The 45183-nt window shown below is 64.7% G+C and carries 42 protein-coding genes, 1 tRNA gene and 1 rRNA gene (1 of these 44 cut by a window edge); 35 read left to right on the top strand and 9 right to left on the bottom strand.

The features are described 5' to 3' along the window. A 5S ribosomal RNA gene (rrf, locus tag B0I08_RS15730) occupies positions 1-88 on the top strand; the annotation flags it as partial. Between the two features lie 165 nt (positions 89-253). Here rrf and B0I08_RS15725 read toward each other — a convergent pair. The 3 genes from B0I08_RS15725 to B0I08_RS15715 form a co-directional block, all read right to left on the bottom strand. Next, positions 254-730, bottom strand: a complete 477-nt coding sequence (locus B0I08_RS15725) for a toxin-antitoxin system YwqK family antitoxin (protein ID WP_106214540.1) — start codon at positions 728-730, stop codon at positions 254-256. 207 nt (positions 731-937) lie between these two features. Continuing rightward, entirely contained in the window at positions 938-1225 is a 288-nt protein-coding gene (locus B0I08_RS15720; RefSeq protein ID WP_106214538.1) for a DUF3995 domain-containing protein, read from the bottom strand. Further along, a complete protein-coding gene (locus tag B0I08_RS15715) occupies positions 1222-2874 on the bottom strand; it encodes a PspC domain-containing protein (RefSeq protein WP_181243442.1) in 1653 nt (550 codons plus the stop codon). The genes B0I08_RS15720 and B0I08_RS15715 overlap by 4 nt, the downstream gene beginning before the upstream one ends. A 146-nt stretch (positions 2875-3020) precedes the next feature. Between B0I08_RS15715 and B0I08_RS15710 the strand changes: the two genes are divergently transcribed. Both B0I08_RS15710 and B0I08_RS15705 read left to right on the top strand, forming a co-directional pair. Continuing rightward, the gene (locus B0I08_RS15710; protein ID WP_181243441.1) at positions 3021-4265 is read left to right on the top strand and encodes an ATP-binding protein; all 1245 of its coding nucleotides are present in this window, start codon (positions 3021-3023) and stop codon (positions 4263-4265) included. Then, entirely contained in the window at positions 4262-4909 is a 648-nt protein-coding gene (locus B0I08_RS15705; RefSeq protein WP_106214532.1) for a LuxR C-terminal-related transcriptional regulator, read from the top strand. Before B0I08_RS15710 ends, B0I08_RS15705 begins: the two co-directional genes overlap by 4 nt. A gap of 12 nt (positions 4910-4921) precedes the next feature. On the opposite strand, the gene B0I08_RS15700 is transcribed toward B0I08_RS15705, so the two are convergent. Next, positions 4922-6151, bottom strand: a complete 1230-nt coding sequence (locus tag B0I08_RS15700) for a pyridoxal phosphate-dependent aminotransferase (protein WP_106214530.1) — start codon at positions 6149-6151, stop codon at positions 4922-4924. A 165-nt stretch (positions 6152-6316) separates the two neighbouring features. On the opposite strand from B0I08_RS15700, the gene B0I08_RS15695 reads away from it, so the two are divergent. The 6 genes from B0I08_RS15695 to B0I08_RS15670 all read left to right on the top strand — a co-directional run bounded on the left by B0I08_RS15695 (position 6317) and on the right by B0I08_RS15670 (position 9995). After that, positions 6317-6389 (top strand) — tRNA-Trp (locus tag B0I08_RS15695). A 98-nt stretch (positions 6390-6487) separates the two neighbouring features. After that, complete coding sequence (gene secE, locus B0I08_RS15690; protein WP_106214528.1) at positions 6488-6769, top strand: preprotein translocase subunit SecE; 282 nt, start codon at positions 6488-6490, stop codon at positions 6767-6769. A 166-nt stretch (positions 6770-6935) separates the two neighbouring features. Further along, positions 6936-7943 (top strand): transcription termination/antitermination protein NusG, encoded by a 1008-nt coding sequence (nusG, locus tag B0I08_RS15685; protein ID WP_106214525.1) that lies wholly within the window; start codon positions 6936-6938, stop codon positions 7941-7943. Positions 7944-8056: 113 nt separating this feature from the next. Next, positions 8057-8488 carry a 50S ribosomal protein L11 gene (rplK, locus tag B0I08_RS15680; RefSeq protein ID WP_106214523.1) on the top strand — a complete coding sequence of 144 codons (432 nt, stop codon included), beginning with the start codon at positions 8057-8059 and terminating at the stop codon, positions 8486-8488. 125 nt (positions 8489-8613) lie between these two features. Next, positions 8614-9303 (top strand): 50S ribosomal protein L1, encoded by a 690-nt coding sequence (gene rplA, locus B0I08_RS15675; RefSeq protein WP_106214521.1) that lies wholly within the window; start codon positions 8614-8616, stop codon positions 9301-9303. Positions 9304-9452: 149 nt separating this feature from the next. Further along, positions 9453-9995 carry a GNAT family N-acetyltransferase gene (locus tag B0I08_RS15670; protein ID WP_106214519.1) on the top strand — a complete coding sequence of 181 codons (543 nt, stop codon included), beginning with the start codon at positions 9453-9455 and terminating at the stop codon, positions 9993-9995. Positions 9996-10063: 68 nt separating this feature from the next. On the opposite strand, the gene B0I08_RS15665 is transcribed toward B0I08_RS15670, so the two are convergent. Next, positions 10064-11020: an NADP-dependent oxidoreductase gene (locus tag B0I08_RS15665; protein ID WP_106214576.1), complete on the bottom strand. Its 957-nt coding sequence runs from the start codon at positions 11018-11020 to the stop codon at positions 10064-10066. A gap of 133 nt (positions 11021-11153) precedes the next feature. On the opposite strand from B0I08_RS15665, the gene B0I08_RS15660 reads away from it, so the two are divergent. Continuing rightward, positions 11154-11846: a DUF998 domain-containing protein gene (locus B0I08_RS15660; RefSeq protein WP_245884851.1), complete on the top strand. Its 693-nt coding sequence runs from the start codon at positions 11154-11156 to the stop codon at positions 11844-11846. A gap of 19 nt (positions 11847-11865) precedes the next feature. Here B0I08_RS15660 and B0I08_RS15655 read toward each other — a convergent pair whose 3' ends face one another. Continuing rightward, positions 11866-12483, bottom strand: coding sequence for a YqaJ viral recombinase family protein (locus B0I08_RS15655; RefSeq protein ID WP_106214517.1), 618 nt, complete (start codon positions 12481-12483; stop codon positions 11866-11868). A 198-nt stretch (positions 12484-12681) separates the two neighbouring features. Here B0I08_RS15655 and B0I08_RS15650 point away from each other — a divergent pair, with 198 nt between their 5' ends. The 4 genes from B0I08_RS15650 (at position 12682) to B0I08_RS15635 (ending at position 16269) form a co-directional block, all read left to right on the top strand. After that, a complete protein-coding gene (locus tag B0I08_RS15650; RefSeq protein ID WP_106214515.1) occupies positions 12682-12990 on the top strand; it encodes a hypothetical protein in 309 nt (102 codons plus the stop codon). 45 nt (positions 12991-13035) lie between these two features. Beyond that, positions 13036-13797: a response regulator transcription factor gene (locus B0I08_RS15645; protein ID WP_106214513.1), complete on the top strand. Its 762-nt coding sequence runs from the start codon at positions 13036-13038 to the stop codon at positions 13795-13797. Continuing rightward, the gene (locus B0I08_RS15640) at positions 13794-15317 is read left to right on the top strand and encodes a sensor histidine kinase (RefSeq protein ID WP_245884850.1); all 1524 of its coding nucleotides are present in this window, start codon (positions 13794-13796) and stop codon (positions 15315-15317) included. Before B0I08_RS15645 ends, B0I08_RS15640 begins: the two co-directional genes overlap by 4 nt. A 100-nt stretch (positions 15318-15417) precedes the next feature. Beyond that, the gene (locus B0I08_RS15635) at positions 15418-16269 is read left to right on the top strand and encodes an NAD-dependent epimerase/dehydratase family protein (protein ID WP_106214511.1); all 852 of its coding nucleotides are present in this window, start codon (positions 15418-15420) and stop codon (positions 16267-16269) included. Between the two features lie 10 nt (positions 16270-16279). Here B0I08_RS15635 and B0I08_RS15630 read toward each other — a convergent pair whose 3' ends face one another. Beyond that, the gene (locus B0I08_RS15630; RefSeq protein WP_146134448.1) at positions 16280-17434 is read right to left on the bottom strand and encodes a hypothetical protein; all 1155 of its coding nucleotides are present in this window, start codon (positions 17432-17434) and stop codon (positions 16280-16282) included. 386 nt (positions 17435-17820) lie between these two features. Between B0I08_RS15630 and rplJ the strand changes: the two genes are divergently transcribed. The 7 genes from rplJ to B0I08_RS15595 all read left to right on the top strand — a co-directional run bounded on the left by rplJ (position 17821) and on the right by B0I08_RS15595 (position 25590). Further along, the gene (gene rplJ / locus B0I08_RS15625; protein WP_106214507.1) at positions 17821-18336 is read left to right on the top strand and encodes a 50S ribosomal protein L10; all 516 of its coding nucleotides are present in this window, start codon (positions 17821-17823) and stop codon (positions 18334-18336) included. A gap of 77 nt (positions 18337-18413) precedes the next feature. After that, on the top strand, positions 18414-18794 hold the full coding sequence (gene rplL, locus B0I08_RS15620) for a 50S ribosomal protein L7/L12 (RefSeq protein ID WP_106214505.1): 381 nt from the start codon (positions 18414-18416) through the stop codon (positions 18792-18794). A 274-nt stretch (positions 18795-19068) separates the two neighbouring features. After that, on the top strand, positions 19069-20412 hold the full coding sequence (locus B0I08_RS15615; protein ID WP_106214503.1) for an ABC transporter substrate-binding protein: 1344 nt from the start codon (positions 19069-19071) through the stop codon (positions 20410-20412). Positions 20413-20544: 132 nt separating this feature from the next. Further along, positions 20545-21678: a carbohydrate ABC transporter permease gene (locus tag B0I08_RS15610; protein ID WP_106214501.1), complete on the top strand. Its 1134-nt coding sequence runs from the start codon at positions 20545-20547 to the stop codon at positions 21676-21678. Next, positions 21675-22646 carry a carbohydrate ABC transporter permease gene (locus B0I08_RS15605; RefSeq protein ID WP_106214499.1) on the top strand — a complete coding sequence of 324 codons (972 nt, stop codon included), beginning with the start codon at positions 21675-21677 and terminating at the stop codon, positions 22644-22646. Before B0I08_RS15610 ends, B0I08_RS15605 begins: the two co-directional genes overlap by 4 nt. A 142-nt stretch (positions 22647-22788) precedes the next feature. Continuing rightward, positions 22789-24672, top strand: a complete 1884-nt coding sequence (locus tag B0I08_RS15600) for an ABC transporter ATP-binding protein (RefSeq protein ID WP_106214497.1) — start codon at positions 22789-22791, stop codon at positions 24670-24672. Positions 24673-24759: 87 nt separating this feature from the next. Beyond that, a complete protein-coding gene (locus B0I08_RS15595; protein WP_106214495.1) occupies positions 24760-25590 on the top strand; it encodes an SDR family NAD(P)-dependent oxidoreductase in 831 nt (276 codons plus the stop codon). 58 nt (positions 25591-25648) lie between these two features. On the opposite strand, the gene B0I08_RS15590 is transcribed toward B0I08_RS15595, so the two are convergent. Both B0I08_RS15590 and B0I08_RS15585 read right to left on the bottom strand, forming a co-directional pair. Then, positions 25649-26305 carry a DUF305 domain-containing protein gene (locus B0I08_RS15590; RefSeq protein WP_106214493.1) on the bottom strand — a complete coding sequence of 219 codons (657 nt, stop codon included), beginning with the start codon at positions 26303-26305 and terminating at the stop codon, positions 25649-25651. A gap of 1 nt (position 26306) precedes the next feature. Continuing rightward, a complete protein-coding gene (locus B0I08_RS15585) occupies positions 26307-26975 on the bottom strand; it encodes a thioredoxin-like domain-containing protein (RefSeq protein ID WP_106214491.1) in 669 nt (222 codons plus the stop codon). 117 nt (positions 26976-27092) lie between these two features. Here B0I08_RS15585 and B0I08_RS15580 point away from each other — a divergent pair, with 117 nt between their 5' ends. The 14 genes from B0I08_RS15580 to B0I08_RS15515 form a co-directional block, all read left to right on the top strand. Next, positions 27093-28463, top strand: a complete 1371-nt coding sequence (locus B0I08_RS15580; protein ID WP_106214489.1) for a cystathionine beta-synthase — start codon at positions 27093-27095, stop codon at positions 28461-28463. A gap of 103 nt (positions 28464-28566) precedes the next feature. Next, entirely contained in the window at positions 28567-29730 is a 1164-nt protein-coding gene (locus B0I08_RS15575; protein ID WP_106214570.1) for a cystathionine gamma-synthase, read from the top strand. 73 nt (positions 29731-29803) lie between these two features. Continuing rightward, positions 29804-30865: a LacI family DNA-binding transcriptional regulator gene (locus B0I08_RS15570; RefSeq protein ID WP_245884849.1), complete on the top strand. Its 1062-nt coding sequence runs from the start codon at positions 29804-29806 to the stop codon at positions 30863-30865. A 228-nt stretch (positions 30866-31093) separates the two neighbouring features. Further along, positions 31094-32704, top strand: a complete 1611-nt coding sequence (locus B0I08_RS15565; RefSeq protein ID WP_245884853.1) for a xylulokinase — start codon at positions 31094-31096, stop codon at positions 32702-32704. Then, positions 32701-33465 carry an L-ribulose-5-phosphate 4-epimerase gene (locus B0I08_RS15560; protein ID WP_106214483.1) on the top strand — a complete coding sequence of 255 codons (765 nt, stop codon included), beginning with the start codon at positions 32701-32703 and terminating at the stop codon, positions 33463-33465. Before B0I08_RS15565 ends, B0I08_RS15560 begins: the two co-directional genes overlap by 4 nt. Further along, positions 33462-34982 carry an L-arabinose isomerase gene (gene araA, locus B0I08_RS15555; protein WP_106214481.1) on the top strand — a complete coding sequence of 507 codons (1521 nt, stop codon included), beginning with the start codon at positions 33462-33464 and terminating at the stop codon, positions 34980-34982. Before B0I08_RS15560 ends, araA begins: the two co-directional genes overlap by 4 nt. A gap of 109 nt (positions 34983-35091) precedes the next feature. Next, on the top strand, positions 35092-36252 hold the full coding sequence (gene chvE / locus B0I08_RS15550; protein WP_106214479.1) for a multiple monosaccharide ABC transporter substrate-binding protein: 1161 nt from the start codon (positions 35092-35094) through the stop codon (positions 36250-36252). Positions 36253-36404: 152 nt separating this feature from the next. Continuing rightward, on the top strand, positions 36405-37934 hold the full coding sequence (gene mmsA / locus B0I08_RS15545; RefSeq protein ID WP_106214477.1) for a multiple monosaccharide ABC transporter ATP-binding protein: 1530 nt from the start codon (positions 36405-36407) through the stop codon (positions 37932-37934). A gap of 33 nt (positions 37935-37967) precedes the next feature. Then, positions 37968-39194 carry a multiple monosaccharide ABC transporter permease gene (mmsB, locus tag B0I08_RS15540; RefSeq protein ID WP_106214475.1) on the top strand — a complete coding sequence of 409 codons (1227 nt, stop codon included), beginning with the start codon at positions 37968-37970 and terminating at the stop codon, positions 39192-39194. 333 nt (positions 39195-39527) lie between these two features. Continuing rightward, positions 39528-40502, top strand: coding sequence for an ABC transporter substrate-binding protein (locus B0I08_RS15535; RefSeq protein ID WP_106214473.1), 975 nt, complete (start codon positions 39528-39530; stop codon positions 40500-40502). 123 nt (positions 40503-40625) lie between these two features. Next, positions 40626-42149: a sugar ABC transporter ATP-binding protein gene (locus B0I08_RS15530; RefSeq protein WP_106214471.1), complete on the top strand. Its 1524-nt coding sequence runs from the start codon at positions 40626-40628 to the stop codon at positions 42147-42149. Next, positions 42146-43258, top strand: a complete 1113-nt coding sequence (locus B0I08_RS15525) for an ABC transporter permease (RefSeq protein ID WP_106214469.1) — start codon at positions 42146-42148, stop codon at positions 43256-43258. Before B0I08_RS15530 ends, B0I08_RS15525 begins: the two co-directional genes overlap by 4 nt. Further along, positions 43255-44289 carry a galactofuranose ABC transporter, permease protein YjfF gene (gene yjfF / locus B0I08_RS15520; protein ID WP_106214467.1) on the top strand — a complete coding sequence of 345 codons (1035 nt, stop codon included), beginning with the start codon at positions 43255-43257 and terminating at the stop codon, positions 44287-44289. Before B0I08_RS15525 ends, yjfF begins: the two co-directional genes overlap by 4 nt. 73 nt (positions 44290-44362) lie before the next feature. Continuing rightward, on the top strand, positions 44363-45183 hold the 5' portion of the coding sequence (locus B0I08_RS15515; RefSeq protein ID WP_245884848.1) for a LacI family DNA-binding transcriptional regulator. The gene runs 265 nt beyond the window's last position; only the first 821 of its 1086 coding nucleotides appear in the window; it begins with the start codon at positions 44363-44365; the stop codon falls past the right edge of the window.

Genomic DNA, 45183 nt, shown 5'->3' with positions numbered 1-45183 from the left:
CGGTTACATTCCGAACCCGGAAGCTAAGACTCTCTGCGCCGATGGTACTGCAGGGGGGACCCTGTGGGAGAGTAGGACACCGCCGGACTTACTTTAGTAATGGCCACCTTCGGGTGGCCATTACGCTTTAACACACAGTGATGGCCACCTTCGGGTGGCCATCACGCGTTAACGACCCATCTGGGCACGTATTGTCGCGACCGCATGGAGCGGGCTGCGAGAAGGGGCTGCCGGAGCGGGCCGTCTTGGCGTGCTACGGCAGCGGGGTTCGGAAGGTCTTGGTGCGGGTAACTGCGCCGTCCGGGTCGTAATGGGTCCATTCGCCGCTGCGTTTGCCGTTCGTCCAAGTGCCTTCGTCCATGAGGGCGCCGTTGGCGTGAAAGCGCCGCCACCGGCCGTGCTGCACCCCGTCAACGAAATCGCCCTCCTGCAGCTTCTCTCCGTTCTCGCGCCACCAGGTCCATGGCCCCTGGAACGTGTCAGCGTCGAGCTCCCCAACAGCCTTGAGCTGACCGCTGTGGTAGTAGTACGTCCACCGCCCGTGGCGTTTACCGCACGAATAGTTGCCCTCAGCTAGGGGCGCTCCGTCGTTGTAGGTCTCGGTTGCCGGCCCGTCGGGAATGTCTCGCGGCGGGAGCTGTGGGACGTGACGATTGGCCTGCGATCTCTGCGGTTTGCCCTGCGGGATCTGCGGGTCTTCCTGCGGCGGGGGGCTAACGTCGGTGCTCATGGTCCAACTCTGACGGGTGAGCGGCGACGGGACAAGGCGGCAGACGAACGCAGCGTCAACCCATGTTGGGGGCGTCGAACCGGTCGGCGCGCGTGCTGGAGCCCTCCCGCTCGAGTTCGAGCTTGAGCGGGAGGGCTCTGGGGCGGGAGCAGCGATGCTTCGGGCTCAGTCGGTGTGACCTTCGTGGTGAGCAGCGATGCTTCGGACTCAGTCGGTGTGACCTTCGTAGTGAGGCGCGGCGTCGTCGGCTGCCTTGCCGCTGCTGATGCGGGCCACGGCTCCGATGGCCCCGGCGAGAATGAGGAGACCGCCGAACCCGACGATAGCCCAGAGGATGAACCGCGGCGTGTAGATGGAGGCGTCGACAACGGTCGCCGCCGCCGCGATGGCGGCGACGAGCAGCAGGATGCCGCCCCAGACGATCGTGCCGGGACGCACCGGCAGCCGGGAGTCGGAGTCGGACTGCTTCGTGGGGATGTTGCCGTTGTCGGTCATTCGTTGGATCCTTCGGTTGGCTCAATCACGGTGATGGTGCCGGCGCCCAATTGCACTTCCACGTCGAGGGAACGCGCGCCGGTGTCCCACCCGACCGCGCCGGCGGGCAGGTACTCGGTAACGGAGCTGCTGAACAGAGTCTCTGTGTTGCCCCCGCTGGAGTCACGGCTCACAGTGCTGCCGGCTCCGACCTCGGTGGTCAGGCGCACAAACTCGTCCTCCGGCAGGATGACGGTCACGTCTGCGGCTCCCACGAGTAGGAGCAGCTGGTCGGTTTGCGCCGCGGCATCCGCCTCGCCTGAATTTTCGTAATAATCGGTGAGGTCGAAGGTGACGTCCCCCGCTCCGGCGACGTAGGTCTCGCGGTCGGTCCCCGCGGTGTTGGTCGGGGTGAAGTCGATATCGAAGCCGTAGCGGAACTGCGGCCCGTGGGGCGCGATGGCCGCGATGAGGAGCGCGGCAAGGAGGACGCTGGCGAACCCGGACGCTCCCCCGCTGCGCCTGCCCCGCACGCCATTGACCACGATGCCCAGCGCGAGCACCGCGAGTGCTGTGGCCATGCCCAACACAACGTCCTCGTAGGCGAGGGATGCTCCGGAGGTGAGGAGTGTGACGAGGGCGCCCGCCACGAGGGCGAGGCCGATCACCACGAACGAATAGAGCGGGTGTGAGCGGGTGCGGAGTCTCGCGGCGCGGTCGGCGTTGTACCGGGCGACTCGCTCCGCGCGAGCTCGGTCCTGTGCCGCACGGTTTGCGGCCTGCTTCTGGACGGCCTGCTGCTGCCGGAACGCGTCGTGCTGCTGCTTCCACTCGGCCTGGCGCTCCCGCCAGGCGGCGACGTCCTCCGGCGGGGCTCCGACGCCCGGGGGCGGCACGGTGAATGCCTGCGGGGGGACATCGGCGGAGAGCGGATGAGCCCCCGCGCCGAAGGGATCCGTCGGGAGCGGGGTGGTGGGAAAGGGCAGGGTCGGCGAGGACGTGTTGCCGTATGGCGCGGTGCCGGTCGCGGCGAAGGTTGTTGACGGTGCCGCGTTGGGATCCCCGGGTTTCGCTGCCGGCGGGGTGAATGGAACGGACGGCTGACCGGCTCGTCTGGCCAGCCACACCACAAACGCGATGACCAGCCCTACGGCCAGGAGAGTCCAGAACGCGCTGCCCAGAGTGTCGAGCCACCCGGGCGCGCCCCAGTAGTCGGGGCCGAAGAACCAGACGCCCTGGCCGAAGGGGAAGATCGCCAGGAGGAACACGACGCCGATCGCGATTACGGGCGCATCGAACTTGCCGCGGAATGCTTCCTCGAGGTGGATGCGGTCCTTGTAGTCGGGCAGCAGGAGCCACGCGGCCGCGTACAGCAGTAGGGCGGGCCCACCCAGCACGGCGATGACGACAACGATGCCGCGCACGATGAGCGGGTCGATTCCGAGCCGTGCCGCGATACCGGCACAGACGCCGCCGATCCAGCCGGGCTGGCGAGGAACGTCGAGCCCCCGAAGCCAGGCGAAGAACCGGTTTCCGGGTTGCTGGGGTGGTTCGGCACTCTCCGGTGCCGGGGGTGCCTCGGGTGCCGGGGGTGCCTGCGAAGCGGCCCCGAAGGGCGGGAGGGGCTGCGTGGGGTCGTTGTCGCCCGAGGGCGGGTTCTGCTGGGACATATCTCGATGATGGCTGGCGGGTGCCGATGGCCACCAGCGGGACATCCCCCATCAACCCCCTAATCAACCCTGAGAGCCACGGGCGGCGACCCTGATTTCGAACCATCGGGGCCGCGGCCCCGTCGTAACTCTGCTTGGATTCAAGAGTGAACACAGCTGCGCCCAGAGAAGTGCGGGTGCGCCCGCCCCTCGTGCGTGCGCGCCGATCGGTGCTGGGGGGCGTTTGCGCGGGGCTGGCGGTGCACCTCGGTTGGTCGGTGCGCAGGATTCGGCTTGTCACCGTGTTGCTGACCCTCTGTGGCGGCTCAGGGGCACTGTTCTATCTGTGGCTGTGGGCGCTGGTGCCGCTCGAAGCAGGCGACAAGGACGAACATCTCGTCATCTATCGCAAGCTCCCGGTCGCTGCGCTGCTGGTGATGGTTGGTGCCGTGGCCGCGATGGTGTCGTTCGGGGCGCTGGTCGAGGGCGACGAGTCGCTCACCACCCGGGCTCTGGTTGTGGTGATCCTCGCCTCTGGCGGAGCCGTGGCGTGGAGTCTCGGATTCGACGGGCCAGACCCGCACCGCACACCCCGGTACGCAACGACGGTGCGGATCGGTTCGGTGGCGCTGCTGCTTCTCGCCGGGAGCGTGACGTTGAGTGCCCGTCCGAACGCGATGAACGCGGTGCTGGGTGTGGTGATGGTGGTGTTCGGTGTCGGAGTGTTCGCCGCACCGCGGGTGGTGGCCCTGTGGAGTGACCTGATGGCCGAGCGCGCCGCCCGCGTGCGCCAGCAACAGCGCGCCGAAATCGCCGCGCACCTGCACGACTCGGTGCTGCAAACCCTGGCGCTCATCCAGAACCGGGCGGGCGCCTCCAGCGAGGTTGCGCGCATCGCTCGCGCGCAGGAGCGGGAGTTACGCAACTGGCTGTTTGCGGGGGACGAACCGGCCGGGCAGGATCTCGCCGCCGAGCTGCGCTCCGTTGCCGCCGCAATCGAACTCGACTATGCCGTTCGGATCGACGTTGTCGCCGCGGGAGAGAGTGTGGTTCGCTCCAGCGCCGCCCTGCTCGCCGCCGCACGCGAAGCCATGCTCAACGCGGCGCGTCATGCCGGGGGAGACGTATCGGTGTATCTGGAGTCTGGGCCCGACTCGATCGACGTCTTTATTCGCGACCGCGGACCGGGCGTCAACCTCGATGACCTCCCGGGTGACCGGCTCGGAATCCGGGAATCAATAATTGGGCGGATGATGCGTGCCGGCGGCACCGCGACCGTGCGACCGGTACGACGGCCCAGTGGTGCTTCGTCCGATCAAGGTTCCGGTTCGGGCTCGGGGTCCGCGAAGATTGACACCGAGCCCGTGCCCGTGGGTACCGAGGTTCATCTGCACCTGGAGGTAAGCGCATGACCACCGTTCTGATCGTTGACGACCACTCGATCTTCCGTTCCGGACTCCGCGCAGACCTCGACGCCGGCCTGACCGTGCTGGGAGAGGCCGCAACGGTTGACGAGGCGGTCGCTCTGGTCGACGCACTCCGACCCGAAGTCGTTCTCCTCGACGTGCATCTCCCCGGCGGATCGGGCGGCGGTGGAGCCGAAGTGCTGCGACGCAGCGCTGCCCTGCTCGAGCACGTGCGTTTTCTGGCGCTGAGCGTCTCGGACTCGGCAGAGGATGTCGTCGGAGTCATCCGCGCCGGAGCCCGTGGCTACATCACCAAGGGCAGCTCGGGAGCGGAAGTAAGCAACGCCGTTCTCGCGGTTGCCGGCGGCGACGCGGTCTTCTCGCCTCGCCTCGCGGGCTTTGTGCTGGATGCGTTTGGTGCGCTTGCGGGCGAACAGGCCGAATCCACCGAGGAACTCGACCGCCTGTCTGCCCGTGAACGTGAGGTGATGAGACTCATTGCCCGCGGGTACTCCTATAAAGAGGTAGCGGCAGAGCTTTACATCTCCATCAAAACGGTCGAGAGTCACGTCTCGGCGGTGCTGCGCAAGCTGCAGTTATCCTCGCGTCACGAGCTGACCGCCTGGGCCACCGCCCGCAAGCTGCTGTAGCTGACCCGCGGCTCAGGCGAACAGTCGTTGCAGCCGCTGTATCCCCTCGAGCAGTGGCGCATCGCCCAGCGCGTAGCTCAGTCGGAGGTAGCCGCTCGGGCCGAACGCTTCACCGGGGACCACCGCGACATCCGCCTGCTCGAGAATCAGGTCGGCTAGTTCGAGGGACGTGGTCGGAGTCACGCCGTGCCAGCTGCGACCCAGGAGTCCGGTGACGTCGGGGTAGACGTAGAAGGCCCCCTCGGGGACCGGGCATATCACGCCGTCGATCTTGTTGAGTTCCTCGACGATGAGCCGGCGACGGCGGTCAAAGGCCACGCGCATCTCTTCGACAGAGTCCTGGGACCCGGTCAGGGCGGTGATTGCGGCGCGCTGTGAGACGTTGGCAACGTTGGAGGACAGGTGCGATTGCAGGTTCGCCGCGCCCTTGATCACGTCGAGGGGGCCCACCATCCAGCCCACCCGCCACCCGGTCATCGCGTAGGTCTTCGCGACGCCGTTCACGAGGATCGTGCGGTCGGCGAGTTCGGGTACGGCCTCGACGATGGAGACGGCCCGTTGGCCGGCCGTGCCGACCGGCTCCGTAACCCCCGCATAGGTGAGGTTCTGGTAGATCTCATCGCTGATCACCCAGAGACCGTTCTCGAGCGCCCACTGTCCGATCAGGCGGGTCTCCTCGGCGGAGTAGACGGCACCGGTCGGGTTCGATGGCGAGACGAACAACAGAACCTTGGTGCGGGGGGTGCGGGCCGCTTCCAGCTGTTCGACCGTGACGAGGTAGCCCTGGTCGCTTCCCGCGAATACTTCGACCGGAACGCCGCCGGCCAGTTTGATGGCCTCCGGGTAGGTGGTCCAGTACGGCGCGGGCAGGATCACTTCGTCGCCGTCGTCGAGCAGGGCCGCGAACGACTGGTACACCGCCTGCTTGCCGCCGTTGGTCACGATGATCTGGTTGATGCCGACCTCAAGGCCGCTGTCGCGCAGCGTCTTCACCGCGATGGCTTCGCGCAACTCGGGAAGACCGACGGCAGGCGTGTAGCGGTGGTTTTTTGGATCGTGGGTTGCGGATGCCGCGGCCTCCACGATGTGGTCGGGGGTAGCGAAATCGGGCTCTCCCGCCGCGTAGCTGATCACCGGACGCCCGGCGGCCTGCAGAGCCTTTGCCTTGCCGTCGACCTTCAGGGTCGCGGATTCAGCGATTGCGCCAATGCGCTTGGACAGACGGGAAACTTGGTTGGCCACGAGACCATCTTAAAGAGGAATTGGGGCGCGTCACCACTGCGTGCCGGAGGCGAAGCTGCTCGATGGCCCGGGATGCCGTACACTCGTTGAGGTAGTTGAAATCTGCCAATCTTTTTTGTGCCCGGAAGCGGGCATTTTGGGAGCGGTGAAGGTTTCAATTTGCTTAGGGTGGTGGCTCAATTGGTAGAGCAGCGGTCTCCAAAACCGCAGGTTGCAGGTTCGAGTCCTGTCCGCCCTGCGATGTGATCTCAGAGCGCAAGAGCGTGAGAGAGCAGCAGCTTCATTACACGGTGGCGTTATTGCACGGTGGCTTGACTGACACGGAAGGTAGTGAGTGTGGCTAGGAAAGTGATCGACGAACCCAGTGAGGATGTCGTCGCGAACGCTCGAAAGGAACGCGCCGAAAAGCGTAGCCCCTTCGCGCGCCTGGTCATCTTCATCCGCCAGGTGATGGGCGAACTGCGCAAGGTCGTGACGCCTACCCGCAAAGAACTCCTGAGCTACACGGGTGTTGTGCTGGTCTTCGTTGTCGTCATGATGGTGTTGGTTTCTGTCCTCGATCTCGCCTTCGGTAACCTCGTCGGCTGGGTATTCGGCGACGGGCCATTGATCGGCTAGACCGGTTGCCGCGCACTACGGTTGCCGCGAACAACAGCGTTCCTCGCCTACCGGGCGGAGGCGGACAAGGCTTGTACCGCAAGCTTTGACCGTGGGGAATTGCGGTTACACAGAACTTCACTGGGCGTACGCCCTGATTCGCACCAAAGAAATGGAATGAGATCCCGTGTCTGAGTCTGACCGCCAGGATATCGACCTCGCTACGGCTGCCGAGCAGTCGTCCGAAGATGATGAAGCCCAGGAGGGAAGCCCCCTGGCCGCCGAAGAGAACTCCGTCGACGCCGCCGAGCACGAAGCAATTCACATTGTGAACGACGACGAAGAGGGTGACCTCGCCGGACTCCTCGACGACCTCGATGCCGCCATTGACCCGGAAGCCGACGCCATCGTGGACGACGCGCTCGAGGTTGACTCGCTCGATGAGGCAGACGCTTCGGTCGCTGCGACCGACGACGAAGCCGACATCGAGGCAGAAGAAGAGGCGAGCGAAGAGCCGCCCGTCACGCCCTACGACGGACCCGAACTGGGCGACGACGAAGACGCAGAGCCGGTCGAAGTTGACCCCTACGAGGCTTTCCGCGCCGAGCTGCGCACCAAGCCCGGCAAGTGGTACGTCATCCACTCCTACGCCGGGTTCGAAAAGCGCGTCAAGCAGAACATCGAGAACCGTCGAGTTTCGATGGCCATGGAGGACTACGTCTTCCAGGTCGAGGTTCCGATGGAGGACGTCGTCGAGATCAAGAATGGCCAGCGCAAGCTCGTCAATCGCGTTCGTATCCCCGGCTACGTGCTCGTGCTGATGGACCTCAACGAGGACAGCTGGTCTGTGGTTCGCCACACCCCCGGTGTGACCGGGTTCGTGGGCAACTCGCACAACCCGACTCCGCTGCGTTTCGAGGAAGCTTTCTCGATGCTCAAGTCGCTGGTTCAGATCGTCGAAGCGCCCGTCAGCAAGACCGGTGGCGGCAAGGGCAAGACGCCCGTGCGTGTTATCCCCGCCGAGGTCGACTTCGAGGTCGGCGAGACGATCACCATCAAGGAAGGCTCGTTTGCTGGCCTTCCGGGTTCGATCAGCGAGATCAAGCCGGAGAGCGGCAAGCTCACCGTGCTCGTGTCACTGTTCGAGCGCGAGACCCCGGTCGAGCTCAGCTTCGACCAGGTCACCAAGCTTTAGTTTCCGCTCGCGCGGAGGCTATCAACTAGCCACCGTGGCCCGGAATCGCCGGGTCAACGGGAGAGTGCGCCGAGGTTTCTCGACACACTCGACACCTAAAAGAAGGAAGTAACATGGCACCGAAGAAGAAGGTCACAGGTCTGATTAAGCTTCAGATCAAGGCCGGCGCCGCCAACCCCGCACCGCCCATCGGGCCGGCACTGGGCCAGCACGGCGTCAACATCATGGAGTTCTGCAAGGCATACAACGCGGCCACCGAGGCCCAGCGTGGAAACGTCATCCCCGTAGAGATCACCGTCTACGAGGACCGCACGTTCACGTTCATCCTCAAGACCCCTCCGGCAGCCGAGCTCATCAAGAAGGCAGCCGGAGTCGCCAAGGGTTCGCCCACGCCGCACACCGTCAAGGTTGCCAAGCTCAGCCGCGCCGACCTGCGTTCGATCGCCGAGGTCAAGCAGGCCGACCTCAACGCGAACGACATCGAGGCCGCCGAGAAGATCATCGCCGGCACCGCGCGTTCCATGGGAATCACGGTCGAGGCGTAGGCTCCGCCTACCTTTCGGCAATTCCCCACTTACAGACAATCGAACCGCGGCGTCCATCGCCTCCGGTTCACAGCGGGAGAGCCAGCCAGGCTCACACCTACCGCGACTCAATTCAGGAGATACACATGGCACAGAAATCCAAGGCCTACCGGGCTGCCACCGAGAAGATCGAAGAGGGCAAGGTTTACACCCCCTCCGAGGCCGTCTCGATCGCCCGCGAGACCGGTTCCAAGAAGTTCAACTCGACCGTTGAGGTTGCCCTCAAGCTGGGTGTCGACCCCCGCAAGGCTGACCAGATGGTCCGCGGCACCGTGATTCTTCCCCACGGCACCGGCAAGACCGCCCGCGTCATCGTCTTCGCGACGGGCCCCGCGGCTGAGGCAGCTCTCGCTGCCGGAGCCGACGAGGTCGGTGGCGACGAGCTCATCGAGAAGGTGGCCGCTGGCTACACCTCCTTCGACGCAGCGGTGTCGACCCCCGAGCTCATGGGTAAGGTCGGCCGTTTGGGTAAGGTGCTTGGCCCCCGTGGCCTCATGCCGAACCCGAAGACCGGAACCGTCACCCCCGACACGGCCAAGGCCGTTTCGGAGATCAAGGGTGGAAAGATCGAGTTCCGCGTCGACAAGCACTCCAACGTGCACTTTGTTGTGGGCAAGTCCGGCTTCACGCAGGAGCAGCTTGCCGAGAACATCAAGACGGCCATCGACGAGATCGTTCGCGTCAAGCCGTCCAGCTCGAAGGGCCGCTACATCACCAAGGGCACCGTCTCGACCACGTTCGGTCCGGGCATCCCCCTCGACATCAACGTTTTCTAATTCGCAGTCTCTCGCGGTGGAACTGGATTCCCAGCCAGCTAGGTTCCTAGCCAGCTAGATCTCTGGTCGCCCGGGAGCGATCGTGTAGTTTCACAGAAGGGCCCGCCTCGGCGGGTCCTTCTGTGGTTTCCCCTCGCGGAAGGTTTCTCATGCCCGTCTCTACCCGCATCGCGACACCGGCCGACGCAGCGCTGCTCAACGCCCTGGCCGCTGCAACGTTCGGCCTGGCCTGCCCACCCGGCACGACCGCCGAGAGTGTCGCGGAGTTTGTGGCCACCCACCTTTCGGCGGAGCATTTCGTCGGCTACCTTGCCGATCCGTTGCGCGAGCTGATTGTGGTGGAGCGGGATGCCACGCCCGCCGGTTACAGCATGTTGGTCTACTCCGACTCCACAGACCCCGACGTGGTCCAGTCACTCACGGCGCGGCCGAGCGCGGAGCTCAGCAAGCTGTACGTGCTGGAAGGGCACCATGGGGCGGGGGTTGGCGCGGCGCTTATGGAGGCCTCGGTGACCGCGGCCGAACAACGCGGATTCGCCGGCGTGTGGCTTGGGGTCAACCAGCTCAACGAGCGTGCCAACCGCTTCTACGAACGGCAGCAGTTTCGCATCGTGGGCGAAAAGAAGTTTGCGCTCGGTGACAGCCTCGAGGAGGACTGGGTGCGCGAGCGCATCATCCGCCTCACGCCCTGAAAATACTTGGCACTCGTTGTCGAAAGCCCCCGGGCCCTCGAAGTCCGGGAACCAAGAAGTCCCGGGCCCTAGAAGTCCGCGACCCTCAGAACGACCTTGCCCCGGGTGTGTCCGCCCTCGACCGCGCGGTGCGCGTCTGCCGTGTCGGCGAGATCGAATACCTCGTTTACGTGGATCCGCAGGTCGCCTGACGCCACCAGGCGAGAGATAACCGCGAGAGTTGAGCCGTCGGGGGCGACCTTGTACGAGGTTGCGCGCACGCCCGCCGCGGCGGCATCCTCGAGGAACGTGGGCCAGCTGCCCGAGGGCGCGTTGATGATGAGTCCGCCGGGACGCAGCACCTTCAGCGACCGCGTTCCGGTGTTGTCCGCGACGTTGCCGATCAGGTCGATGACCACGTCGACGGCGGCGAGCCCGTCTTCAAACCGCGCGGCGGTGTAGTCGATCACCTCGTGCGCCCCCAGTTCGCGCAGCCAGGTCTGGTTGCCTGCGGAGCCGGTGGTGATGACGTAGGCGCCGAAGTAGCGCGCGAACTGCACGGCGAAATGGCCGACGCCGCCCGCACCGGCGTGGATCAGGATGCGCTGGCCCTCGTGCGCCTTGGCGACCTCGACGACCATTCCCCAGGCCGTCAGCGCCGCGAGCGGGATGCCGGCCGCCTCGAGGTGGGACACCGAGCGCGGCTTTTTGGCGATGCTCAGGCTCGGTACCGTGACGTACTCGGCGTAGCTGCCCGCGACCCGGGGCACCATCACCATGCCGTAGACCTCGTCGCCCGGCTTGATGCTGTGCGCCTCGTAGGGAGACTCGACCACAACGCCACTGAAATCGTTGCCGAGAATGGCGGGATACTGCGTGATCTCGCCGGAGACCCCGCGGCCGGCCCGCGTTTTGACGTCGATGGGGTTCACCCCCGCCGCCATCACCTTCACGAGAAATTCGGCGTTCACCCTCACGGGCCGGGGCACATCCGCCAGCTCGAGCACCTCGGGCCCACCGGTTTGTGCCATTGTGATGGCTCGCATCGTTGTCATGTTCGGCCTCCTGCCCTGTGTACCCAGTAAACGGGGTGAATGAGTCCGTGTTGTTTCAGAGAGGTCACCTCGAGGCAAACTATCTCGCACCTCCGCCACGGGGGCGCGCCGCTACTATGGCGCAATGACATCGCGGCCAGAACCCTCCGGCGTGCTGCTGGCCGATTGGTTCGCTGTACGCCGCCCCATGGTGGATGCCGCGGCCGCAGCCACCGGCAGCATTCTCGTTGTGGTGGCCCTCACCCTGATCTGGAGTGCGCGGTTGTCGGTGCGTCGCAACCTCTACGTCAGCGAGTTGGGCGCGACCGGGGAGCCCACCGCCGATGTCTTTCGCTTCGCCCTGCTGCTCGTCGTCGTGGGCGGCAGCCTCGTTGCGTTCTCGACCCGACTGGTGCGCTCCGACTCGCGGTACCTCCGGGCGTGGTCGCCGGCCATCTCACTCTGGGTAGCGAGCGGGTTTTTTCTGGTGGCGTCACAGGTGACGTGCACGAGTGGATGCCCCGTGCCCTACGGACCGCAGTTCACCTGGCAGGACCTGATCCACATCATCTGCGCCGTGTTGGCCTTCGCCGCCGCGTGCTGGGCGATGCTCCAGGTCTCGTTCACTCGCCACCGGCGGCTTTTGGCCACTTTCTCCCGGCTCTGCGGCGGGGCGGTCGCGGTGGTAGCGGCCACGGGTGGGTTGTTGTCGCTTGCCAATACGGCGACCGGGTTCGGCAGCCAGCTCGAGTTGGTCGCGACAACAATCGCGATCCTCTGGCTTGCGGTCTACGGCGCGCTCGAGGCGCTCGGCCACCTCAGGTCAGCGGCGGCCTGAGCTGCTTGGCCACCTCAGGTCAGCGGCGGCCTGAGCTGATGGTCTCCAGTAGCCGGTTCGCGAGCCCCACCAGCACGTGAATTTCGTTGTCGTCGCGCTCGATCCAGCGACAGACCGGGTCGCCGTTCACAGGGACGAAGTCGCTGTGCTGTTCCCACACCAGCAACGTGCGATCCGCTCCGAGCACGTACTGCTGCCACCAGATCTGCCGCAGGTACGAGCGGGGCACACTCTTCCACAGGCGTGAGGTGGTTTTGATCTCCGACAGCACCACCGTCGTGCCGCGCGCGGTCACGCCGTCGGGGGTCGCGAGATGGAGCGGTTCACCGTGGGCGTGAAACAGGGTCGTGCTCGGGGCGATCCCGTGAGTCTCTTGCACCCAGCGGGCAATTTCCGGTTCCCGTGCGCGCCCGTGGTCCGTATAGGCGTTGCCGCCGAACCCGGTGCCGTTCAGCTTCTCGTACGCGACGGCTGCGACTGCGCGTGCGCTCGAGAGACGTGCAACATCGGTGGCGGTGACGCCCTGGCTCCGGGCGCGGAGCCAGGCGACGCGATTCTCGGAGCTGGCAACGATGCGCTGGGTGTGGTCCGGGGCGGGCTCGTCCCACAACGAAAGCGTGGGCTGCACAAAGGACATTCCCCTATTGTCCTCTCTTCTTCGCGCCGTACGCGGCAGGCCACGGCGAAAATCGTGTACCCCTCACACTGGGGGTAGGTCCCCCTATTGACCGACATTTCTTGTACCCGTTACTGTCGGTAATTAGGGGGACAGGACGTGCTGTCCCATCCGGGTCCGGCGCGACGCGAATGAGTTGACTGCCGTAGAGGGGGATCAATGTACCGTCGCGCTGTAGTGCTCACCGTGATTGCCGTTTTGGGCGGAATCGGTGGCGCGGGCTTGTCGACGTCGGCGCTGGCCTCCGAGCCCGCCACCGCCCACGTGGTGCACGAAGAGAGCACGACCGAACCGATCGCGATCGCGAAGGGATCCGGCACGGAGGCCCCCCGGGAGCAAGTGGCCGAGACCGCGAAGACCCCGGGTGAACCCGTCATTCTGGTCTCCGGACTGGCCGTATTGCTCGCCGCTATCTTGATGGTGGTCCGCTCAGGTAGTTCACGGCCTGCGAGCGACGACCAGCGCTGAACATCGTTCACAGCTGCGTCATAGGAAGTTCCCAATAATGGGACTATGACGAATTCCCCCTCCGGCTCGCTCCACTCGTCCGCTGCGGCCCAGCCCCAGGTTCGACGAGCCGACGGCAGCCCAATTCGCGCCGTCGTTGTGGACGACGAGGACGCCCTCACCGACCTGCTCTCGATGGCGCTGCGCTACGAGGGTTGGGACGTGCGCCTGGCCTCCGATGGCCAGAAGGCGCTCACCGTCGTTCGCGAATTCCGGCCGGACGTCATCATCCTCGACATCATGCTTCCGGACATCGACGGCCTTCAGGTGCTGTCCCGCCTCCGGGCCGACGGCAACCAGACGCCGATTCTTTTTCTCACCGCCAAGGACTCGCTCGACGATCGCATCGCCGGCCTCACCGTGGGCGGTGACGACTACGTCACCAAGCCATTCAGCCTGGAGGAGCTCGTCGCTCGCCTGCGTGCCCTGATCCGTCGTTCCGGCCTGACCACCGAAGACACCAGCGACTCGTACATCGTCGTCGGCGACCTCGAGCTCGACGAAGACAGCTACGAAGTGCGGCGCGGCGGCGAGCTCATCGAGCTCACCGCCACCGAATTTGAACTGCTCCGCTACCTCATGCGCAATCCGCGTCGCGTGCTGAGCAAAATGCAGATTCTCGATCGCGTCTGGAGCTACGACTTCGGGGGAAAATCCAGCGTCGTGGAGATCTACATCTCCTACCTCCGCAAGAAAATTGACTTCGGACGCCCCGCCATGATTCACACCGTCCGCGGCGTCGGATACGTGTTGAAGCCCACCCGATGACCGCCACTACCCCCGCTGTTCACGAGGACGTGAGCCGGGAAGGGTGGATGTCGCGAGGCCTGCGACTTTCCCGCAGGAAGTGGACACTGCGCCGCCTCCTCGTTGTCAGCATCGTCGCACTCGTCGCGCTGGTCAGCTTCGGCATCAGCGCGGCGAGCATTGTCGGGCTCAACAGTTATCTGGAGCGGCGGGTCGACGCCCAGCTCATTTCCGCTGCCGGCAGGTCGTCCGCCGGTGTTGGCGGGCCGGACTTCGGCTTTGTGGCGAGTGCGGAAAAATACCTGAGCACGCCCGGACTGCCCGTCGGCACTGTTGCGGCCATCGTGGAAGATGACAGCATCGTCAAAGCCGGGATGATCGCCCGCGAAGCGGGCGCGTCTTCGCAGGTCCTCACCGCTGACCAGAAAGAGGCTTTGCTGTCGGTCGGCATCGGCGACGGAGCCCAGACGATCAGCCTCGGCTCGGATCTCGGCACCTATCGCGCGGTCGCGTTCAGCGGGGAGTTCGGTGACCGCGTTGTGCTGGCGATTTCGCTAAGCGATGTCCAGGCCACCATCTCGCAGTTCCGCAGCGTGCTGATCCTGATCTCGGTCCTGGGGGTGCTCGCGGCCGCTCTCGCCAGCGCTTTTATCGTCTCGCTCGCCCTGCGTCCTCTTCGCCGCGTCGCGGCTACCGCCACCCAGGTCGCCTCCCTGCCCCTCGACCGGGGCGAGGTCTCTCTGATGGTGCGGGTTCCCGAGGAAGACACCGATCCCCGCACCGAGGTCGGCCAGGTTGGCGCCGCCTTCAACGGAATGCTCGGCCACGTCGACGCGGCACTCCGCGCCCGCCAGGCCAGCGAAAACAAGGTGCGCCAATTTGTCGCGGATGCCAGTCACGAATTGCGGACCCCGCTCGCTTCCATCCGTGGCTACGCGGAGCTGACCCGGCGTGGTGGTCACGACCTTCCCGCGGATGTCACCCACTCGATGTCGAGGGTCGAATCGGAGGCGGTGCGCATGACCTCGCTGGTGGAGGACCTGCTGCTGCTGGCACGGCTCGATGAGGGACGTGAACTGGAGAAGCGTCCGGTCGATGTCACTCGACTGCTGGTGAACTGCATCAGCGACGCGTACGCGGCGGGCCCGGAGCACAACTGGGATCTCGACGCACCGGAGCAGAGCGTTTCGATCCTCGGAGACGAGCAGCGCATGCATCAGGTTTTTGCGAACCTGCTGACCAATGCCCGAGTGCACACGCCCGAGGGCACCAACGTAACGGTGACGCTCGCGGTCGAAGGTGCTACCGCAGTGATAACCGTTGCCGATAACGGCCCCGGCATTGCCCCAGCCGTGCAGCCGGTGCTGTTCGAACGCTTTGCTCGCGCCGATTCATCCCGCTCGCGCATCGCCGGCAGCACCGGGCTCGGGCTGTCGATCGTTCGGGCCGTCGTTGAAGCGCACGGGGGAGTGGTGTCGGTGACGAGCGAGCCCGGCGCGACCGCATTCCGCCTCGAGTTTCCCGCGATGCTGACCCCGTAGACGGTAGTCCGGCCCGGGGAACACACTGGGAGCGGGCTCGGCGCAGTCTGGGTGTGCCAAACTTATTTTCTGGCAACTTTCGTCGCGTAATGGAGCGTTCATGAAAATCGCAGTGACCGGTGGCAGCGGCAAACTCGGGCGAGCGGTCGTGCACCGCCTTGAGCGCGAAGGCCACGCCGTACTAACTCTCGATTCGGTGGGCAGCCGCGGGGACTCGTTCACGCGGGTCGATCTCACTGACTACGGCCAAACGGTCGATGCTCTCTGCTCGGTGGACAACCGCCACAGCGGACTCGACGCCGTGGTGCACCTCGCGGCGATCCCGGCCGGCGGATTGTCGCCTGATTCCGCGACCTTCGCCAACAACATGCTCGCCACCTTCAACGTGTTCCAAGGATCACGGCGGGCAGGGATCAAGCGCATCGTGTACGCCTCGAGCGAGACGCTACTGGGGATCCCGTTCGATACGCCCCCGCCGTACCTGCCGGTCGACGAGGACTATCCGTCCCGACCGGAGTCGATGTACGCGGTCGTGAAGCACCTCGAAGAAGAACTGGCGCAGAAGTTCGTACGCTGGGATCCTGAGCTCAGCATCACCGCGCTGCGATTCTCCAACGTGCTCGACGTTGCGGATTACCGCCAGGTTCCCGGCTATCAGGACGATCCCACCCTCCGGCAGTGGAATCTCTGGGGCTACATCGATACCCGCGACGGAGCGCAGGCGGTGCAGCGCGCGCTCGCGGCGAACCTTCCCGGATTCGACACGTTCATCATCGCGGCCGCAGACACCCTCATGAGCCAGCCCAGCGCCAGCCTTGCCGCGACGGCGTTTCCCGATGTGGAATTCAAGCACGAAGTGGCGGGTACTGACACTCTCCTGTCGATAGCGAAGGCCCGCCGGGTGCTCGGCTACGAACCGGAGCATTCCTGGCGCGACTCGATTTCGCTCTGAAGACTGGCGGCTAGCCGACGCGGGTGAGTTGGGTGAACGACATCCGCGTGTTGTCGCCGTTTATGCAGGTCTGGTACAGCAGGTCGGAGCCGTGCGGCACGTCGCCGATGCGGTTGGTGTGTTTGTTGAGGATGGCCACGATGGGGCCGACCACGTAGGTGCCGCTCAGCGCGCCCGACAGCTGCACGAGTGCGCCCTCGGACTTCGGAAAACTCTTGCCGCCGCACGACCAGTGTTCGCCGATTACGGGGATGCCGAAAGACGGAGTCATGTTGACCGATCCGCGGCAGGCGTCAAGTTCCACCTGGAATCCCGTGGTCCAGACGTACTCGGAGTAGGCGGCGGGCACGGCCGGAGCAGGGGCGGGTGCGCTTGCCTCAGCCGCTGATGCTGAAGCGGGTGCACCAGAATCCGGCGCGGCAGTCTGGTTGCCGGCGGCCCGGGCGGCTCGGGCTGCGGCCTCTTTTGCTGCGAGTTCCTCCGCCGCGGCCGCCGCAGCCACCTCCGCGGCAATTTGTTGCGCGAGCGCCGCTGCTGCCGCCTCGGCCGCAGCCTGTGCTGCCGCCGCCTCCGCGGCGATCCGGTCTTGCTCGACCTGCCACGCCGATACTGCCGTTGCCACCTCGGAAGTCGATGACACCAGCGCTCGCCGGACGGCCGCCACCCGGGCGGGGTCGGGTCGCACGAGCCGGTCCAACACCATCGTCTGTTCACGGATGGCCCGCACCGAGAGGGTGCTGCTCGCTGGCTGCTGTTCGGTTCGTGCGACCTCGGCACGCAGGTCGCTCAGAAGCGAATCGGCCGAGGCGAGCGCGGCTCGGAGCCAGGCGCGAGGACCCTCGCCCAGCACGCGATCGGTGCTGCCGTCCAAGGTGGACTGAGCGGCCGCCTTGGTCGCCGCGATCGACTGGACGATGGATGTCGCGGCCGCGACCCTCTGGCCGAGTGCGTTCACCGCCGCGGAGTACTCGGCCGTAGCCACCGCGGACGAGTACTCGGCTCGCACGAGCTGCTGCCCGCCGAGGACTGGGCCGGTAGCGAGTGCCAGCGCGAGCCCCGCAGCCACCGCAAGGCGCGGCGTGCGAGGTGCTCGGGAGGCACGCGCATTCGTCCCGCGGGCTGAGAGCTTGCGGGCGGGGGCAGAAGGATCGGGCGAACGACGCATCGAGACCACGTTCGCTCTCGTCGCGGCACGTGTCAGGGGGCGCCGGAGCGGTACCGATCGGTCCTGCGGTGTCAGTGCGGATTACCGCTGCCGCGGATCTGACCGCAGCGATTTGCGTTGCGGGCGTGGCATCCCGTAGTCTGATCGCAGCCAAAGACCGCTGGTCTCTGCCCTGCCTGAAAAGGTGCGGCAGACGAAGGTGTTCCGGTTCGAAAGAACTGTGATTCCGACCCGCGCAGGTGTGTGTAGTAGAAATGCTCCGGTTTACTTCATTGTTGCCGAGGGATTTGAGCTCCGTGCGCTTGCGCCGGAGCTTTTTTTATTGCCCGCATTTAGGTGGGGCTTCAGCGGCACCGGCTAGAGAACATCAACTAATTAGGAGTGCCATGGCGAACAAGGAAGCGTCGGTCGCCGAGCTTACGGACAAGTTCCGTACCTCGAATGCCGTTTTGCTAACCGAGTACCGCGGTCTCACCGTCGCGCAGTTGAAGACGCTGCGTAAGACGATCAGTGAGCACGCAACGTACGCCGTGGTGAAGAACACGCTCACCAAGATTGCGGCCAATGAGGCAGGAATCAGCTCGTTTGACGACGAACTGGTCGGCCCGTCCGCCATCGCTTTTGTTCACGGCGACCCCGTCGTTGTGGCCAAGGCTCTGCGTGACTTTGCCAAGGCAAACCCTCTGCTGGTCGTGAAGAACGGTTACTTTGACGGTAACCCTCTCACCGCCGACGAGGTCAAGAAGCTCGCCGACCTCGAAAGCCGGGAGGTGCTGCTGGGCAAGCTTGCCGGCGCATTCAAGGCTTCGCTGTTCGGTGCGGCGTACCTGTTCAACGCCCCGCTGTCCAAGGCCGTTCGCACGGTCGAGGCGCTGCGCGAGAAGCAGGAATCTGCGTCCTAACCTAGGGCGTTTTACAGGACTCTCGGCTGCCGCGATCACGCGGTGACTGAGTTAAGCACTACGAAAGAGAGAACATCATGGCAAAGCTTTCAAATGACGAGCTCATCGAAGCATTCAAGGAGCTCACGCTCATCGAGCTCAGCGACTTCGTAAAGAAGTTCGAAGAGGTCTTCGAGGTCACCGCTGCTGCTCCCGTCGCCGCTGCCGGTGCCGCTGCTGCTGCTCCCGTCGAAGAGGTCGAAGAGAAGACCGCGTTCGACGTCTTCCTTGAGTCCATCGGCGACAAGAAGATCCAGGTCATCAAGGAGGTTCGCGCCCTTACCGGTCTCGGACTCGGCGAGGCCAAGGCTGTTGTTGACGGCGCCCCCGGAATTGTGCTCGAGGGTGCAACCAAGGAAGCCGCCGAGAAGGCAAAGGCTCAGCTCGAAGAAGCTGGCGCCACCGTTACCCTCAAGTAATTCAGGCCCCGCGAGGGGTTTTACTTGCAGTAGCACCGCCTGGGCACCACCCCCGTTTTCGGGGGTCGGTGCCCTCGCGTGTTTAACCGGCCGGGTCACGTTTGGTAACGGTCAATGTCAAGCGCTTGCATCGCCGGCAACCCGTACCGTACATTGAAGCCGCGGTCTGGTTGTCGATTCGTCGTCAACTTTGTCGCCGCGATGCGTTGCCCCTGCACCAATCACATTCCGCGCAGCCAGCCTGCGCACGCAAGCCTCAACGAGGAGGAGTTGTATGAGATCCATCCTGCACCGTCGAATCACGGTCCCCGTGGCCATTCTGGCTACGGTAGGCCTCGCGCTCACCGGATGTTCGTCCGGGGGTGGGGGCGGAAGCGCAGACTCTGGCCCCGGTGACGCCGGAGAGGCCGATGGCGTCGTCACCATGTACGGCACGATCATCGATACAGAAGAAGAACTCCTCAACGAGTCCTGGGCAGCCTGGGAAGAGGAAAGCGGCATCGACATCCAGTACGAGTCGAGCAAGGAGTTCGAGGCGCAAATCACCATCCGCGCCCAGGGTGGCAACGCCCCGGACCTCGCGATCTTCCCGCAGCCGGGTCTGCTCGGTGACCTCGCCTCGCGCGACTACATCCAGCCCGCCCCCGAGGGCGTTGCGGACAACGTCGGCGAATACTGGACGGACGACTGGGCGGCCTACGCCACCACAGATGACACCCTGTTCGGCGCTCCGCTGATGGCGAGCGTCAAGGGATACGTCTGGTATCACCCGGCCGACTTCGCCGAGTGGGGCGTCGAGGTTCCCGAGACCTGGGACGAGCTGCTCGAGCTGACCGCAACCATCCAGGAGACGACGGGGGTAGCCCCGTGGTGTGCGGGCTTTGACTCCGACGCCGCCTCCGGCTGGCCGGGCACCGACTGGGTAGAGGACCTCGTTCTCCGCCAGGCCGGACCCGAGGTCTACGACCAGTGGGTCAACCACGAGATTCCGTTCGACGACCCGGCCATCGCGGAAGCGTTTGACTCCGTCGGAGAGATCCTGCTGAACCCGGACTACGTCAACGCTGGCTACGGCGGGGTTGAGTCGATCAACTCCAACACGTTCCAGGACGTGGCTCGCGTCATCGGCGATGGCACCTGTGCCCTTCACCACCAGGCCTCGTTCTACGACGGCTTCCTGACCGACCCCACCAACGGCAACACCAGCGTGGGACCGGAGGAGGATGTCTGGGCGTTCCTGCTCCCCCCGGTCGAGGCTGACTCGGGCCAGGCGGTCACCGGTGGTGGCGAGATCGTCGCCGCGTTCTCGAACGACGAGGACACCATCGCCGTGCAGGAGTACCTCTCCAGCCCGGAGTGGGCCAACAGCCGCGTCGCGCTGGGTGGTGTGATCAGCGCCAACAACGGCCTTGACCCCTCCAACGCCAGCAGCCCGGTGTTGCAGGACGCGATCGGCATCCTTACGGATGAGAACACCACGTTCCGCTTCGACGCCTCGGACCTGATGCCCGGTGTGGTCGGATCCGGGTCGTTCTTCACGGGGATCGTGGACTGGATCAACGGCAAGGCGACGGAGGACGTGTTGTCCACCATCGAATCGTCGTGGCCCTCTGAATAGCAGGTAGCACCTCCCGCCGGGAGCCGCGCCCATCGCGCGGCTCCCGGCATCACCGCTGCTGCCCTGTCGCAGCAGTAGGTTTCGCGCATACAATCCCTCCAAGAGTCCAGAGCCGTACTCGAAAGGTCCGCAATGTCAGATTTTTTCGCGTGGATATCCACGCTGCCGCCGCTGGCGCAGATACCCCTCGTGGTGCTGGCCTTCGGGATAGTGGTGGCGCTGTTGATCTTTTTCCTGGAGATCGCACCCCGCACCGGCCAGAAGTACACGATCATCCGCATGGCCGTCTGTGTTCTGGCGCCGGCGCTGGTGTTCCTCGCACTGGGCTCGGTGATCTGGGCCGCCATCGTCGCTGGTGCGCTCGGACTTCTCTTCTTCTGGCTCGACTTCCGTTCCCGGCAGGGCGCGGGCTACCTCTTCCAGCTCGTCGGGTTCTTGGCTCCCGCCCTCGCGCTTCTGGCGATCGGGCTCATTTACCCGTCGATCCAGACGACGGTGCAAGCTTTTATGAACAGCCGCGGCAATAGGTTCGTGGGGTTGGAAAACTTCGTCTGGATCTTCACCCAGGACACCGGCATCCGCACCGTCCTCAACACCATCGTGTGGGTGCTCATCGCCCCCGTCGTGTCGACCGCCTTCGGTCTCGCGTACGCGGTGTTCATTGACAAGTCCCGGGGCGAGAAATTCTTCAAGGTGCTGGTGTTTATGCCGGTCGCCATCTCCTTCGTCGGGGCCAGCATCATCTGGCGATTCGTGTACACCGCGCGTCCCGAGGGCCAGGACCAGATCGGCCTGCTCAACCAGATTGTCGTCTGGCTGGGCGGCAGCCCGGTGGACTTCCTCTCAGTCGCTCCGTGGAACACCCTGTTTCTCATCATCGTGTTGATCTGGGTGCAAACCGGATTTGCCATGGTGTTGCTCTCCGCGGCTATCAAGGGCGTCCCCGCCGAGCAGCTCGAGGCCGCGCAACTCGACGGAACCAACGGATGGCAGCGCTTCATCAACGTGACCGTGCCCGGCATTCGCAGTTCGCTCGTGGTGGTCCTGACGACCATCTCGATCGCTTCGCTGAAGGTATTCGACATCGTGCGCACCATGACCGCCGGTGCCAACGAGACCAGCGTCATCGCCAACGAAATGTATAGCCAGTGGCAGGGCTTCGAGACGGGCCGGTCGGCCGCCTTCGCGGTCGTGCTCTTCCTGCTCGTCACACCGATCATCGTGTACAACGCACGCCAGCTTGCAAAGCAGAGGGAAATCCGATGAGTGCTGTAATTCCGGCAAACCTTCCCGTCGACGAAGCGACGGAGGAGCAGCTTGGCCGCGGCGAGAAGGTGATGGAGGCCACCAGGCGCACCAAGAAACGTCTCACCAGCCGCGGCGCGACGATCGCGGCTCTCATCATCGCGATCATCTGGATGACCCCGACCCTCGGAATATTCGTCTCCTCGTTCCGCCCCGCTGAGGAGGTGCGGCGCACCGGCTGGTGGACCATCCTGCAGAACCCCGGTTTTACGATGGATAACTACGTCGAAGTGCTCCAGGCGGGCAACAGCACGCTCAACCTGGCCAACGCGATGATCAACTCCATCGCGATCACCATTCCGGCCACAGTGATTCCGATGGCGCTCGCCGCCCTCGCGGCCTATGCCCTCGCGTGGATCGACTTCCGCGGACGCAACATTCTCTTCGTCAGCATCTTCGCGCTGCAGATCGTGCCGATCCAGATGGCGCTCGTGCCCCTGCTGAGCCTGTTCTCTCGCGGACTGACCATCGGCGATGTGGAGCTGTTCGCTGGGCTGGACGCGTCAGGGTCGTACACCCAGGTGTGGATCGCCCACTCGATCTTCGCGTTGCCTCTGGCGATCTTCCTGCTGCACAACTTCATCTCGGAGATCCCGGGTGAGCTGATTGAAGCGGCGCGCGTCGACGGCGCTGGGCACGGCCAGATCTTCTTCCGCATCGTTCTCCCGCTGATCGTCCCTGCGATCGCGGCATTCGCGATCTTCCAGTTCATCTGGGTGTGGAACGACCTGCTCGTCGCGCTGGTATTTGCTGACGGCGCGGTGGCGCCGGTTACCAAGCTCCTCGCAGAGCTCAGCGGAAACCGCGGCCAGGACTGGCACCTCCTCACGGCGGGCGCGTTCATCTCCATCGTGATTCCGCTGATCGTGTTCATCTCGCTCCAGCGCTACTTCGTCAGGGGCCTGCTGGCCGGGGCGAGCAAGGGCTAACTGAACCGGGACCAGCGGCCGAACAGGGCAGCGGCTCACCGACTTCCTCGTCACCAAAGTACCCGCCGACACGCCCACCGCTCTGCTGAGAGCGAAGCGTGCGGCGGGCACTGCGACCGAGGGGTGACAATAAAGGGTGAGTATGAAGGCTGGCCCTCCGAAGGCCCCAGGGGGCGGAGCGGGGCACCCCGGCCGAGTCAGTGGTCGTGACTTCGAAGCGCAGCGTGTTGCTAACGCGGATGCGCCCGCGGTTCCGCATTTGCTTGGTCGTATCGGCGGTCTTTTCCGCCCGTACCGCGGCAAGCTGGCCGTCACGATCGTGCTGGTGCTGATCAGCGCGGGACTCGGAGTGCTGCCCCCACTTCTGACTAAGGACGCATTCGACCTCGGGCTGTTCCCGCCGTCGGGAACTCCCAACGTTCCGGTGCTGCTCAAGCTTGTCGCTGCCATGGTGCTGTTGTGGGTGGTTTCGGCTCTTCTCGGCGTGTGGCAGACCTACCTCACCGCTACCGTCGGCAACCAGGTCATGGGCTCACTGCGCACCCGACTGTTCGGTCACCTGCAGGCGATGGAACTGGCGTTCTTCACCAGAACGAAGACCGGAGTCATCCAGTCCCGCCTGCAAAACGACGTCGGCGGCGTCGCTGACGTGCTGAGCAACACGATCTCGAGCGTGATCGGCAACACGGTGACGGTGATTGCTGCGTTCATTTCCATGCTCATCCTCAGCTGGCAGATGACGATTATTGCTGTCATCCTGCTGCCGGTGCTGGCCCTCGCGCAGCGCCGGGTCGGGCAGGTGCGCGCGCGCATTGCCACCAAAACGCAGGAATCGTTGAGCGAGATGACCTCGATCACGCAGGAAGCGTTGAGCGTCAGCGGCATCCTGCTCGCAAAAAGCTTCAACCAGCAACCCGCCGAGACCGCCCGCTACGCGCGCGAGAACGAGAACCAGATCGGCCTGCAGGTGCGCCAGCAGATGAGCGGCCAGTGGTTCTTCGCGATGGTGGGCATTTTCCTCTCGGTCATTCCCGCGGTCATCTACGTGGCGGCGGCGTGGCTGATCCTGCGCGATGTCGCGATCACCGCGGGTACGCTCGTTGCATTCACGACCGTGCAGGCGCGGCTGACATTTCCGCTGATGGGGCTGCTGCGTGTGGTTCTTGACCTGCAGACCTCCCAGGCCCTGTTCGCGCGCATCTTTGAGTACCTCGATCTTCACCCCGCCATCACCGATCCCGTGCAGACTCACGCGATGGACCGCGAGCAGCTCGGCCGGGTTGCGTTTGAGGATGTCGAGTTCCGCTACCCCGACGCCGGGCCAGAATCGCCGGCAACACTGAAGTCGGTGTCGTTCAGTATCGAGCCGGGGCAGTACGCGGCGTTCGTCGGCCCGTCGGGTGCGGGGAAAACGACCGTGTCCTACCTGATTCCGCGGTTCCACGATGTCGCGAACGGACGTGTGCTGTTCGCGGGGACCGACGTACGTGAGCTCGCGCAGGACGACCTCGTGCGGCATATCGGAATCGTCAGCCAGGAGACGTACCTGTTCCACGCGTCTATCGGTGACAACCTCCGCTACGCCCGGCCGGATGCGACGGACGCGCAACTCGAGCAGGCCGCGCGAGCCGCGAACATCCACGCCACGATCGCGTCGTTCCCCGATGGTTACGACACCATCGTCGGGGAGCGCGGCTACCGTCTGAGCGGAGGCGAAAATCAGCGCATTGCGATCGCCCGGGTGCTCCTGAAGGACCCCGCGGTGTTGATCCTCGACGAAGCGACGAGCGCGCTGGACTCGGTCTCCGAGCGGGTGGTGCAGGACGCGCTCGACACCGCGGCGCACGGACGCACCACCATCGCGATCGCCCACCGGCTCTCCACCGTCATCAACGCGGACGTGATCTTCGTGGTGGACGACGGGCGCGTGGTGGAGCGCGGAACCCACACCGAGCTCGTCGCCGCGGACGGACTCTATGCCGCCCTGGTCGCCGAACAGTCCCGGTCAGCGACCGCCGCCTCGTAAGGCCACAGTGGCCTCGTAAGCTTGACGAGCCCGGGGTGCGGACTGGGTGCTCTTCGCGGCCCGCACTACCGACCGAGAGAAGACCCCGTGAGCAACCGAACCATCGTGATTACCGGCGCAAGTGACGGGATCGGTGCCGCCGCCGCGCGTGCGCTGAGCGCTGCGGGCGACCGCGTCGTGGTCGTGGGGCGCTCGCCGGAGAAGACCCAGGCGGTCGCGACCGAGCTCGGAGCGGACTGGCTCGTGGCGGACTTCGCCCGGCTGGACGACGTGCGCACCCTCGCGGGCGATCTGCTCGAACGGTATCCCCGGATCGACGTGCTCGCGAACAACGCCGGGGGAATCATGGGCGACCGAGCCGTCACCGAAGACGGGCACGAACGCACCTTCCAGATCAATCACCTTGCGCCTTTTCTCCTCACGACGCTGCTGCGCGAGCGCCTTGCGGAGGGCAATGCCACGGTGATCAACACCTCGAGCGTCGCGAACCGTCTCTACGGTCGGCTCGATCTCGACGACCTCGACGCCGAATCGAAATACTCGCCCAACCTCGCCTACGGCAACGCAAAGCTGGCCAACATCCTCTTCACCAAGGAACTCGACCGGCGTTACGGCGCGGACGGGATCTCAACCGCGGCGTTCCACCCCGGCGTCGTCGCAACCAGTTTCTCGGCTGGCTCCACAAGCATGCTGCGGCACGTTTACCAGGGAGTGCTTGGTCGCTTTCTGCTGTCGCCCGACAAGGGCGCGGACACACTGGTGTGGCTCGCGACGACCACGCCGGGCTCCGATTGGGAGCGCGGCGGGTACTACGCCAAGCGCAAGCTCGCGAAGATGAACCCGCAGGCGAGTGACGCGGCGCTGGCTGCGCAGCTGTGGGATCGCAGCGCCGAGATGGTCGGGGTCGTGCCGGCCTGACGCCGCGGCCGCACCCGGTGGGGCGTCGCCGCGGGTCGAGCAACCGCAACCCGAGGGGTTACTGGCGCGCGGCGAGCATCGCTTCCATTACCGAGATTTCCGTCGTCTGCACGGTGACCACACCGCGGGCGAGGGCCACGATCGGACGGTAGTCGCTGCGCTCGAGCAGGGCCTCGGCCATAACAAGGCCACCCTTGTGGTGCTCGATCATCAGCGTGAGGAAGTAGCGCTCTGCCTCCACCCCGGTAAGTGTCTTCAGCTCCGCCATCTGCTCGGCAGTCGCAAGCCCCGGCATCGGATCGCCCGGGGTGTGCGCGGCGGCAGCGTCTGGGCCCGCCCCGTTGTGGCCGTGCGTCTCGCCGGCAAGTGTCGCCCGAGTCATCCACGTCATCGACGGCTCTGGCTCAGCCTGAGGCAGGTTCCACTCGGTGAGATAGCCGTACAGCTGGCCGCCCTGGCTCGCCTGGCTGGTCGCGATGTCGTACGCGACCAGCCGAACCTCGGGGTCGTCGGTCAGGTCACGGATGATGAACGACATCTCGACGGCCTGGTTATGGTGCGTCTGCATGTCCCGCGCGAAGCCGGCCTCTGCGCTCACGTTCGACGGCGTGCCGACGCGGGGCGCGGTCAGGCGGCCCGCCGCGAACACTCCCGCGAGCACAAACAGCCCCACGAGTGCCACCGCAATGATGCGTCGGGTGCGGTTGGGCTCCACGTTAGGCGATTTTTCCTGGACCGTCGATGGCTCCGGTGCACGCAGCGGTGGGCTCCGGCACGTCGGCGCTGCGCCAGAACTTGTCGACGAAGTCGGTCAGGCGCGGGTCATCGACGCCGTCAAGCTCAACCTGGTTGCCCCAGCCGGACGCGACGACCGGAGCCTGTAGGCCCGGGTAGGGCGACAGGACAACGTAGGTGTCGGGCAGTGAGTCCTGCAGGGTGGTGAGGTCGTCACCGGTGACCTCGTCGGGGTTGTAGGTGACCCAGATCGCGCCGTGCTCCAGCGCGTGCACGGCGTTCTCTTCCTGCTGCGGCTCGGTGTAGACGCCGCAGTTCAGCCAGGCACCCCAGTGGTCGCCGCCGGCCGGCGGGCTCATGTCGTACTCGGTCTCGTAGTCCACGGTGGTGCCGTCCGCAACGTGAGTGGCCGTGAGGTCGTCGAAGGTGGTGAGACCCGCAATATCGATCGAGTCCGGATCGACCTTTGGCACGGCACTCGAGACGACAAACGCGATCACGAGGGCCAGCACTCCGGCCGCTCCAACACCCGACGCGATGAGCGTGATCAGGCGGTTGCGTTTCTGCGTCGCCTGCTGCTTCTTGAGAGCGGCGACCTTCTCGGCACGGCGTGCTTCGCGCTGCTGCTTTACGGAGAGTTCTGGTGGCATGGGGCGCTGTTCCTGTCGTCAGTTGCGGCTACAACTAATTCTGCCAGTTTTCACTGGGAGGTCGGTGCGTGCACTGCACGGTAACAGTCGAGAGGCCGCTGATAGATTGGCTGGATCATGAAATACGCCAACTCCGTCCTTGATCTCATTGGCAACACCCCGCTCGTCAAGCTGGGTCCGGTGGCAGCAGGACTTGCCCCGACCATCCTGGTCAAGATCGAATACCTGAACCCGGGTGGGTCGTCCAAAGACCGCATTGCGGAGCGCATCATCGATGCGGCGGAAGCAGAAGGACTGTTGAAGCCCGGCGGCACCATCGTCGAGCCAACCAGCGGAAACACCGGTGTGGGCCTGGCTCTCGTCGCCCAGCAGCGTGGCTACCGGTGCGTGTTTGTTCTGCCAGACAAGGTGGGAGAGGACAAGCGCAACGTCCTCATGGCCTACGGCGCCGAGATCGTGGTCACACCGACCGCCGTCGCGCCCGACAGCCCGGAGTCGTACTACAGCGTTTCCGACCGGCTCGCGCGCGAGATTCCCGGTGCGTTCAAGCCCAACCAGTACTCCAACCCGAATGGGCCGCGCAGCCACTACGAGACCACGGGCCCCGAGATCTGGCGTGACACCGACGGAAAGATCACCCACTTTGTTGCCGGAGTGGGCACGGGTGGCACGATCAGCGGCGTGGGCAAGTACCTCAAAGAGGTGTCCGATGGCGCGGTACAGATCATCGGTGCCGACCCCGAGGGGTCCGTGTACTCGGGCGGCACCGGGCGCCCCTACCTCGTCGAAGGTGTCGGCGAAGACTTCTGGCCCACCGCCTATGACCCCACCGTCGTGGACCGCGTGATCGCAGCCACCGACGCCGAATCCTTTGACATGACCCGTCGGCTGGCACGCGAAGAGGGCCTGCTCGTGGGTGGGTCAAGCGGAATGGCGGTGGATGTCGCGCTCAAGGCTGTCCGCGAACTGGACCTCGGCCCCGACGCCGTCGTTGTGGTGTTGCTTCCGGACGGGGGCCGCGGGTACCTCGGCAAGATCTTCAATGAAAAGTGGATGCAGTCCTACGGGTTCATCCAGGTCTCGGACGAGAAAACCGTCGCTGATGTGGTGCGCGGCAAGAGCGGGCAGCTGCCAGACCTCGTGCACGTTCACCCGACCGACACCGTCCACGACGCCATCGAGATCATGACCAAGTACGACGTCTCCCAGATGCCCGTACTCACCGCAGAACCGCCCGTGGTCATCGGTGAGGTTGTGGGAAGCATCGACGAACGCTCGCTGCTCGAGGACGTCTTCAGCGGCGCAGCCAAGATGACGGACCCGCTCGGTTCGTTCGTCGGTAAACCGCTCGGTCTGATCGGAGTGCACGAGTCGGTCTCCGCAGCCCGGACCGCGCTCGCTACCGCCGACGCCCTGCTCGTGGTCGACGACGGCAAGCCCGCGGGCGTGCTCACCAGACACGACCTGCTCGCGTTCCTCTCCGTCTAGGGTTCGTGCGCCGCCGTTCACCTTTTCCGCTGCATCCCTCACACGTTAAGAGACTGCTTTGACTCACGACACCTCCGACATCTCCGGCGCTGACGCGCACGGCATCGACCTCAGCTCCAGCGATTTCGCCACCCGCGCGATCCACGCCGGGCAGGCATTCGACCCGACCACGGGCTCGGTCGTTCCGCCCGTCTACCTGACCTCCACCTTTGTGCAGGACGGCATCGGAGGGTTCCGCGGCGGCTACGAGTATGCGCGAAGCGCGAACCCCACCCGCGACTCCCTGCAGGAGCTACTCGCCGCGCTCGAGGGCGGCTCGCACGCGTACAGTTTCGCGTCCGGGCTCGCCGCGGAGGACACACTGCTGCGCGCGGTGCTGAAGCCGGGCGATCACGTGGTGATGGGCAACGACGTGTACGGCGGAACCCACCGCCTGGTGAACCGGGTGTTTGTGCCGTGGGGAGTGACGCTGTCGACGGTGGAGATGACGGATCTCGACGCCGTGCGGGCCGAAGTTGCCGCGACATCCGCCGCCGTGCTGTGGGTGGAAACACCGAGCAACCCGATGATGAAGATCAGCGACATCGCCGCGCTCGCCGAGATCGGCCACGCGGCCGGCGCCCTCGTGGTAGTCGACAACACCTTTGCCTCGCCCTACCTGCAGCAGCCGCTCTCGCTCGGCGCCGACGTGGTGGTGCACTCGACCACAAAGTACCTCGGCGGACACTCCGATGTGGTGGGTGGTGCGCTCGTCGTGAACGACGCGGAGCTGGCCGAGAAGATCGGTTTCCTCCAGTTCGGCGTCGGTGCCATCAGCGGGCCGATGGACGCCTGGCTGACCGTTCGCGGTATCAAAACCCTCGCGGTGCGTGTGGAAAGGCACTCCACGAATGCGCTCACGATCGCCGAGTCGCTCGAGGGTCACCCGGCGCTCGAGGCGGTGCACTACCCGGGTCTGGCTTCTCACCCGGGCCACGCGCTGGCCGCGCGGCAGATGCGGAGCTTCGGGGGGATGATTTCGCTCCAGTTCGCGGCGGGACCCGCCGCGGCGCGCGCCTTCGCCGAGTCGACCACGCTGTTCCAGCTCGCGGAGTCGCTCGGGGGAGTGGAGTCGTTGATCGGCTACCCCACCGAAATGACGCACGCGTCGGTGCGGGGAACAGCCCTGGAGGTGCCGGAAAACCTGGTGCGGTTGTCGGTCGGAATCGAAGGCGTCGACGACCTGCTCGCCGACCTGCGTGGCGCTCTCGCCGCTCTGGATTCGTAGCCCTCACGATTGCGGGAGCGCCCGCGAGAGCATAATGGTGACAACAAACCGCGTGTGAACGTACACATCGTCAATGAAGCCGGAAGTCTCTCCCATGGAACCCGAGAAGGTTCGCGCCCCCAACATCCGCGATGTTGCCCGCCTCGCCGGGGTTTCCTACCAGACCGTCTCCCGCGTTCTCAACGACAGCCCCAGCATCAAGCCGAGCACCCGGCAGCGTGTGCTCGACGTCATCAACGATGTGGGATACCGGCCCAACCAGGCCGCCCGGGCGCTGGTCACCAGTCGTTCCCGCACGATCGGTGTGTTGTCCGGGCAGACCACCCACTACGGGCCCGCCACCAGCATCCACGCCATCGAGGGCGCCGCACGTGAGGCGGGATACCGGCTCAGCAGCACCAGCATCGCTTCGGGCGACTACGCATCGATCCGTTCGGCGCTCGACTACCTGCTGAGCCAATCGCTTGAGGCGCTCGTGGTACTCGCTCCGCAGGTGCGGGTGTTCGAGGCGATCGAGGAGTTGTCCATCGCCGTTCCCTTCGTCACCCTGGAGTCATCCGGGAGGGAGACGGGGCACAGTCTCTCCGTCGACCAGGTGGCCGGCGCGCGAATGGCTACCCGGCATCTCATCGAACTCGGGCACACGGAAATCGTGCACCTGTCTGGCCCGAAGGACTGGATCGAGGCGGATGCCCGGATGCAGGGTTTCCTCGAAGAACTCGGTGCGGCCAACCTGCGAACCCGGGCTCCCATCCTCGGTGACTGGACCGCCCACTTCGGGTATTACGCCGGGCTGGAACTGCTGCGCTTCCGCGATTTCACCGCCGTATTCTGTGGCAACGACCAGATGGCGCTCGGGTTTACCCACGCCTGCCGAGATATGGGGCTGGACGTGCCGGGCGATATCAGCATCGTCGGTTTCGACGACATACCCGAAGCGGCACACTTCTCGCCGCCGCTGACGACAGTGCGGCAGAACTTCGCCGAGCTTGGCCGCCGTGCCGTAGCCCAACTCCTGAGCGAATTGGGCGGCGAGGCCCCCAGGGGGCAGGAGCAGATCACGCCAGAACTCGTCGTGCGGAGCTCCACCGCGCGGGTAGCGACCCCGGCCGTCGCGGGTCGCCTGCGCCGATGAAAGGCCGGTTCTGCACCTTTACCAAAGCGAGACCCGCCCAACTTGACACTTCGGGCGGGATCGGGAGTAGTCTTGCGGAAGAATTTGTGAACGGTCACATCTAGGGGGGCAGAAGCCCCGCTCAAGACAAAGAGGTCAGTAAGAGTGAATTCGGCAGTGAACCCCCCGAGCCGGGAGACCGACGAGGTCGATTACGACCACGCCTCAGACTCCGCCCGGGCCGCCGCCCTGGAGGCGATCCTCACCGGTCGCACCTCACTCGGTATTGAGCTGGGCTCCACCCGAATCAAGGCGTGCCTGATCGGGGACGATCCTTCCGTAGCGCTCGCCGTGGGTAGCCACGCGTGGGAGAACGAGTTCGTCGACCGGACGTGGACCTATTCGCTCGAGAACGTGTGGTCGGGTCTCCAGGCCGCCTACGCTGACCTGGTCGCCGGTGTCGAGCAGAGCTTCGGTGTGCGCCCCACCACCTTTGGAGCGATCGGCGTCTCGGCGATGATGCACGGCTACCTGCCGTTTGACGACGCTGGCGAGCTGCTTGTTCCGTTCCGGACCTGGCGCAACACCACGACCGGGCCCGCGTCGGCCGAGCTGTCCGAACTCTTCGGCACCAACATCCCCCTGCGCTGGTCGATTGCGCACCTGCATCAGGCCGTTCTCGACAACGAACCCCACGTTGCCCAGATCGACGGAATCACCACTCTCGCCGGATACGTGCATCGGCGTCTCACCGGCCGCAACGTGCTGGGTGTCGGCGACGCCTCCGGCGTGTTCCCGATCGACGCGGGCACGAAGACCTACGACGCCGAGCTGCTCGCACGGTACGACGACCTGGTCGCCGAAAAGACACCCGCGCCGAGCCTGGCCGGGCTGCTTCCGGAAGTGCTCGTGGCGGGGCAGGCGGCGGGACACCTCACCGCCGTCGGTGCTGCGCTCCTCGACCCCTCCGGCGAATTGCAGCCGGGGGCCGTGTTCTGCCCGCCCGAGGGCGACGCGGGCACGGGAATGGTCGCGACCTGCTCGGTGGCGCCGCGCACCGGCAACGTCAGCGCCGGAACCAGCATCTTCGCGATGGTGGTTCTTGAGCGTCCCCTCACCCGCGTGCACCACGAACTCGACCTGGTGACCACCCCGGCCGGAGACCCGGTCGCGATGGTGCACTGCAACAACGGCGCGAGCGAGCTCGCCGCGTGGGCCGCCCTGTTCGGCCGCTTTGCCGCGGTCTCGGGTTCCCCGATCGACTCCGATGCTGTGTTCGACGTGCTGCTCCGCGAGGCGCTCGACGGCGAGCCCGATGCTGGCGGGCTGCTGGCGTACAACCACCTGGCCGGCGAGCCTATTGCCGGACTCGAGGAGGGCAGGCCGCTGTTTGTCCGCACGCCGGACAGCACGTTCTCGCTCGCAAACTTCATGCGCGCCCAGCTGTATGGCGTGTTCGGCACTCTCAGCCTCGGCATGCGCGTGCTCGACTCGGAGGGTGTGGAACTCGACCAGATGTTTGCGCACGGCGGCATGTTCCGTACCGCCGGCGTCACCCAGCGCTTCCTCGCCGGCGCGCTCAACGCTCCCGTCTCCGTCGCGGCTTCCGCGTCGGAGGGCGGCGCGTGGGGCATCGCGGTTCTCGCCTCCTATGTGACCGCAGCGTCTGCGGTGCCGGCGGGTCTCACTCTCGACGACTATCTGCGCGATCGAGTCTTCGGCGGTGCGACTTTCGAGACGGCCGCCCCAGAACCTGCCGATGTCGCCGGCTTCTCCACTTACCTCGACCGCTACCGCGACGGCCTCGCCGTCGAACGTACGGCCGTGGACGCCCTACCCCTGAAAGGAACGACCCGATGATCGGCTACTCGCCCGAGATCCAGGTCGCGATCGCGCGCACCCGCGACCAGATCGCAGCGCTGCACTCCGAACTGACGCACTACGAACTCGTGATCTGGACCGGCGGAAACATCTCCGGCCGGGTCCCCGGGGCCGACCTGTTTGTCATCAAGCCGAGCGGCGTCTCCTACGACGAACTGTCGCCGGAGAACCAGATCCTGTGCGATCTCGACGGCAACGTCATCCCACGCACCCCGGGCAGCGACCGCAGCCCGTCGAGTGACACCGCGGCGCATGCCTACGTGTACCGCAACATGCCCGAGGTCGGCGGTGTGGTGCACACGCACTCCACCTACGCGACCGCCTGGGCCGCGCGCGGCGAGGAAATCCCGTGTGTGATCACCGCGATGGCCGACGAGTTCGGCGGACCCATTCCCATTGGGCCGTTCGCGATCATCGGTGACGACACCATCGGTCACGGCATCGTCGAGACCCTTACGGGTCACCGCTCGCGCGCTGTGCTGATGCAGAACCACGGTGTGTTCACCATCGGCAAGGACGCCAAGGACGCGGTCAAGGCTGCCGTTATGTGCGAGGACGTCGCCAAGACGGTGCACATCGCCCGCCAGCTCGGTGAGCCGATCCCCATCCCGCAGGATGCCATCGACGCGCTCTTCAACCGCTACCAGAACGTGTACGGGCAGCCGAAAGTGGACTCCGTGACATCCGCCAGCACATCATCGTCCAGCAGCATCACCACAACCGCAGGAGTTACCCAGTGAGCCGTTCCATCGTTCCCGACCTCGCCAGCTACGAGGTATGGTTTCTCACCGGAAGCCAGGACCTATATGGCGAGGAGACGCTGCGCCAGGTCGCCGAGCAGTCGCAGGAGATCGCGCGCGCGCTCGGTGCGGCCGAGAACGTGCCGGTAACCGTCGTGTGGAAGCCCGTCCTCAAGGACAGCGAGTCGATCCGCACGATGATGCTCGAGGCCAACTCCGCGAACACCGTCGTCGGCGTGATCGCCTGGATGCACACCTTCAGCCCCGCCAAGATGTGGATCCGCGGCCTTGACGCGCTGCGCAAGCCGCTTCTGCACCTGCACACGCAGGCCAACGTCGAGCTGCCGTGGAGCGCCATCGACTTCGACTTCATGAACCTCAACCAGGCCGCTCACGGCGACCGCGAGTTCGGGTACATCCAGTCCCGCATGGGCGTTGCCCGCAAGACGGTTGTCGGGCACGTGTCCAACCCGGCCGTCGCCAGCCAGGTCGGCTCCTGGAGCCGCGCCGCCAGCGGTTGGGCCGCCACCCGTGAGATGAAGCTGGCGCGTTTCGGCGACAACATGCGCAACGTCGCGGTCACCGAGGGCGACAAGACCGAGGCCGAGATCCGCTTCGGCGTGAGCGTCAACACCTGGGGCGTGAACGAGCTTGTTGAAGCGGTGGATGCCGCGAGCGAAAGTGACGTCGACGCACTCATCGCGGAGTACGAGGAGGCCTATGACCTGGTCCCCGAGCTGCGCGTGGGCGCCGAACGCCACGAGTCCCTTCGCTACGGCGCGAAGATCGAGCTCGGACTGCGGTCGTTCCTCGAGGCCGGCGGATTCACCGCCTTCACCACCAACTTCGAAGACCTCGGAGGTCTCCGTCAGCTTCCCGGCCTCGCCGTTCAGCGGCTGATGGCCGACGGCTACGGCTTCGGCGGAGAGGGCGACTGGAAGACGGCGGTCTTGATGCGCGCCGCCAAGGTGATGGGTGCCGGGCTTGCCGGTGGCGCGTCGCTGATGGAGGACTACACCTACGACCTCACTCCCGGCAACGAGGTCATCCTCGGAGCGCACATGCTGGAGATCTGCCCGACGCTGACCACCTCGCGTCCGTCGCTCGAGATCCACCCGCTGGGCATCGGCGGCCGGGAAGACCCGGTTCGCCTGGTCTTCGACACCGACGCTGGCGAGGGCATCGTGGTCGCGATGAGCGACATGCGCGACCGCTTCCGTCTCGTGGCGAACGTCGTCGAGGTCGTCCCGCTTCCGGAGCCGCTGCCCCACCTTCCGGTAGCCCGTGCTGTCTGGAAGCCGGCGCCGGACTTCGCGACATCCACCACCGCATGGCTGACCGCGGGAGCGGCCCACCACACGGTGATGAGCACCGCGATCGGCCTCGAGGAGTTCGAGGACTTCGCGCTGATGGCAGCAACAGAGCTTTTGGTGATCGACGAGCACACCACCGTGCGCGAGTTCACCAACCAGGTGCGCTGGAACGCGGCGTACTACCGATTGGCGCAGGGTATCTAGGGCGCCATCCCACAATCTTGCCGGGAGCATTCCCGGTCAAGGGTCCGGTTTTCGTGGACGACACCGGATCAATAGCACCAACACAGTGGCAATCACAGTGGCAATGACAATGAAGTCCAACCGAGTATTTGTGAAAGGAAACACAGTGAAGAAGAGAGCGATTCTCTCCATCGTCGCAGCAAGCGCGATGGTCGTCGGCCTTGCGGCGTGTTCATCAGGAGACAGCGGATCAGGCGACGGCGGCGAGGGTGAGGGCGGCCTCATCGGAGTTGCGATGCCGACCAAGTCCTCCGAGCGCTGGATCAACGACGGCGACGCCGTCAAGTCTCAGCTGGAGGAGGCCGGATACGAGGTCGACCTGCAGTACGCAGAAGACGACATCCCCGTTCAGGTCAGCCAGATCGAGAACATGATCACCAAGGGTGCAGTTGCCCTGATCGTCGCATCGATCGATGGAACCACCCTGACGAACGTGCTCGCCGACGCCGAAGCCGCTGACATCCCCGTCATCGCCTACGACCGTCTGCTGCGCGACACGACTGCGGTGAGCTACTACGCGACGTTCGACAACTTCCTCGTCGGACAGCAGCAGGCGTGGACGGTCACCAACGGGCTCGGACTCACCGAACTCGATGGAACCCCGATCGACGGCGCTCCCGCAGGTCCGTTTAACGTCGAGCTGTTCGCCGGTTCGCTGGACGACAACAACGCGTTCTTCTTCTTCGATGGCGCGATGGATGTTCTCCAGCCCTTCATCGATGCAGGAACCATCGTGATTCCCAGTGGCCAGACCGACATCGAGCAGGTTGCAACCCTGCGTTGGGATGGAGAAACCGCCCAGAGCCGCATGGAGGACATTCTGACCTCCGAGTACTCGGGTGACGTTCGCGTCAACGGAATTCTCTCGCCCTACGATGGCATCAGCCGTGGAATCATCTCCGCGCTTGAAGGCTCGGGCTACACCGTCGGTGCCGAATGGCCCGTCATCTCCGGCCAGGACGCCGAGCTCGACTCCGTCAAGGCGATCGTTGCCGGTGAGCAGTACGGCACCATCTTCAAGGACACCCGTGACCTGGCCGCGAAGGCAGTGGAAATGACCACCGCCGTTCTGGCCGGCGAGGAGCCCGAGGTGAACAACACCGAGGACTACGACAACGGAGAGTTCGTTGTTCCGTCCTTCCTGCTCGAGCCGAGCATCGTGGTGAAGGACAACATCCAGGAGCAGCTCGTCGACACCGGCTACTGGACCGCTGACGAAATCGGCCTGTAACCACACCGCACGCCCGAACTACAGCACCACCGAATAACAGCACGACGGCAGTTCAGTACCATCGCAACACCCGCCGGTGGTGGGGAGGGATCCTCCCCACCACCGGCTTCACCCCCCCCACTTGATATCAATAAAAGGAAGCTGGCTTCACAGTGACCACCAACATCCTGGAAATGCGGTCGATCACCAAGACCTTTCCCGGCGTGAAGGCTCTATCGGATGTCACCCTTGAGGTGGCACGCGGCGAGATCCACGCGATCTGCGGCGAAAATGGAGCCGGCAAATCCACGCTGATGAAAGTGCTCTCGGGCGTTTACCCCCATGGAACCTACGACGGCGACATCGTCTTCGAGAACGAGACCGTTCAATTCCGCGACATCCGCGACAGCGAGGCCAAGGGCATCGTGATCATCCATCAGGAACTCGCGCTGTCCCCGTACCTGTCGATCGCCGAAAACATCTTCCTCAATAACGAGGTCAAGGGGTTCGCCGGCCTCATCGACTGGAACAAGACCAACTCGGAGGCGGGAAAGCTTCTCGCGCGCGTAGGTCTGTCGGAGAAGCCGACCACCAAGATCATGGACATCGGTGTTGGCAAGCAGCAGCTTGTCGAGATCGCCAAGGCTCTCTCCAAGCGCGTGAAGCTCCTGATTCTGGACGAGCCGACCGCGGCCCTCAACGACGAGGACTCCGATCACCTGCTCGATCTGATCATCCACCTCAAGGGGCAGGGGATCACCTCGATCATCATCAGCCACAAGCTGAACGAGATCAAAAAGATTTCAGACAGCGTGACGATCATCCGTGACGGCAAAACGATCGAGACGATCGCCAAGGCCGACGTGAGTGAAGACCGCATCATCAAGGACATGGTCGGCCGTGACCTTGAGCACCGCTACCCGGACCACACCCCGCACATTGGTGAAGAGATTCTCCGGGTCGAGGACTGGACCGCACACCACCCGCAGGACATCAACCGCGTGGTTGTCGACAAGGTGAACCTCAACGTCCGTGCGGGCGAGATCGTGGGTATCGCCGGCCTGATGGGCGCCGGCCGCACCGAGTTCGCGATGAGCCTGTTCGGACGCAGCTACGGCACCAAGATCACCGGCAAGGTCTTCAAGAACGGCAAGGAGATCCAGACCCGCAACGTGGCCGAGGCCATTGCGAACGGTCTGGCCTACGCGACCGAAGACCGCAAGGAATACGGCCTCAACCTCATTGAGGACATCAAGCGGAACGTCTCGCTTGCGTCCCTCGAGAAGCTGAAGCGCGGCGGGCTGGTTGACGACAACGAGGAATTCAAGGTCGCCAACGAATACCGCAAGAGCATGAACATCAAGTCTCCGACCGTGCTTGCGAAAACTGGCAAGCTCAGCGGCGGAAACCAGCAGAAGGTTGTGCTGAGCAAGTGGATCTACTCAGATCCCGACGTGCTCATTCTCGATGAGCCCACCCGAGGAATCGACGTGGGTGCGAAATACGAGATCTACACGATCATCAATCGGCTCGCGGCGGAGGGAAAGGGCATCATCGTCATTTCCTCTGAGCTGCCCGAGCTGCTGGGAATCTGCGACCGGGTGTACGCACTGTCCGAAGGACGCATCACCGGGGAACTTCCCATCGCCGAGGCAACGCCAGAAGCGGTACTCAAACTCATGACCATGGAAAAGCAGCGCTAGCGCCTGGCGCGCGAGTACTAAGGAGACACTTCAATGACTGACACAGACACCCGGGCGACAGAGCCGCTCGGACCCCCACCCACAAGCCGGTTCGGATCGGCGATCAGCCATGTCGTCACCGACCTCGGCAAGAACGGTATCTTCATCGCCCTCATCGTGGTGGTGGTGCTCTTCACCATCCTCACCGACGGCATCCTGCTTCGCCCGCAGAACATCTCCAACCTGATTGTGCAGAACGGGTACATCCTGATCCTGGCGATCGGAATGGTGCTCGTGATCGTCGCGGGCCACATCGACCTGTCGGTCGGATCCGTGGCGGCGTTCGTCGGCGCTGTATCCGGTGTATTTGCCGTGCAGTGGGGCCTTCCGTGGTGGCTGGCCATCATCCTCTCGCTGCTCGTCGGAGCCCTGGTCGGTGCATGGCAGGGATTCTGGATTGCGTACGTCGGCATACCGGCGTTCATCGTGACCCTGGCCGGCATGTTGATCTTCCGCGGCCTCGCGCTCGCGGTGCTCGGCAACGCGAACATCGGTTCCTTCCCGGCGGAGTACCGCTCGCTCGGAAACGGTTACCTGACCAACCTATTCGGTGAGTTCGAAATCGATCCGTTCACCATCGGCATCGGCATCATCGCCGCGATCCTCATCGTCGTTCAGCAGGTTCGCACGCGTTCCGGCCGCCAGAAGTATGGCCAGGACGTCGAGCCGGTCGGCTGGTTCGCGATCAAGCTCGTGCTGATCGTCGTAGCCCTGGGATTCTTCACCTACGCGCTCGCCGTGTTCAAGGGAATCCCGATCACCCTGATCATCCTGGGTGTGCTCGTAATCGTGTACAGCATCGTGAGCAACCGCTCGGTGTTCGGCCGCCACATCTTCGCCATCGGTGGCAACCGTCACGCGGCCGAGCTCTCGGGTGTCAAGACCCGCCAGGTCGACTTCTGGCTGTTCGTCAACATGGGATTCCTCGCGGCTCTCGCCGGGTTGGTCTTCACCGCCCGCCTGAACCTCGCAGGACCGAAGGCAGGTGACGGCTTCGAGCTCGAGGCCATCTCCGCCGCCTTCATCGGTGGCGCCGCCGTCGCCGGTGGTGTCGGAACCATCGGTGGAGCCATCATCGGTGGTCTGATCATCGGTGTGCTGAACAACGGTATGTCGATCCTCGGTATCGGCATTGAGTGGCAGCAGGCAGTCAAGGGCCTCGTGCTGTTGTTCGCCGTCGCCTTCGACGTGTTCAACAAGCGTCGCTCCGGCGGCCGCTAGTCCCGCCAGCTCCGTCTGCTTCACATCAGCGGCCTCGCATCCTTCGGGAAGCGAGGCCGCTTTTATGTCTAAAGAGATGAGAACCTTCACATCCGGGTGCCGTGGACCGCGTGCGCGACAGCTGACAAACGCCACCCGAGATCACTGAGCCCATCAGTCGCGGGCTTCGTTACGTTATCGTGACCCAACGACCCTTGAATCCCAAAATATGTGAGCGCTAACATCGCACCAGATCAGAAGGACCTGATCGGCTGAGAACCGCCCACGGCGCGCACACAGATGTGCTGCTCACTGGGTTCGGGTGATCGGAACACTGAACAAGGAGGTTTGGTCATGAAGAAAATCTTGGGTCTCGCGTTGACGGGCGCGCTGCTCGTGTCGATGGTGGGATGTGCCGCAGGCGGTGGCGATGAGTCGGGCGGTGGCGGCGACGACGAGTTGATCGTGGGATTCTCACAAGTAGGCGCGGAGAGCGGATGGCGTACCGCTAACACCAAGGACATCCAGGGTGCCTTCGAGGAGGCGGGCATCGAGTTGAAGTTCTCGGACGCACAGGGCAAGCAGGAGAACCAAATCAAGGCGATCCGTTCGTATATCCAGCAGCAGGTCGACGTGATCGCGTTTTCGCCCGTGGTCGAGTCCGGGTGGGACACGGTGTTGAACGAGGCAAAAGACGCGGGGATACCTGTTGTGCTTACGGACCGCGCGGTCGATTCGGAGGACGACACCCTGTACGAATCGTTCCTTGGTTCCGATTTCATCATTGAGGGGGAGCGGGCTGGCGCCTGGGTTCTCGAGGAGTTCGCTGACGCAGACGTCGTGAACGTCGTGGAGCTGCAAGGAACCACCGGTGCCGCCCCGGCGAACGACAGGGCGCAGGGGTTCCGGGATGCGATCGCAGGCGAAGACAAGTTCGAGATCATCGCTTCGCAGACCGGCGACTTCACCCGTGCCGGAGGGAAGCAGGTCATGGAGGCCTTCCTCAAGTCGAACCCCGACATCGATCTCGTCTACGCCCACAACGACGACATGGGGCTCGGTGCCATCGAAGCGATCGAGGCGGCCGGTCTGGTTCCGGGAACCGACATCAAGATCGTCACCGTCGATGCGGTGAAGGACGGGATGCAGGCGCTGGCCGACGGCAAGATCAACTTCATTGTGGAGTGCTCGCCGCTGCTCGGTGCCCAGCTGGTCGACATCGTCACCACGCTGCACGATGGTGGCAGCGTCGAAAAGCGGATAGTCACGGAAGAGACCACCTTCACACAGGAGCAAGCGATCGAAGCGCTGCCGGACCGCCAGTACTAGGCGCGCACCGACCAGCGGCCGTGGCCGTGATCGGCCCGGGTGGAGTTCCCGCGGGCTTGTCGCGGCTACGGCCCCGCGGCCGGGGGAGCAGACGGCTATTGAACGTTTAGATAAGGAATGGTTATGGACAGCGCAGTCCCCATCGTAGAGATGACCGGGATTTCGATCAGCTTCCCGGGGGTCAAGGCCCTCGACGGGGTCGATTTCCGAATGTTCCCGGGCGAGGTGCACTCCCTGATGGGGGAGAACGGCGCCGGCAAGTCGACTCTGATTAAGGCTCTCACCGGGGTCTATCCCATCGATGCCGGTTCTATCCTGCTGGCAGGGCAGCCACTGCTGGTGACGGGCCCCGCGGACTCGCAACGCGCCGGCATCAGCACGGTCTACCAGGAGGTGAACCTCTTGACGAATTTGTCCGTCGCCGAGAACATCCTTCTTGGCCGCGAGCCCCGGCGGTTCGGAGGAATCCACTGGAAAGAGATGAGGGAGCGCGCGGCGGCGATTCTGCACCGCCTGCACCTCGACATCGATCCGGGGTCGCTGCTCGGCTCACACTCACTCGCCGTGCAGCAACTCGTCGCCATCGCCCGGGCACTCGATGTCAACGCCAAAGTGCTGATCCTCGACGAACCCACGTCCAGCCTCGACGTGGACGAGGTCGCCGAGCTATTCCGCGTGATCACGGCGCTGAAACGCGAGGGGGTGGCGATCCTTTTTGTCTCTCACTTTCTCGATCAGGTGTACGAGATCGCAGACCGCCTCACGGTGTTGCGCAACGGCTCGCTGGTGGGGGAGTACCGAACGAAGGAAATTCTGCGGATCGAGCTGGTGCACAAAATGATCGGCAAAGACATCGCAGTGCTCACCGATCTGGACACGAAAACACGCAACGCGGTCGCTGAAACCACGACCACCATCCCTTACCTGGCGGCGGTAGGGCTCGGCCGCAAGGGATCGATCGACCCGCTGGACTTCGCTATCGCCGAGGGGGAGGTGGTCGGGCTGGCCGGGCTTCTCGGTTCGGGCCGAACCGAGCTCGCCCGGATCCTTAGCGGCATCGACAAGCCAGACACAGGCGAGTTGAAGATTGAGGGCCGCACCCAGCGGCTACGCACCGCCCGAATGGCTCTTAAACGCCGCATCGCCTACTCGTCCGAGGATCGGAAACGTGAGGGGATTATCGAAGACCTCACGGTCCGGGACAACATCGTGCTCGCCCTCCAGGCTGATCGGGGTTGGTTCCGCAGGATCCCGCGCAGACGGCAAGACGAGCTGGCCGCGAGCTACATCTCGGCCCTGGGCATCCGTCCGGCCAACCCGGAGGCTCTCGTACGCAACCTCAGCGGCGGCAATCAGCAGAAGGTGCTGCTCGCCCGCTGGCTGGCGATCGCTCCCCGGCTGCTGATTCTCGACGAACCCACCCGCGGCATAGACGTGGGGGCGAAGGCTGAGATCCAGCGACTGGTGTCGAACCTCGCCGAGGAGGGCATGAGTGTGGTGTACATCTCCGCGGAACTGGAGGAGGTGCTCCGGTTGAGTCACCGCATTGTGGTGATGCGCGACCGGAAAAAGGTGGCGGATCTGGAAAACGACGACGTCACCGTTGGCCAGGTAATGACCCTCATCGCGAGCGGAGCGGACGAATGAACACCCCGCAAGACCCCAAGAACGCCCTCGCTTCTCCACTGGCGAGCCGGACAGGCAGCCTGGTTCACGCAGCGGTGCGCAGCCGACTGGTCTGGCCCGCTGTTGCGCTGATCGCCCTGCTGGTCACGAACGTGGTGAAGTCCCCAAACTTTCTCTCGATCCGCATTCAGGACGGCCATCTGTTCGGCAGCCTGATAGACATTCTGCGCAATGGCGCACCCATCGTGCTGGTGGCACTGGGAATGACGCTGGTCATCGCGACCCGTGGCATTGATCTGTCTGTGGGAGCGGTGGTCGCAATCTCCGGTGCGTTTGCCTTGTCCATCATCGGCGGCTCGGATAACCCGAACAGCATGGGGGTCGTCCTGGGGGCGGTGGCCGCATCATTGGTTTTCGCGCTGGTGCTCGGCGCGTGGAACGGGCTTCTGATCGCGGTCTTCGGGATCCAACCGATTATCGCGACCCTGATACTGATGACCGCCGGGCGGGGCATCGCGATGCTGATCACCGAGGGCCAGATCCTCACCGTCAGCAGCGCGCCGTATAAGGTCATCGGCGGTGGTTACTGGTTTGCGTTGCCGGCATCCATCATCATCGCTGCGGCGTTGTTTGCTCTGGTCGCAATCCTCACCCGCAAAACCGCTCTCGGAATGCTGATCGAATCGGTAGGGATCAACCCGGAGGCCAGCAGGCTCGCCGGGGTCAGTTCCCGCGTCATCATCTTCATGGTCTACACCTTCAGCGCGGTATGTGCGGCGATCGCTGGCCTGATGATCAGCTCTAATATCACCGCCGCTGACGCAAACAGTGCGGGCCTGTGGATAGAGATGGATGCCATCCTCGCTGTTGTTCTCGGCGGCACCTCCCTCGCCGGTGGCAGGTATTCGCTCACCGGAACGTTGATTGGCGCTTTTGTGATCCAGACCCTCACGACCACGGTGTACTCCATCGGTATCGCGCCCGAGATCACCCTGGTGTTCAAGGCACTGGTGGTCATCGCCGTGGTGCTGCTGCAGGCTCCACGCACGCGGGCAGGCTTCGCGCGACTGCGTAGCCGAAAAGGCCCGTCCGTCCCGTCCGCCCCGCGTGAGAAAGCGATTGTCCGATGAGTGCGCCCACCACAACCCGCCCGAGTAAGCGCCCAACTCCCCGTCCCAACCCGGGTGGGCTCGGCACCGGGGCACGGATGCTGCTGTCCTCCCGGTACGCCTCCGTGCTGGTCACCCTCCTCCTGCTTGTCGCGACTTTCGCCGTGGGTTCGGTTCGCTACCGCGGATTTTTGTCCGGCCAGGTAGTACTGAACCTGTTCATCGATAACGCATTTCTCATCGTTTTGGCGGTGGGTATGACGTTTGTGATCCTCACCGGCGGCATCGACCTGTCGGTGGGATCGGTGGTCGCCCTGTCGACCATGATCGCGGCATCCCTCCTGCAATCGGGCTGGTCACCACCGGCCGTGATTCTCACCGTTCTGGTGGTGGGCACGACGCTCGGCTTCCTGGTGGGGCTGGTGATCTTCTACTTCGACGTGCAACCCTTCATTGCCACCCTCGCCGCGATGTTTCTCGCCCGCGGTCTCTGTTATGTGATCAGTACCAGTTCGATCTCGATCGTCGATCCGTTTTTTGTCGACATGGCGAACGCCCGGATCCCGCTCGCCCCCGGCCTGCGTATCTCGCCAAGCGTTGTGGTGGCGCTCGCGGTGGTGGCCATCGCGTTTGCCGTGTTGCACTACACCCGCACCGGCCGCACGGTCTACGCGATTGGCAACGGCGGGCAGTCAGCGATGCTGATGGGCTTGCCAGTCAAGCGCACCAAGATCCTCGTGTACGCGATCAGCGGGCTCTGCTCCGCAATCGCGGGGGTGCTCTTCACCTTTTACACCCTCTCGGGCTACAGTCTCACCGCGGTGGGGATGGAGTTGGACGCCATCGCAGCCGTGGTCATCGGCGGAACCCTGCTCACGGGCGGCTCGGGCTTTGTTCTCGGCTCGGTACTCGGGGTACTCGTGCTTGGGGTGATCCAGACCATCATCAGCTTCGAGGGAACCCTGAGTTCGTGGTGGACGCGAATCGTGATCGGGTCGCTGCTGCTGGTATTTATTCTTCTGCAGCGTGCGTTGACACCGCGGCGGCGGTGACCCCTCAGCTCACGCGGGCATAATTGGACGGTCATCCGGGTCTACCGGCGGAAGAAGGAAGTTGGCGGATGCGGTGAACACCGACAACTCCGACGCCTCCGCCGCGGTCGACGCCGGTGTGCTGGGCCTGCCGCGGGACGGCACTGCCCCAGCCCCCCGCACCGCCAACATCTTTGACGTGGCCAGGCTGGCCGGTGTGTCGCATCAGACTGTCTCCCGGGTCGTGAATGACATTCCGAACGTGCGCCCGGCCACACGCGCTCGCGTCGAAGATGCCATCCGCCAGCTGCGCTATCGCCCCAGCACCGCCGCCCGTGCCTTGGTCACCAAACGGTCTCGAACGATCGGCCTCATCACCACGGGGCGCCCCGACTATGGCCCGTCCAGCACCGTGCTGGGTTTCAGCGACGCAGCTCGGCAGGCTCGATACACAGTGAGCATCGCCAGCATGGTGGAGGCAACACCCGGCTCGATGCGATCGTCGGTGGAACAGCTGCTGGGCCAGAACGTCGAGGCCATCGTGCTGATCGCCGGCCACCGGGGCGCACTCGACGCGATTACGGCCATCGAGCTGGGCGTTCCGTTGGTCGCGGTGGAGAGCAGCGGCCGCGCGGGATTTCACAGTGTCTGTGTTGACCAGTTTGCCGCCGCGCGCGCGGCCACCGATTACCTGGTGCAACTGGGGCACCGCGACATCCTCCACGTCGCCGGCCCCGATGATTCGATGGATGCCGCGGAGCGGGTGCGCGGCTGGCGCGCGTCACTGTCGGAGCATGGCCTTGTCGCCCGCGAGCCGCTTGTGTCGGATTGGTCTCCGCGTAGTGGCTACCAGATCGGGCAGAAGCTTCTCGAGAATCGGCAAGCCACGGCCGTTTTCGCGGGTAACGACCAAGT

Origin of the sequence: Glaciihabitans tibetensis, from assembly GCF_003003265.1 — a bacterium.
In the GTDB taxonomy this organism is placed as follows: domain Bacteria; phylum Actinomycetota; class Actinomycetes; order Actinomycetales; family Microbacteriaceae; genus Glaciihabitans; species Glaciihabitans tibetensis.
Note: the sequence above shows the minus strand (reverse complement) of the source record. Positions and strands in the feature narration are given on the sequence as shown.

What these genes read in the sequence shown, in the direction of transcription:
- B0I08_RS15725 (WP_106214540.1), bottom strand. Translation starts at nt 730, where the DNA reads ATGAGCACCGACGTTAGCCCCCCGCCGCAGGAAGACCCGCAGATCCCG.
- B0I08_RS15720 (WP_106214538.1), bottom strand. Translation starts at nt 1,225, where the DNA reads ATGACCGACAACGGCAACATCCCCACGAAGCAGTCCGACTCCGACTCC.
- B0I08_RS15715 (WP_181243442.1), bottom strand. Translation starts at nt 2,874, where the DNA reads ATGTCCCAGCAGAACCCGCCCTCGGGCGACAACGACCCCACGCAGCCC.
- B0I08_RS15705 (WP_106214532.1), top strand. Translation starts at nt 4,262, where the DNA reads ATGACCACCGTTCTGATCGTTGACGACCACTCGATCTTCCGTTCCGGA.
- rplK (WP_106214523.1), top strand. Translation starts at nt 8,057, where the DNA reads ATGGCACCGAAGAAGAAGGTCACAGGTCTGATTAAGCTTCAGATCAAG.
- rplA (WP_106214521.1), top strand. Translation starts at nt 8,614, where the DNA reads ATGGCACAGAAATCCAAGGCCTACCGGGCTGCCACCGAGAAGATCGAA.
- B0I08_RS15670 (WP_106214519.1), top strand. Translation starts at nt 9,453, where the DNA reads ATGCCCGTCTCTACCCGCATCGCGACACCGGCCGACGCAGCGCTGCTC.
- B0I08_RS15665 (WP_106214576.1), bottom strand. Translation starts at nt 11,020, where the DNA reads ATGCGAGCCATCACAATGGCACAAACCGGTGGGCCCGAGGTGCTCGAG.
- B0I08_RS15660 (WP_245884851.1), top strand. Translation starts at nt 11,154, where the DNA reads ATGACATCGCGGCCAGAACCCTCCGGCGTGCTGCTGGCCGATTGGTTC.
- B0I08_RS15655 (WP_106214517.1), bottom strand. Translation starts at nt 12,483, where the DNA reads ATGTCCTTTGTGCAGCCCACGCTTTCGTTGTGGGACGAGCCCGCCCCG.
- B0I08_RS15650 (WP_106214515.1), top strand. Translation starts at nt 12,682, where the DNA reads ATGTACCGTCGCGCTGTAGTGCTCACCGTGATTGCCGTTTTGGGCGGA.
- B0I08_RS15645 (WP_106214513.1), top strand. Translation starts at nt 13,036, where the DNA reads ATGACGAATTCCCCCTCCGGCTCGCTCCACTCGTCCGCTGCGGCCCAG.
- B0I08_RS15640 (WP_245884850.1), top strand. Translation starts at nt 13,794, where the DNA reads ATGACCGCCACTACCCCCGCTGTTCACGAGGACGTGAGCCGGGAAGGG.
- B0I08_RS15635 (WP_106214511.1), top strand. Translation starts at nt 15,418, where the DNA reads ATGAAAATCGCAGTGACCGGTGGCAGCGGCAAACTCGGGCGAGCGGTC.
- B0I08_RS15630 (WP_146134448.1), bottom strand. Translation starts at nt 17,434, where the DNA reads ATGCGTCGTTCGCCCGATCCTTCTGCCCCCGCCCGCAAGCTCTCAGCC.
- rplJ (WP_106214507.1), top strand. Translation starts at nt 17,821, where the DNA reads ATGGCGAACAAGGAAGCGTCGGTCGCCGAGCTTACGGACAAGTTCCGT.
- rplL (WP_106214505.1), top strand. Translation starts at nt 18,414, where the DNA reads ATGGCAAAGCTTTCAAATGACGAGCTCATCGAAGCATTCAAGGAGCTC.
- B0I08_RS15615 (WP_106214503.1), top strand. Translation starts at nt 19,069, where the DNA reads ATGAGATCCATCCTGCACCGTCGAATCACGGTCCCCGTGGCCATTCTG.
- B0I08_RS15610 (WP_106214501.1), top strand. Translation starts at nt 20,545, where the DNA reads ATGTCAGATTTTTTCGCGTGGATATCCACGCTGCCGCCGCTGGCGCAG.
- B0I08_RS15605 (WP_106214499.1), top strand. Translation starts at nt 21,675, where the DNA reads ATGAGTGCTGTAATTCCGGCAAACCTTCCCGTCGACGAAGCGACGGAG.
- B0I08_RS15600 (WP_106214497.1), top strand. Translation starts at nt 22,789, where the DNA reads ATGAAGGCTGGCCCTCCGAAGGCCCCAGGGGGCGGAGCGGGGCACCCC.
- B0I08_RS15585 (WP_106214491.1), bottom strand. Translation starts at nt 26,975, where the DNA reads ATGCCACCAGAACTCTCCGTAAAGCAGCAGCGCGAAGCACGCCGTGCC.
- B0I08_RS15580 (WP_106214489.1), top strand. Translation starts at nt 27,093, where the DNA reads ATGAAATACGCCAACTCCGTCCTTGATCTCATTGGCAACACCCCGCTC.
- B0I08_RS15570 (WP_245884849.1), top strand. Translation starts at nt 29,804, where the DNA reads ATGAAGCCGGAAGTCTCTCCCATGGAACCCGAGAAGGTTCGCGCCCCC.
- B0I08_RS15560 (WP_106214483.1), top strand. Translation starts at nt 32,701, where the DNA reads ATGATCGGCTACTCGCCCGAGATCCAGGTCGCGATCGCGCGCACCCGC.
- chvE (WP_106214479.1), top strand. Translation starts at nt 35,092, where the DNA reads ATGAAGTCCAACCGAGTATTTGTGAAAGGAAACACAGTGAAGAAGAGA.
- mmsB (WP_106214475.1), top strand. Translation starts at nt 37,968, where the DNA reads ATGACTGACACAGACACCCGGGCGACAGAGCCGCTCGGACCCCCACCC.
- B0I08_RS15535 (WP_106214473.1), top strand. Translation starts at nt 39,528, where the DNA reads ATGAAGAAAATCTTGGGTCTCGCGTTGACGGGCGCGCTGCTCGTGTCG.
- B0I08_RS15530 (WP_106214471.1), top strand. Translation starts at nt 40,626, where the DNA reads ATGGACAGCGCAGTCCCCATCGTAGAGATGACCGGGATTTCGATCAGC.
- B0I08_RS15525 (WP_106214469.1), top strand. Translation starts at nt 42,146, where the DNA reads ATGAACACCCCGCAAGACCCCAAGAACGCCCTCGCTTCTCCACTGGCG.
- yjfF (WP_106214467.1), top strand. Translation starts at nt 43,255, where the DNA reads ATGAGTGCGCCCACCACAACCCGCCCGAGTAAGCGCCCAACTCCCCGT.